We start from the raw sequence: 41,040 nt of genomic DNA, 5'->3' as shown, positions 1-41,040 counted from the left end.
CCCTGGTAGCTCCGCTACAAGGACCTTCCGGCGCCTTGCGATCGCACGCACCGGACGCCGCGAGCTGATCGGACTCCCCTTTTGTTCGCAGCTCTAAGGACGGCACCCTCGGGAGCTTATGGAAATCATTTTCATGTAGTCTGCCGGCTCAGCCCTCAGCACGAGATCCAGAACGAGGACCATGCCGCACCGTCGCCCGCCCCGCTCCCAGCGCCCCGCCCGCCGCGCGCACCGGGCCTTCCCCCGCCCCCGGCTGCTCGCCGCCCTGCTGCTCACCCCGCTCCTGTCCGCCTGCTTCGCCTCCGGGAACGGCGGCGCGAGCGGTGGTTCCGGCGGCGCCGGGAGCGGTACGCGCCTGCGCGTCGCACTCGCCTTCCCGCCCGCCGAGAACCTCTCGCCCTACGGCGCGGACGCCACGATCCTCAGCCGGCTCGGCGTCACCGAGGGCCTGACCGCACTCGACGCCAACGGGGCGGCCGCCCCCGCGCTCGCCCGGTCCTGGCGGCGCGAGAACGACCGCACCTGGCTGTTCACCCTGCGCGAGGCCGCCTTCCAGGACGGCACCGAGGTCACCCCGTCCGCCGTCGCCGCCGCCCTCACCCACGCCACCCGGGCCAGGCCCGCGCCCGCCGCCCTGGCCGGCGTCACCCTCACCGCCCGGCCCGAGGGCAGCCACCAAGTCCGCGTCACCACCGGCGCCGCCGACCCCGTACTCCCGCTGCGGCTGTCCAGCCCGAGCCTGGCCGTGCTGTCCGCCAAGGCGTACGGCGGCAAGGACGGGCGGGTGGACCCGGCCGGCACCGGCACCGGGCCGTTCGAACTCACCGAGGTCCACGGCAGCACCTCCGCCACGCTCGACCGGTTCGACGACTACTGGGGAGGCCGCGCCCAGGCCTCCGGGGTCGACGCACGCTTCGTCGCCGACGGCACCGCACGCGCCAACGCGCTGCGCACCGGCCAGGTCGACGTCGCCGAGGCGGTCCCGGTCGCCCAGGCCGCCACCCTCGACGCGGCGACCCGCCGGGAGACCGCCACCACCCGCACCACGGCCCTGCTGCTCAACAGCGGCTCGGGACCGTTCAAGGATCCGGCGCTGCGCGCCGCCGCCCGCGCCGCCGTGGACACCTCCGCCCTCGCCCGCGGGGTGTACGAGGGCCATGCCGACGCCGGTGCCGGGATCTACGGACCCGCCGTCACCTGGGCCGAGGGCAAGCGCCTGCGCCCGGCGGGCAGGGCGCGGGCCGCGACGCCCGGCGGCGCCGAGATCACCCTCGCCACCTACGACAACCGGCCCGAACTCCCCGAGGCCGCCCAGGTGATCGAGCAGCAACTGGAGAAGGCCGGCTTCCGGGTCGAGCTGGTCGTACGGGAGTACTCGCGGCTGGAGACCGACGCGCTGGCGGGCAGGTTCGACGGCGTCGTGCTCGCCCGCAACACCCTCGTCGACACGGGAGACCCCGTCGCGGTGCTCGCGAGCGACTACACCTGCGACGGCGGATACAACCTGGCACGGCTGTGCGACCGCGGCGTCGACCGGGCCGTGGCGAAGGCCGAGGGGACCGCCGACAGCGCAGGACGCCAGGACGCCGCCATGGCGGCCGAGGCGGCGATCCTCGGCACCGACGCCGTGGTCCCGCTGGTCCACCAGCGTGTCATCACCGGCGTCGCCACCTCGGTGAAGGGCGTGCTCCTCGACCCGTACGAGCGGGTGCTCGTCGGCGCCGGAACCCGCCGCTGAGACCATGACGACCACCCGGAACAGCGCCGCCGGCACCGCCGGCACCACCGGCAGCGGACGGCTCAGGACCACAGGGAACAGCACCGGCGGCAACGGCCCCGCCGGCCACGGCGTCGCCGGAAACACCGCCGACGACAAAGGCGCCGACGGAATCGGCGCCGACCGGACCGGTCGCGGCGGGGACGGCCGTCCGGGCCGGCTCCGGGGCGTCCTGGGGGCCGTCGTCTGGCGGGCCGGGATCGCCGCCGCACTGCTCGGCGGCATCGGCCTGCTGCCCTGGCTGACGCGCACCGACCCGGCACTCACCGTCCTCAAGGCCCGCTCGGCGGACCGCGACCCCACCCCCGAGGTGCTCGCCGACATCCGCGACCGGCTCGGTCTGGACGACGGCCCGCTGCGGCTCCTCGCCCACTGGCTCGGCGGGCTGGTGCGCGCGGACGCCGGGCGGTCGTGGCTGTCGGGGGAGGCGGTCACCCCCGCCGTGCTGCGGGCCCTGAGCGCGTCGCTGCTGCTGATGGCGGTGGCGCTGGCCGTCGCCGTCGCCACCGCCGCGCTCGTGTGCGCCCCCACCCTGCGCCGGGGCGCCCGCGGGCGCGCGCCCCGCGGGCCCGGCGGGGGCTCGGCATCCGCGATGCTCGCCGCGCTGCCCGAGTTCCTCACCGCCTCCGTGCTCGCCACCGTCGTCGGGGTGCAGCTCGGCTGGCTGCCCGCGCTCGGCTGGTACGGAGCCCGCTGGACCGTGCTGCCCGCGCTCGCCCTCGGCCTGCCCGCAGGAGCCGTGCTCGGACGGCTCCTGGACGACCTGCTGCCGGGCGCGTTCGCCGAACCCTGGGCGAAGGCCGCCGCCGCGCGCGGTCTGCCGGGCCGCCGCGTCGCCCGCCACGCCCTGCACCGCTGCCTGCCCGGACTGCTGCCCAACCTCGGGCTGTTCGCCGTCGGACTGACCGGCGGAGCCGTCGCCGTCGAGCAGGTCTTCGACATCCCCGGACTGGGCCGCACCACCCTCCAGGCCGCCCTCGCCCAGGACCTGCCCGTGCTCCAGGCAGGCGCCCTCGTCCTCGTCCTCCTCGCGGCCGCCGCCTCCCCGGCCGCCCGCCTCGCGGCCCGCCTGCTCACCGGCCCCGCCGTACGCGACGGCGCCCTGCCCACCCTGCACCCGCCCCGGCCGCGCGCCCGCCGCGCCCTCCCGCTCCTGCACGGCGGCCTGCTGCTCGCCGTCGTCCTGCCCGGCCTGCCGCGCGACCCGCTCGCCCTGAACACCACCGAACGGCTGCGGGCCCCCTCGCTCCGGCACCCGTTCGGCACCGACGCGCTCGGCCGCGACCTGCTCGCCCGCGTCGGCCACGGAGCCCTGGACACGGTGCTGCTCGCCCTCGCGATCAGCGCGGCCTGCCTGCTCGCAGGCGTCCTGCTCGGACTGCTGCCCCGGCTGTCCGGGCCGCTCGTCGACACCGCCAACGCGGTCCCGCCCGTCCTCGCGGCCCTCCTCACCACCGCCGTCTGGGGCAGCGGCCCCGCCACCCCCGCGCTCGCCGTGGCCGCCGTCGCCTGGGCACCGCTCGCCGCCCACACCTCCGCCCTGCTGCGGCAGGAACGCGCCGCCCTCCACCTCGCCGCCACCCGCGCCCTGGGCGCCGGCCGTCTCCACCTGCTGCACCGCCACCTGCTGCCCGCCGTCCTCCCGGCCGTCACCCGACACGCGCTGCTCCGGCTGCCCGGGGTCGCCCTCGCCCTGGCCTCCCTCGGCTTCCTCGGTCTCGGCGCCCAGCCCCCGTCCGCCGAGTGGGGCCTGCTGCTCGCCGAGAACCAGCCGTACGCCGAACGCGCCCCCTGGGCGGTGCTCGCCCCCGCCGCCGTACTCGCCCTGCTGGGCGCCCTCGCGGTGACCGCGGCCGGAGGACTGCGAGGCACCCCGCGCCCGCGCCCCCGGCGGTCAGCCGCCCCGCCACCGTCCGCCGCAGTGGAGTCGGACGCCGCGCGCGGAAGGGCGGGAGCGCGATGACCGCACCGCTCACCGCTCTGCGCCCCGCCCCCGGACACACCCCGCTGTCACCCCTGCTCCGGCTGCTGATCTGGACCCAGCTCGCCTTCAACATCGGCTTCTTCGCCGTCCTGCCCTTTCTCGCCGAACACCTCGGACAGGCCATCGGCATGGCGGGCTGGCTGGTCGGTCTGGTGCTGGGCCTGCGGACCTTCAGCCAGCAGGGCCTGTTCGTCGTCGGCGGGGCGCTCACCGACCGCTTCGGCGTCCGGCCGGTCGTCCTGGCCGGCTGCGCGCTGCGCGTCGCCGGGTTCTGCTGGCTCGCCCATGCCGAACGCACCTGGTCGGTCATCACGGCCGTGCTGCTCATCGGGTTCGCCGCCGCGCTGTTCTCACCGGCCGTCGAATCGGAGGTGGCCCGGCAGGCCGTCGCCCGGGAGGAGGCGGGCGGCGGCGACCGCACCCGGGTCCTGGCGCTGTTCGCGGTGTCCGGGCAGACCGGGGCGTTCGCCGGACCGCTGCTCGGCGCGCTGCTGCTGGCGGTGGACTTCCGCACCGCCTGCCTGGCCGGCGCCGCGGTCTTCGTGCTCGTCCTCGCCGGGCACGCCCGGCTGCTGCCGCAGCACATCCCCGGGCGCCCCCGTACCCGGGCACGCGGCGGCGTGCGGACGCTGCTGCGCAACCGCCGCTTCCTCGCCCTGTGCTGCGCCCACGGCGCCTGTCTGCTCGCCTACAACCAGCTCTACCTCGCCCTGCCCGCCGAGGTGGAGCGCGCCGCCGGTTCGCAGGCGCCGCTGGCCTGGCTGTTCGCCCTGTCTTCGCTGCTCGCGGTGACCGTGCAACTGCCCCTCACCCGGTGGACCGTTCAGCGGCTGACCCCGCGCCGCGCCATGGCGTACGGGCTGGTGGTGACCGGCGCCGGGTTCGCGGTGGTGGCGGCGGCCCGGCCGGCCGGGTGGAGCGGTACGGCCGGACTGCTGCCCTCGGCCGGGTTCGTCGTCCTGCTCAGCCTGGGGCAGATGGTCGTCGCTCCGGTCGCCCGGGCCTGGGTGCCCGAGCTCGCCGAAGAAGGACGGCTCGGCCTGTACACCGGCGCGTTGTCCTCGGTCTCCGGACTGATCGTGCTGCTCGGCAGCGCGGCGAGCGGCAGCCTCCTGGACTCCGGCCTGCCGCCGGCCGTGCCCTGGCTGGTGCTGGCCGCCGTACCGGTGGCGGCGGCCGGGATCCTGCCCCGGCGCACGTGAACCACCCCGCTCCCTCGCCGCACTGCGAGAACGACGTGGCCTACCTGCGCACCAAGCGGGAGCGGCTCGGCCACCGCCGGCCCCGCCTGGACGTGGTGGCCCGCGCCTCGTGACCCGACGCCGGCCCGGCGCGCGGCCCGGTGTGTTCCGGCAGCGCGCGGGCCGCGAGCGCACCGGCGGCGGCCACACAGGCGAGAGCGGCCAGCGGCAGTCCCGCGCCGCCGCCGAGCCCGCGCAGCGCGGTAGCCGCCGCCACGCCCAGGGCGGGCCCGACGTTCATCGCGGTCTGCTGCAACCCGCCCGCGACGCCCGCGAAGGCCACGGCCGCCTCGCGCACGACGACCTGCGTCGCCGTGACCATCACCGTGCCGAACCCGGCCCCGAGCAGCGCGAAGCCCCCGCACAGCGCGACGGCGCCCGTGGCCCCGGCGAGCACCAGCACGCCCACCGCCAGCACGGCCATCGCGGTCGCGGTCGTCCGCCGGGCCCCGGCGCGGCGCACCAGCAGCGGGGCGACGGGGGCCGCGAGCACCATCAGCGCGGCCAGCGGCAGGCTGCGCAGAGCGCTCTGGAACGGGTCGAGGTCCAGGGTGTCCTGGAGGACGTAGGTGGCGACGAACAGCGTCCCGGACAGCGCCGCCGACGCGGCCACCAGGACGGCGACCGCGGCACCGACGGCGGCGGAGCCGATGACGTCCGGCGGCAGCAGCGGATCGGTGGCGCGGCGCTCGTGCCGGACGAGGAGCACTCCGGCGACGAGTCCCACGACGGCGACGACGGGCCCGGCCGGTCCCGCCCCGCCGGGCTCCGGCAGCGCGACCAGGGTGTGCACGGCGCAGCCGAGGGCGACGGCGAGCAGCAGCGCGCCGGGCAGGTCGAGCCCCGCACCCGGCAACCGGCGGCGGACCGTGGGGGAGGGCTCGGGGCGGGGGAGGGCGAGCGCGAGCAGGCCGAAGAGGAGGGCCGGGGCGACGTTCAGGAAGAACACCGCCCGCCAGCCCGGCCCGGCCACCAGCGCACCGCCCAGCAGCGGCCCGGCCGCCGCCGCCACCCCGATCGCACCGGTGCGCACGGCCAGCGGCGTCCCGAGCCGGTCGGCGGGGAACCGCGCCCGCAGCAGCCCCAGCGTGGCCGGTTGCAGCAGCGCCCCGCACACACCCTGGGCGGCCCGCAGGGCGATCACCCAGCCGATGCCGGGCGCGAGTCCGATGCCCGCCGACGTGGCCGCGAAGCCGAGCATCCCCACGGTGAACAGCCGCCGGTGCCCGTACCGGTCCCCGAGCCGCCCGGCGAACACCAGCAGGCTCGCCACCGCCACGAGGTACCCGGTGCTGGTCCACTGGACCTGGGCGTACGACGCGTCCAGGTCCCGGCGCAGCGTGGGCTGCGCGACGGTGAGGACCGTGCCGTCCAGGGCGACGATCACCGCTCCGGCCACGCTGCTCACCAGCGTCACCAGTTGCGCGCGGGTCATCCGCGGGGCTCCGTGCCGAGGTGCGCGTCGAGCGTCGTGCGCAGCACGCGCTCGACGTCGTCGGCGCCGGTGGCGAGCTGGAGGCTGCCCCAGCCCCACAGCTGGGCCGTGCCGTGCAGGCCGGCCCACAGCGAACCGGCGACCGCCCGGGCGTCGGCACCGGGGAGGGCCCGGCCGACCAGGTCCACCAGGTCCGCGAACAGCGGCAGGCTCGTCTCCCGCAGACCCAGGTGCCCGCTCTCCAGCAGGTCGTGACGGAACATCAGCTCGTACATGCCGCGCTCGCCGAGGGCGAAGTCCAGATAGACCCGGGCCAGTGCGGTGAGCTGGGCGCGCGGGGGCGCCGTGCCGTCCCCGGTCGCCGCGCGGGCCCGGCCGGCCAGGTCCTCGAAGCCGCGGCGGGCGATGGCGGACAACAGGTGCAGATGGGTGGGGAAGTGGCGGCGCGGCGCGCCGTGCGAGACGCCCGCCCGGCGGGCGATCTCCCGCAGGGTGAGCGTCTGCGCCCCCTGGGAGGCCACCAGTTCCACCCCGACGTCGACCAGCCGCTCGCGCAGGCCGCCCGGGTTCTTCTCGGCTTGATCCATGGACAGTGTCTATCAGGACGCGTAGACACTGTCTACGCGCTGCCGATTGCACGGCTGATTCCACGACTGATTCCACGCCTGATCGCACGGTCGACCGCACGGCCGGTCGCACCCGCGGACGGCGGCCACGGGGCAGGGCGGGGGAGGGCACGGGAGGGGAAGGAAGGGGATGGACGGCCCGGCAGCGGGATATCGATACAGCCATGACTCAGGACCCCCAGGACACGAAGTCCGCGCCGGACCCCGCTCTGCTCGCCCTGCTCACCGAAGGGCACGGCGGCGTGCTGGTCACCCTCAAGCGCGACGGCCGGCCGCAGCTGTCGAACGTCAGCCACGCCTACGATCCGCACGAGCGGGTCCTGCGCGTCTCGGTCACCGACGACCGCGCCAAGACCCGCAACGCGCGCCGGGACCCGCGCGTCTCCTACCACGTCACCAGTGCCGACCGGCGCGCGTACACGGTCGTCGAGGGCACCGCCGAACTGACGCCGGTCGCCGCGGACCCGCACGACGAGACCGTCGGGGAACTGGTCCGCCTCTACCGCGACGTCCTGGGGGAGCACCCCGACTGGGACGACTTCCGCGCCGCGATGGTCCGCGACCGGCGCCTGGTGCTGCGCCTTCGGGTCGAGCGGGCGTACGGGATCCCGCGGGCGCCCGGCGCGGACTGACCCGCGCGCCCCGGCGCCCGGCCTGCCTCCGCGGGATGCCTCCCGGGCGCACGGAGAAGGGCCCCGGTGCGCGACCGGGGCCCTTCGTACCGATGTGTCAGGCCGGACTACGGCCTGGTGTTCCATTCCGCGATCACCGGACGGTCGTGCTCCGTGGAGAGCCGGCTGACCGTGCCCGTCGCGAGCTGGAACAGGCGTCCCTCGGCGGGCGGCAGGCCCAGCCTGCGGGCCGTCAGCACCCGCAGGAAGTGGGCGTGCGCGACCAGGACCACGTCACCGCCGTCGCGGGCGAGGTCCGGGGCGACCCGGTCGAGCACCCGGTCGGCGCGGCGGCCGACGTCCTCGGGGGACTCGCCCGGCGCGCCGTCGGCACCCGGCGGCACCCCGTCGGTCCACAGGTCCCAGCAGGGCCGGGTGCGGTGTATCTCGGCGGTGGTCACGCCCTCGTAGCCGCCGTAGTCCCACTCGTGCAGGTCGGCGTCCACCTCGGCGCCGGTCAGACCCGCGAGTTCGGCGGTGCGCACGGCCCGGCCCAGCGGGCTGGTGAGCACGCGTGCGTGGGTCCGTCCGGTGAGGAGCGGAGCGAGCAGCTTGGCCTGTTCCTCGCCGTGGTGGGTGAGGGGCAGGTCGGTACGGCTGGTGTGCTGTCCCGACAGGCTCCACTCCGTCTCACCGTGGCGGACCAGGAGAAGGTCCCCCACGACGGATCAGTCCTTCTTCGCCGACTCGACGGCGTGGCCGCCGAACTGGTTGCGCAGCGCGGCGATCATCTTCATCTGCGGCGAGTCCTCCTGGCGGGAGGCGAACCGCGCGAAGAGGGACGCCGTGATCGCGGGCAGCGGCACGGCGTTGTCGATGGCCGCCTCGACGGTCCACCGGCCCTCGCCGGAGTCCTCCGCGAAGCCGCGCAGCTTCTCCAGGTGCTCGTCGTCGTCGAGGGCGTTGACCGCGAGGTCCAGCAGCCAGGACCGGATGACGGTCCCCTCCTGCCAGGAGCGGAAGACCTCGCGGACGTTGTCCACGGAGTCGACCTTCTCGAGCAGCTCCCAGCCCTCGGCGTAGGCCTGCATCATCGCGTACTCGATGCCGTTGTGGACCATCTTCGCGAAGTGGCCCGCGCCGACCCTGCCCGCGTGGACGTATCCGTAGGGACCGTCGGGCTTGAGCGCGTCGAAGATCGGCTTCAGGCGGTCGACGTGCTCCTTGTCGCCGCCGACCATGAGCGCGTAGCCGTTCTTGAGGCCCCACACACCGCCGGAGACGCCCGCGTCGACGAAGCCGATGCCCCGCGCGTGCAGCTGCTTGGCGTGCTTCTCGTCGTCCGTCCAGCGGGAGTTGCCGCCGTCGACGACCACGTCACCCGGCTTCAGCAGGGTCGCCAGCTGGTCGATGACGTGCTGCGTGGCACCGCCGGCCGGGACCATCACCCAGACCACCCGAGGCTGGGCGAGCTGGTCGACGAGGTCGACCATGCTGGAGACGTCGGAGACCTCGGGGTTGCGGTCGTACCCGATGACCGTGTGGCCGGCGTTGCGGAGGCGTTCCCGCATGTTGCCGCCCATCTTGCCGAGGCCGATGAGGCCCATCTGCATCGATGCCATGTCAGCTCACTTCCTTGAGTTCGCGGTAGGCGGCCACGAGGGCGGCGGTGGACGGGTCCAGACCGGGCACCTCGGCGCCCTCGGTCAGGGCGGGCTCGACGCGCTTGGCCAGCACCTTGCCGAGTTCGACACCCCACTGGTCGAAGGAGTCGATGTTCCACACGGCACCCTGGACGAACACCTTGTGCTCGTAGAGGGCGATCAGCTGGCCGAGGACCGACGGGGTCAGCTCGGCGGCCAGGAGGGTCGTGGTCGGGTGGTTGCCGTGGAAGGTGCGGTGCGCGACCTGCTCCTCGGGCACACCCTCGGCGCGCACCTCGTCGGCGGTCTTGCCGAAGGCCAGCGCCTGGCCCTGGGCGAACAGGTTGGCCATGAGCAGGTCGTGCTGGGCCTTGAGTTCGCCGCTCAGCTCGGCCACCGGGTTGGCGAAGCCGATCAGGTCGGCCGGGATGAGCTTGGTGCCCTGGTGGATCAGCTGGTAGTAGGCGTGCTGTCCGTTGGTGCCGGGAGTGCCCCAGACCACCGGGCCGGTCTGCCACTCGACCGGTTCGCCGTCGCGCTGGACCGACTTGCCGTTGGACTCCATGTCGAGCTGCTGGAGGTAGGCGGTGAACTTCGACAGGTAGTGCGAGTACGGCAGGACCGCGTGCGTCTGCGCGTCGAAGAAGTTGCCGTACCAGATGCCGAGCAGGCCCAGGATGAGCGGGGCGTTGGCCTCGGCGGGCGCGTTGCGGAAGTGGTCGTCGACGATGCGGAAGCCGTCCAGCATCTCGCGGAAGCGGTCCGGGCCGATCGCGATCATCAGGGACAGGCCGATCGCGGAGTCGTACGAGTACCGGCCGCCGACCCAGTCCCAGAACTCGAACATGTTGTCGACGTCGATGCCGAAGGCGGTGACCTTCTCCGCGTTCGTCGACAACGCCACGAAGTGCTTGGCGACCGCCTTGTCCTCGCCGCCGAGGCCCCTGAGCAGCCAGTCGCGCGCCGAGGTCGCGTTGGTGATCGTCTCGATCGTCGTGAACGTCTTGGACGCCACGATGAACAGCGTCTCGGCCGGGTCCAGGTCGCGCGTCGCCTCGTGCAGGTCGGCGCCGTCGACGTTGGAGACGAACCGCACCGTCAGGCCGCGGTCGGTGTAGGACCGCAGCACCTCGTACGCCATCGCCGGGCCGAGGTCGGAGCCGCCGATGCCGATGTTGACGATGTTGCGGATGCGCTTGCCGGTGTGGCCGGTCCACTCACCGGAGCGGACCCGCTCGGCAAAGGCGGCCATCTTGTCGAGGACCGCGTGCACCTTCGGCACCACGTTCTCGCCGTCGACCTCGATCACCGCGTCCCGCGGGGCGCGCAGCGCGGTGTGCAGCACGGCCCGGTTCTCGGTGATGTTGATCTTCTCGCCGCGGAACATGGCGTCGCGCAGCCCGAACACGTCCGTGGCCTCGGCCAGTTCGCGCAGCAGCCGCAGGGTCTCGTCGGTGACCAGGTGCTTGGAGTAGTCGATGCGCAGATCACCGACGCGCACGGTGTAGCGCTCCGCGCGGGAGGGGTCCTTCGCGAACAGCTCCCGCAGGTGCGGCTGCCACTGGGCGCGGTGGTCCTCCAGGGCGGTCCACTCGGGACGCCGGGTCAGCTTGGGGGTGTCGGACATGTCAGACGGTCTCCTTGATCCCGTCGCCCCGCAGGGCCACGGCGTACATCTCGTCGGCGTCGAGGCGGCGCAGCTCCTCGGCGATGAGTTCGGAGGTGGGACGGACCTTGAGGGCGAGGGTGCGCGAGGGCTGGCCGGGCAGGCTCAGCGTGGCCAGCGGTCCCTCGGGGCGGTCGATGACGATCTCGCCGTCGGCGGTGCCCAGGCGCACGGCCGTCACGAACGGGCCGGCGCTGCCGACCCGGTCCACGCTCACGCCGAGGCGGGCCTCCAGCCAGCGGGCCAGCAGCTCGGCGCTCGGGTTCTCCGCCTCGGCCTCCACGGCCGCCGAGGTCACCCGCACCCGGGCCTGGTCCAGCGCCGCGGCGAGCATCGAACGCCACAGCGTGAGCCGGGTCCAGGCGAGGTCGGTGTCGCCGGGGGCGTAGTGGCGCGCCCGGGTCTCGAGGACCTCCAGCGGCTTCTCGAAGGCGTACAGATCGGTGATCCGGCGCTGGGCCAGCGCGCCCAGCGGGTCCGCGGAGGGGTTGTCGGGCGCCTCCACCGGCCACCACACCACCACCGGCGCGTCCGGCAGCAGCAGCGGCAGGACCACCGAGTCGGCGTGGTCGGAGACGTCGCCGTAGGTGCGCAGCACCACCGTCTCGCCGGTGCCGGCCTCCGAGCCGACCCGGACCTCGGCGTCCAGCCGCGAGTGGGTGCGGTCGCGCAGGGTGCGCGCGTGCCGCTTGATCACGACCAGGGTGCGCGAGGGGTGCTCGCGCGAGGCGTCCTCGGCCGCCTTGATCGAGTCGTAGGCGTTCTCCTCGTCCGCGACGATCACCATCGTCAGGACCATGCCCACGGCGGGTGTGCCGATGGCGCGGCGGCCCTGCACCAGCGCCTTGTTGATCTTGCTTGCCGTGGTGTCGGTCAGGTCGATCTTCATGGCCTGCGCCAGCTCCGTCCGTCTCGTGCGAGCATCTCGTCGGCTTCCCGCGGACCCCAGGTGCCCGACGGGTACTGGGCCGGCCTGCCGTGCTCGTCCCAGTAGCCCTCGATCGGGTCGAGGATCTTCCAGGACTCTTCCACTTCCTGGTGACGGGGGAACAGGTTCGCGTCACCGAGCAGCACGTCCAGGATGAGGCGTTCGTACGCCTCCGGGCTGGACTCCGTGAAGGACTCGCCGTAGGCGAAGTCCATCGTCACGTCCCGGATCTCCATGGAGGTGCCCGGCACCTTCGAGCCGAACCGGACCGTCATGCCCTCGTCGGGCTGGACGCGGATCACGATGGCGTTCTCGCCCAGCTCCTCGGTGGCCGTGGAGTCGAACGGGGAGTGCGGCGCCCGCTTGAAGACCACCGCGATCTCGGTGACCCGGCGGCCCAGCCGCTTGCCGGTGCGCAGGTAGAACGGCACCCCGGCCCAGCGGCGGTTGTCGATCCCCAGCTTGACCGCCGCGTAGGTGTCGGTCTTCGACTGCGGGTCGATGCCCTCCTCCTGGAGGTAGCCGGGCACCTTCGCGCCGCCCTGCCAGCCCTGCGCGTACTGGGCGCGCACGGTGTGGGCGCCCAGGTCCTCGGGCAGCCGCACCGACTTGAGCACCTTCAGCTTCTCGGTGAGCAGCGCCTCCGCGTCGAACGCGATGGGCTCCTCCATCGCGGTGAGCGCCATCAGCTGGAGCAGGTGGTTCTGGATGACGTCACGGGCGGCGCCGATGCCGTCGTAGTACCCGGCCCGGCCGCCGATGCCGATGTCCTCGGCCATGGTGATCTGCACGTGGTCGACGTACGACCGGTTCCAGATCGGCTCGTACATCTGGTTGGCGAAGCGCAGCGCCAGGATGTTCTGGACGGTCTCCTTGCCCAGGTAGTGGTCGATGCGGAAGACCTGCTCCGGGTCGAAGACCTCGTGCACGATCCGGTTCAGCTCGCGGGCGCTGGCCAGGTCGTGGCCGAACGGCTTCTCGATGACCGCGCGCCGCCAGGACCCCTCCGGGCCCTCCGCCAGACCGTGCTTCTTCAGCTGCTGCACGACCTTGGGGAAGAACTTCGGCGGTACCGAGAGGTAGAAGGCGAAGTTGCCGCCGGTGCCCCGGGAGGCGTCCAGCTCCTCCACCGCCCCGCGCAGCTGCTTGAACGCGGTGTCGTCGTCGAAGTCACCGGGGATGAACCGCATGCCCTCGGCGAGCTGCTGCCAGACCTCCTCGCGGAAGGGGGTGCGCGCGTGCTCCTTGACCGCGTCGTGCACGACCTGCGCGAAGTCCTGGTTCTCCCAGTCCCGGCGGGCGAAGCCGACCAGCGAGAAGCCCGGCGGCAGCAGGCCGCGGTTGGCCAGGTCGTAGACGGCCGGCATCAGCTTCTTGCGGGACAGGTCGCCGGTGACGCCGAAGATGACGAGCCCGGAGGGGCCCGCGATCCTGGGCAGCCGGCGGTCCCGCGCGTCGCGCAGCGGGTTCACCCAGTCGGCGGCCGGGACGACCGGGACGCGCACGGCGGCGGACGCCGCCTTCGCCCCGGGGGTCCCCGGCGCGGTGGCCGCGGGGGCCGGTGCGGTGGACTGCATGGCCTTGGGGCTCGGCTCCTCGGCCCCGGCGTCCGGCGTCGGGCTCGCCGCCGGCTCGGCGGGCTTCTTGCTCATTCCGCGTCAGCTCCCTTGCTGTTCAAGGACTTCGTGACCGCGTCCAGCAGGTCCTGCCAGGCCGTCTCGAACTTGGCGACACCCTCGTCCTCGAGCTGCTGGACGACCTCGTCGTAGGAGATCCCCAGCCGCCCGACCGCCGCGAGGTCCGCACGGGCCTGCTCGTAACCGCCGGTCACCGTGTCCCCGGTGATCTCGCCGTGGTCGGCGGTGGCGTTCAGCGTGGCCTCCGGCATGGTGTTCACCGTGCCGGGGGCGACCAGCTCGTCCACGTACAGGGTGTCCTTGTACGCCGGATCCTTCACCCCGGTCGACGCCCACAGGGGACGCTGCGCGTTCGCGCCCGCCTCCGCGAGCGCGGCGAAGCGCTCGCCCGGCCGGGTCGCCCCGTCCGCGGAACCGAACACCTGCTCGTACGCCTCGTAGGCCAGCCGGGCGTTCGCCAGCGCCGCCCTGCCCTTGAGCGCCAGCGCCTCGTCGGTGCCCAGCAGGGTCAGCCGCTTGTCGATCTCGGAGTCCACCCGGGAGACGAAGAAGGAGGCGACGGAGTGGATCGGCGACAGGTCCAGGCCCGCGGCACGCGCCTTCTCCAGACCGGCGAGGTAGGCGTCCATGACCTCGCGGTAGCGCTCCAGGGAGAAGATCAGCGTCACATTGACACTGATACCCGCTCCGACGACCTCCGTGATGGCCGGCAGACCCGCACGGGTGGCGGGAATCTTGATCATCACATTGGGGCGGTTTACCAGCCAGGCCAGCTGGCGGGCCTCGGCGACGGTCGCCGCCGTGTCGTGGGCCAGGCGCGGGTCGACCTCGATGGAGACCCGGCCGTCCCGGCCGCCGGTGGTGTCGTAGACCCCGCGCAGCACGTCGGCGGCGGCCCGCACGTCGGCGGTGGTCATCATGCGCACGGCCTCGTCGACCGTGACGCCGCGCACCGCCAGGTCGGCGAGCTGCTCCTCGTAGCCCTCGCCGGAGCCGATGGCGGCCTGGAAGATCGACGGGTTCGTGGTGACGCCCACCACGTGCTTGTCCTCCAGCAGCCCGGCCAGGTTGCCGGAGTCGATCCGGCGCCGCGACAGGTCGTCCAGCCAGATCGACACGCCCTGCTCGGACAGGCGCCCCAGCGCTCCGGCGGTCGCGGTTGCTTCGCTCACAGTGATCATCTTCCTTGTTGCGTGCGGATCATGCGCGCGCGGCGGCCAGCGAGGCGCGGGCCGCTGCGGCGACGTTCTCGGGGGTGAAGCCGTACTCGGCGAACAGGGTCGCGGCATCGGCGGAGGCACCGAAGTGTTCGAGGGAGACGATGCGCCCTGCGTCACCTGTGAAGCGGTACCACGTCAGATTGATGCCGGCCTCCACGGCGACCCGCGCCCGTACCGACGGCGGCAGCACCCGCTCGCGGTACTCGCGCGGCTGCTCCTCGAACCACTCCACGGACGGCATCGACACCACGCGGGTGGCGGTCCCCTCGGCCTCCAGCGTCTCGCGGGCGGCCACGGCGAGCTGCACCTCGGAGCCGGTGGCGATCAGGATCACCTCCGGGGTGCCGGTGGAGGCCTCCTTCAGGACGTAGCCGCCCTTGGCCGCGTCCGGGTTCGGCGCGTACGTCGGCACACCCTGGCGGGTGAGCACCAGGCCGTGCGGGGCCGGGCGGGTGGCGTGCCGCTCCAGGATCTCGGTCCAGGCGATGGCGGTCTCGTTGGCGTCGGCGGGGCGGACCACGTTCAGGCCGGGGATGGCGCGCAGCGAGGCGAGGTGCTCGACCGGCTGGTGGGTGGGGCCGTCCTCGCCCAGGCCGATGGAGTCGTGCGTCCACACGTACGTCACCGGCAGCTGCATCAGCGCCGACAGGCGCACCGCGTTGCGCATGTAGTCGGAGAACACCAGGAAGGTGCCGCCGTAGATGCGGGTGTTGCCGTGCAGGGCGATGCCGTTCATCTCCGCGGCCATGGAGAACTCGCGGATGCCGAAGTGGACGGTGCGGCCGTAGGGGCTCGCCTCCGGCAGCGGGTTGCCCGCGGGCAGGAACGACGACGTCTTGTCGATCGTGGTGTTGTTCGAGCCGGCCAGGTCGGCGGAGCCGCCCCACAGCTCGGGCAGCACGTCGCCGAGGGCCTGGAGCACCTTGCCGGAGGCCGCGCGGGTGGCGAGGGACTTGCCCTCCTCGAACACGGGCAGCGCGTCCTGCCAGTTCTCGGGCAGCTTGCCGGCCACGATCCGGTCGAGCAGCGCGGCCCGCTCCGGCTGGGCGCCGCGCCACTTGTCGAGCTGCTTGTCCCAGGCGGCGTGCGCCTCGGCGCCCCGGTCAAGGGCCCGCCGGGTGTGCGCGAGGACGGCCTCCTCCACCTGGAAGGACTGCTCCGGGTCGAAGCCGAGGACGCGCTTGGTGGCGGCGATCTCGTCGGCGCCGAGCGCCGAGCCGTGCGAGGCCTCGGTGTTCTGCGCGTTCGGGGCGGGCCAGGCGATGATCGTGCGCATCGCCACGATCGAGGGCCGGGACGTCTCGGCCCTGGCGGCCGACAGCGCCGCGTACAGGGCGTGGACGTCGATGTCGCCGTTCTCGTCCGGCTCGACGCGCTGGGTGTGCCAGCCGTAGGCCTCGTAGCGCTTCAGCACGTCCTCGGAGAAGGCGGTGGCGGTGTCGCCCTCGATGGAGATGTGGTTGTCGTCGTAGAGGAAGACCAGGTTGCCGAGCTTCTGGTGCCCGGCCAGCGAGGAGGCCTCCGCGGAGACGCCCTCCTCCAGGTCGCCGTCGGAGACGATGGCCCAGACGGTGTGGTCGAAGGGCGAGGTGCCCTCGGGCGCGTCCGGGTCGAACAGGCCGCGCTCGTAGCGGGCGGCCATCGCCATGCCGACCGCCATCGCGGCGCCCTGCCCGAGCGGGCCGGTGGTGGTCTCCACACCGGCCGTGTGGCCGTACTCAGGGTGACCGGGCGTCTTCGAACCGTAGGTGCGGAACGCCTTCAGGTCGTCCAGACCCAGCTCGTACCCCGCGAGGAAGAGCTGGGTGTACAGCGTCAGCGAGGTGTGGCCGGGGGAGAGGACGAAACGGTCACGGCCGGTCCACTCCGGGTCGGACGGGTCGTGCCGCATCAGCTTCTGAAAGATCGTGTAGGCGGCCGGGGCCAGCGCCATCGCGGTGCCGGGGTGCCCGTTGCCGACCTTCTGCACGGCATCGGCCGCCAGCAGGCGGGCGGTGTCGACGGCACGCCGGTCGAGGTCGGTCCACTCGAAGGGGACGGTGGTCTGCTCGTTCATCTTCAAGAAGTCCTCGGAAGAAGCTGGATTGCTGCCGGACGTGTTCGAACTTAAAAGTCAGACTTTTTTGCCGGAAGGTCTCTGTGTGTCAGCCTGTGGTGAAAGTGGGACACGGTTGGATCACTCGGCCCGCCCGAGGGGCGGTCAAGGCGGTACGAGAAGGACATGGCGGACGTAATCACCCATGAGGGCGCCGAGGGCACCCAGGGCGCGGGGGGCGCGGGAAGAAGTGCCGGGAGCGGCGGGGACACCGGTGCGGGCGCGGGCGGAGACGCAGGCACTGGCACAGGCGCAGGCACTGGCACCGGGGGAGGCGGTGCGGGGGCGGACGAGGGGATCCGGACCTTCCCCTTCCCGGTCGACCTCAGCCTCGGCGGCGTCGGACTGCAGATCGGCCCCATGGGCGCCGGGCACACCTGGCACTCCGAGGCTCCTCTCCACCGTGTCCACCGCATCGACTTCCACGTCGTCATGCTCTTCGACGACGGCCCCGTCCGGCACATGGTCGACTTCGCCGAGTACCAGGCGGCCGCCGGTGACGTGCTGTGGATCCGCCCCGGACAGGCCCATCGCTTCTCCCGCACGGACGAGTACCGCGGAACCGTCCTCACCATGCAGCCCGGCTTCCTGCCCCGTGCCACCGTCGAGGCCACCGGCCTGTACCGCTACGACCTGCCGCCGCTGCTGCACCCGGACGCGGCCCGACGCGAGGCGCTGAAGGCGGCGCTCGCCCAACTGCGCCGCGAGTACGAGGACACCACCACCCTGCCGCTGAGCCTGCACACCGCGGTGCTGCGGCACTCGCTGACCGCGTTCCTGCTCCGCCTGGCCCATCTCGCGGCCAGTTCGGCGGAGGCCGCGCGGCAGCAGGCCGACACCACCTTCACCCTGTTCCGCGACGCGGTCGAGCAGGGCTTCACCACCAACCACAGCGTCAGCGCCTACGCCGACGCCCTCGGCTACTCCCGCCGCACCCTCGTGCGCGCCGTGCGGGCCGCCACCGGGGAGACCCCCAAGGGCTTCATCGACAAGCGGGTGATCCTGGAGGCCAAGCGCCTCCTCGCGCACACCGGGCTCCCCATCGGCCGCGTCGGCGCCGCGGTGGGCTTCCCGGACGCGGCCAACTTCTCGAAGTTCTTCCATCTGCACACGGGCCAGACTCCCGTGGCCTTCCGGGCCGAACTGCGCTGACCCGGGCGACGGAACCCGTGCCGGAAGCCGATCCGGGCGACGGAGCCCGTGCCGGAACGGGCCGGGGCCCCGCACGGCTGTGCGGGGCCCCGGCGAAAGCCGCGGTGCGCGACGGCGCTCAGTGGCCGAAGTCGAACCAGTTGACGTTCACGAAGTCGGCCGGCTGGCCACTGGTGAAGGTGAGGTAGACGTCGTGCGTGCCGGTCACCGCGCCGATGTTCGCCGGCACCGTCCGCCACGACTGCCAGCCCCCGGTGTTCGCCACCGCGAAACTCCCCACCGGCGCGCTGCTCCGGCTGTCCAGGCGTACCTCGACCAGACCGCTGACGCCGCCCGCGGCCCCGCTCGCGACCCGCGCGTAGAACTGCCTGGCCGCGTTCGAACCGAAGTTGACGCCCTTGTAGAGGGCCCAGTCGCCGTTGGCGATCGACCCGATGTCCTGGCCGCCGCCGGAGTCGGTGGTCGCCTCGGTGTTCACCCCGCTCTGGCCGTCGTACGACTCGGCCTGTACGGGGCTGTAGGCGTCGCGGTTGCCGGTGGGCGGGGGAGTGGTGCCGCCGTCCCCGCCGCCCGAGGAGCGCAGCACCTGCACGTAGTCCACCACCATGGAGTGGCCGGGCTCGGTACCGCTGTCCGGACCGCCGCCGAACGCGCCGGGGAAGCCGCCGCCCATGGCCACGTTCAGGATGACGAAGAAGCCGTGGTTCGTGGCGTTCGCCCAGGTCGTCGCGTCGACCTGATCGGCCCTCACGGTGTGGAAGGTGACGTTGTCGACGGAGAAGCGGATCTGCTCGGGGCTGGTGGAGCGGTCCCACTCCATCGCGTACGTGTGGAAGCCGGACTGGCAGGTGGCGCCGGGGCAGGCGGTGGAACCGCCGATGCCGGTCGTCTCGTTGCAGGGGCCGCCCGGGCTGGTGCCGCAGTGCATCGTCGCCCAGTCGGTGTTGAGTCCCTGCACGTTCTCCATGATGTCCAGCTCGCCGACGCCGGGCCAGTTCCAGTAGTTGCCGCGGAAGGGCGAGCCCAGCATCCAGAAGGCCGGCCAGTAGCCCTTGGCGGCCGCGCCGGTGACGTTCGGCAGCTGGATGCGGGACTGCACGCGCAGCTTGCCGCCGGCCGGGGGCTGGAAGTCGGTGCGGGTGGTCTCGATCCGGCCCGAGGTCCAGTGGCCGGAGGCGTCCCGGCGCGGGGTGATGAGCAGGTTGCCGCTGCCGTCGAGCGCGACGTTGCTGGTGGACGAGGTCATCGACTCGACCTCGCCGGTGCCCCAGTTGGCCGCACCGCCCGGGTACGACGTCCCGGTGTCGTACTGCCAGTCGGCGGTGTCGACACCGGAGCCGGCGGCGCCGTTGAAGTCGTCGAGGAAGACCTGCGTCCAGCCGGAGGGGGGAGCGGGCGCCGAGGCGTCCGCGGGGAGGGTCGCCGCGGTGGCGAGCGCCGCTGCCAGGCCGAGCGTGCCGAGGACCGCGACGAGGGCGCGGCGCGCGGAGCGCCGCCGTCCGCGGGGGGTGCCGACGGGGGCGCCGGCGACGGTGCCGGAAGGATCGCTCATGGGAGCCTCACGGGTGGGGAGTCGGTGGGAACGGACGTTCTGAGAGCGCTCTCAAGCGGTGGGTGCGCCGCCAATGTGCTCTCGGCCACCCCGGTCGTCAAGAGTTGAAGCAAAGAAAGTCGCGCGGAGGCAGGGGAGTTCAGCCGATGAAGGGGGAGAAGGGGGAGGAGCGGGGAGAATCCGGGTCGTCCGGGGGCGAGGGGCCGGTGGGGCTGGGGAAGGTGGCGGCCGGGCGTCGGGCGTCGGGTGAGGGCCGGGGGAGTACGTCCGTGCCCGGCGCGAGTGAGGGCGCCTGCGCTGAAGGACACGCCTGCTGCGGGTTCCCTCGCGCCACCGGGCCCGGTCTCGGACGCGCCCTCGTGCGGGTTCGTTCGCGCTCGCCCTGCGCCTGGACACCCCTGCCCGGACGCGACCGCGCCCGCGCCCGGAGACGCGGACGGCGGCGGGTCCTGTGCCGCCGCCGTCCGGTGGGTCCGCCGGTCCGTCTATCCGAGGCGGTACGTGTACACCGTCGTCGCCACCTTGCACACGCTCGGCGGGACGACCTCCGTACGCAGGGTGCCGCGGGAGGCGTCGTAGTCGATGCCCTCCGCCTCGAACGTGCCGGAGCAGACGCTGCGCTGGGGCAGCGCGAAGAGGCTGGAGACGTGCCCGGTCACCGGCCCGCCGTCCAGTCTGTGCTCCAGGTCCACCTGGAGCAGCGGCCGGTCCTCGGGGAACAGCGTCCTCGAACCGTCGTCCGACGCGCACAGCAGCCGGGTGTCGTCGACGAAGTCGCAGCCCTGGATGTCCCGTACGGGCTTGTCGAGGCTGATCTGCGGGGCCTGCGGCAGCGTGCCGCCGGTGCGCGGGGTGGAGGGGTTGAGCAGCGGGGCGGGGAACACCTGGAGCCGGTTCTGGTCGCCCCACTCGCCCGACACCAGCCACTGTCCGTCGGGTGAGACGGCGGCGAAGGAGTTGTTCACCTTCTCGCCCGCGTCGAGGGGGTGGACGTACTCGTAGCGCTTGCCGTCCGGGGTGGTCACGGCGAACATCTTGGACGTCGCCGAGTCCGCGCCCTGGTAGGCGTCGAAGACGTCGCCCTGCGCTATGTCCGGGTCGCCGACGTGGTTCCAGCCCTTGACGCGCAGGTCCAGCGGTACCGAGGCGAGGCCCCGGTACACCAGCGAGCCGTCCGCGCGGCTCGCGAGTCCCTGACTGCCGCTCAGCGAGTCGACGTGCGAGGTGCCGGTCTCCTGCCAGGCCGGTCCGGCCGCCGCCGCGGAGGTCGCCGCACCGAGCGTGACGGCCGCTGAGAGGACGGCCAGGGCGAACAGTTGACGTCTCATCAGGTTCCTGCCCGATACCTAGGGGGTGGGGATTCGAATGGAATCACGTATCTGGCACGGGGTCAGCGGTTTCCGGCCCGCGCACGGCGGGAGACCGGCGCGCGGGGGCTGGGGGGCGGCCGGGCCGGGGCGGCCGGGGTTCGCGGGCGGCCGGCGGGCGCCGAGTAGGGTGCGTGAGGTGCGGGCACCGGCCGGGTGGTGGACACGGCGGCCGGGCAGGGCCGTGGCGGAGAGGTGCGAGGGTGAGGCTGACGATTCTGGGCGGCGGCGGGTTCCGGGTGCCGCTCGTGTACGGGGCGCTGCTCGCGGACCGGGCCGAGGGCCGGGTCACCGAGGTCGTGCTGCACGATCTCGACGCCGGACGGCTGTCCGCGATCACCCGGGTGCTGGCCGAGCAGGCCGCCGCGGTGCCCGACGCCCCCCGGGTGCGGGCCACCACCGACCTGGACGAGGCGCTGCGCGGCGCGGACTTCGTGTTCTCGGCGATCCGGGTGGGCGGTCTGCGAGGGCGGGCGAACGACGAACGGGTGGCGCTCGCGCAGGGCGTGCTCGGCCAGGAGACCGTCGGCGCGGGCGGGATCGCCTACGGGCTGCGCACCGTGCCCGTCGCCGTCGACATCGCCCGGCGGGTGGGCCGCCTGGCACCCGACGCCTGGGTCATCAACTTCACCAACCCGGCCGGACTCGTCACCGAGGCCATGTCCCGCCACCTCGGCGACCGGGTCATCGGCATCTGCGACTCACCGGTCGGCCTCGGCCGCCGTATCGCCCGGGTGCTCGGCGCGGACCCGCGTGAGGCGTGGATCGACTACGTCGGGCTCAACCACCTCGGCTGGGTGCGCGGTCTGCGGGTCGCGGGCCGGGACGAACTCCCGCGCCTGCTCGCCGATCCCGGCCTGCTCGGCTCCTTCGAGGAGGGCCGGCTCTTCGGCGCCGAATGGCTGCGGTCGCTGGGCGCGATCCCCAACGAGTACCTGCACTACTACTACTTCGGCCGCGAGGCCGTGCACGCCTACCAGCGCGCGGAGCGGACGCGCGGGGCCTTCCTGCACGAGCAGCAGGCCCGGTTCTACGAGGAGCTGCGCGCCCCGGACGCCCCTGCGCTGGACGCCTGGAACCGGACCCGCGCCGAGCGCGAGGCCACCTACATGGCGGAGAACAGGGAGGCCGCCGGGGCGGGCGAGCGGGAGGCCGACGACCTCTCCGGCGGCTACGAGAAGGTCGCCCTCGCCCTGATGCGGGCCGTCGCCCGCGACGAACGCACCACCCTCATCCTCAACGTCCGCAACCGCGGCACGCTGGCGGCGCTGGACTCCGAGGCGGTGATCGAGGTGCCCTGCCTGGTCGACGCCAACGGCGCGCACCCGGTGGCGGCCGAGCCGCTGCCCGGCCATGCCACCGGACTGGTGTGCGCGGTCAAGGCGGTCGAGCGCGAGGTGCTCGCCGCGGCCGACTCCGGCTCGCGCGCGACGGCGGTGAAGGCCTTCGCCCTGCACCCGCTGGTCGACTCCGTGACCGTGGCCCGCACCCTGGTCGAGGAGTACGTCCGCGTCCACCCGGGCCTGGCCTACCTGGCGTAGCCGGGCGCGGACCACGCGCCGGGGCGGTCGGCCGCTCCCCCGTCCGGCGACCGACCGCCCCGCCCCCCGTCCCCCGTGGTTCCCCCGCGGTTCCCCCGTGTTCCCCGCGTCCCCCACCCTTGAGAGTCGCTGACGCGAGGCCTGATACACCCACGGAGAAAAAAAATCCGGGGGAAAACTCCGGAGGAGGAATGTGGGGGTCACCGGGGCCGCGAAGGTGACGGTCCGTCGTGCGCGTACGCCGGATCCGGCCACGGCGGTGGCCGGATACCGGACCCCTCCTTGTCCGTAGGCGGCCGGGTGTGCTGTGGTGGTGCGCGTCGAGTGGCTGACGGGGGGCACGAGGTGACGGCGACGAGCGGTGGTTCCGGGCGGCTGCTCGCCGTCAGCGACCTGCACATCGGCTACCGCGAGAACCGGGCCCTGGTCGAACGGACCGTGCCGGGCTCGGAGGACGACTGGCTGATCGTCGCGGGAGACGTCGCGGAGACCGTCACCGACATCCGCTGGGCCCTGAAGACGCTCGCGAGCCGCTTCCGCAAGGTGATCTGGGCGCCCGGCAACCACGAACTGTGGACCCACCCGCGCGACGTCGTCACCCTGCGCGGGACCGCCCGCTACGAGCACCTGGTCGGCCTGTGCCGCGAACTGGACGTGACGACACCCGAGGACCCCTACCCCCTCTGGTCCGGACCCGGCGGCCCGGTGGCCGTGGCACCGCTGTTCCTCCTGTACGACTACTCGTTCCTGCCGAAGGGCTGCGCCACCAAGGAGGAGGGCCTCGCCTACGCGCACGGCACCGGCATCGTCTGCAACGACGAGTACCTGCTGCACCCCGACCCCTACCCGAGCCGGGAGGCCTGGTGCCGGGCGCGGGTCGCCGAGACCGAGCGGCGGCTCGGCGCGCTGCCCGAGGACCTGCCCACCGTGCTCGTCAACCACTACCCGCTGGACCGCCATCCGATGGACGTGCTCCGGTACCCCGAGTTCGCCATGTGGTGCGGCACCCGGCTGACCGCCGACTGGCACCGCAGGTTCCGTGCGACCGCCATGGTCTACGGGCACCTCCACATACCGCGGACCACCTGGCACGAGGGCGTCCGTTTCGAGGAGGTGTCGGTGGGATACCCCCGCGAGTGGCGCCAGCGCCCCGGACCCCCGGGCCGGCTGCGCCGCGTACTGCCGATGGAGGACACGACCGGTGATCGATGAGCTGCTGCCGGGCGCGGTGGTGGCGGTGGAGACGTACGGCGCCGAGGAAGCCGGCCGCGCCGCGCTCTACCCCGAGGAGCAGGCGGTCGTGGTGCGCGCGGTCGCCAAGCGGCGCCGCGAGTTCGCCGCCGTGCGGGAGTGCGCGCGCCGCGCCATGGAGAAGCTCGGCGTCCCGCGGCAGCCCGTCCTGCCCGGTGAGCGGGGCGCCCCGCGCTGGCCGGCGGGACTGGTCGGCAGCATGACCCACTGCGACGGCTACTACGCCGCCGCGCTGGCCCGGGCCACCGACGTGGCCTCCCTGGGCATCGACGCCGAGCCGCACGCGGCGCTCCCGGAAGAGGTCCTGCCCGCCGTCACGCTGCCCGACGAGAGGCGCCGGCTGGATCTGCTGGGCGGCCGGCGGCCCGACATCCACTGGCCCCGGCTGCTGTTCAGCGCCAAGGAGTCCGTGTACAAGGCGTGGTTCCCGCTGACCGGCGCGTGGCTGGACTTCCAGGAGGCCGACGTGGACCTCCGCACGGACGGCGGCACCCCGCACACCGGCTCTTTCCAGGCCCGGCTCCTGGTCCCGGGCCCGCTGCTGGGCGAGCACCGCCTCACCCGTTTCGACGGCCGCTGGACCGTACGGGCGGGCCTGCTGGCGACGGCGGTGACGGTACCGGCCCTCTGAAACCCCGGCGGAGCCCCGGACCGGGGCGCGCCGACCGGCACGAAGGCACCCGGGTGGCGTGCGCGCGGCCCGGCTTGTGCCCAGCCCGGCTTGCGTACGGCCTGCGCCCGGTCCCGCTTGCGCCCGGTCTGGTCCCCTACGCGGCTTGCGCGCCGCCCTGCCCGGCCTGCGCACCGCCCTGCCGGGGTCGCGCCCCGGCCCGGCTTGCGCACCGCGCCTGGCCCGCGTCCTGCCCGCCCCCGGCGGCCCGCGCCCCGCGAGCGCCCGCGCCCCGCGAGCGCCCGCGCCCGGGCGCCCGCGCCGTCCGGGAGCGGGGCGCCCTCCGAGCGGGACCGGCCAGGGCCCCTCGCGGCCGGTCACGGCACCGGTGGGCACCACTCGTGCAGCAGCCGGAAGAACTCCTCCTCGTTGCCCGCGAGACCGGCGCGGGACAGGGCCTGTTCCGCCTCGGCGAGGACCGCGGGCGGGACAAGAGGCGGCCGTCCGGCGGCCGGTGGCCCGTCGAAGGCGGCGCGCACGGTGTGCAGCAGCCGCAGGTACGCCTGGACGGCGGTGCGTTCGTGATCGGTCAGGACGGCGGTCGGCATGGGACGCTCTCCCCGGTTTCGGCGGCACACGGTCACGCACGCCCCCGGTCGCCCGGGCGGCGCGGTACGCCTGCGTACAACGGCGGCGCTCCTCCAGCTTGCCGTCCCCCACTGACAATGCCCCCGTGCCGAGCGCCGGTTCGCCCACTCAGCGCAGCGAGACCCCTGCTCGCACGGCCGTCGCGGGCGCCCGCCGCAAGGGCGCCGCCCCATCGCCAGGGCGCCGCGGCCGTGGCTGCGCATGACCCGCACCGAGGCGGTGCGCGGGATCACTCCTCGGGCCGTTTGACGCTCTCCAGGAGCATGTCCAGCCACTCGGCGACCTTGTCCCGGTGCTGGTCCGTGGGCAGTTGGGCGGCGCGCCAGGCGATGCCGCGGACACCGTGGTTCTGCAGCAGCCGCTCCAGCGCGTCGCCGCCGGCGGCCGCCGCCTCCCGTTCGCGGTCGGCGAGGCGTTGCAGCAACTCCTGCTCGGTGCGCTGCAGGGCGCTCGCGAGCGCTTCGGGGTCCTCCGCGGTGAGGAACCCCGCGTGGACGCGGAAGAACCGCTGGAGGGCGTCGCAGTGCTCCATGGTGGGGCGCCGGTCGCCGTTGATGAGGGCGCCCGCCTGCTGGCGGGACATGCCCGCGCCGTCCGCGATCTCCTGCTGCGTGTAGCGCCGGCCGTTCGGTTTGAGCCGGGTGCGGCGCAGCAGGTCGAGCCGTTGCAGGAACCGCGCCTGCACGTCCGGTTCACCCGCGTTGCGCCCGCTCAGCAGAGCCTTGACCACGTCCGGGGGCACGCCGCAGGCCGTGGAGAGGCGGTCGATGGCGAAGACCTCCGCCTGGGGTACGCCGAGCCGGTCGGCGAGCGCGGTGACACGCGTGACCACCGCCGGCAGTACGACCGACGCCGTGGTGCCCGGATCCTCGATGCCGTCCGTCACCGACAGATCTCCTACGTCTCTCACAGGCTTCTCACGGGGCGGGGTGCCGTGAACTTCCCGGAGAGTAGCCCGTCGCCCGAACCCGCATCCAGGTCTCGCCACAACTGTGGCCAATTCCAGCCGTCAACCGTCATGAAATGCCACGATAGTTGACATGGCATGCCGCTGAGCAGCAGGATCAAGGCGCCGCGTGAAGGCCGCAGAGGCAAGAGGGGTGACCTCCCGATGGCATTTCAGGCAGGAGGGCAGCGGCCGGCGCCGCGGTCCGTTCCCGTCCGTCCCGAGGCGCAGGCCTACCTGCAGGACTACGCCGCGCTCCTGGAGGCCGTCTCCTTCCCGTCCTTCGTCGTCGACCACCGCTGGGACGTGATCCTCACCAACAGCGCCTACACCTCGCTCTTCCGGGGCGTCGGCCCGCACCCGTCGGCCATGCCGGGCGACAACTTCCTGCGTTTCGTCCTCTTCCACCCGGACGCCGGCACGGTCCTCGGCGACCACGAGGCCCGCTGGTGCCTGCCGATGCTGGCGCAGTTCGCGGCCGCCGTGGAGCGCCGCGGCCCCGACCACGGACTGCAGGCCATCCGCCGGGACATCGCCCAGGACCCCATCATGGAGGCCGCCTACCGGCACGGCCTGCCGCACTGGATCCGCGCGGCCGGCCCCGCGGCCACCCGCTCCGACGGCGCCGTCCGCCCGCTGCTGCACCCCGACCCCCGCTGGGGCACCACCGACTGCCGGGTGGTCGAGGAGACCCCCGAGACCCTGCGGGACCTCGGGTACACCCGGCTCACCCTGGTGCTGCGCGACGCGCGCCGTACCGCTCCGGCCGCGCGCGGACCGCGCCGTGCCCGCCGTCCGTCCGGTCACCTCAGCGTGGTCCCGGACTCCGAGGCCTGACCCGGCACCGTCGGCGTTCAGGTCGCCGACGGCGCCGGGCGGCCCGGGCCGCCGCCCTGCGCGCACCCGCCCCCGCCCGCCTGCCGTCCGCTCACCACGAGGACGAGCGGCACGCCCCGGCACGGCACCAGCCGCAGGCCGCCGTGGCCGACGCCGTGCGCGCCCTCGATCACCGCCGCGAAGTCCGGGCCCCGGGTGAGGGATCCGGCCAGATGCGCCGGATCCGCGGAGGCGGCCACCCGCCCGCGCGCGTTCACCAGGTGCGCGGCGCGGGGGAGGCGGCGCAGCAGCGGCAGCACCGCCGCCTCGAAGTGCCGCAGGTACACGTCCGCCGCGGCCACCCCGGCGAAGCCGCCCCCCACCCGCACCGGGGTGGACAGCGTCAGGCTGTACTCGTCCGAGCAGAGGTAGTCGACGTAGGGTCCCGCCACGGCCCGCAGGCCGGTGTCGCGCGGGAGCGCGAACCAGTCCCAGTGCGTGTAGTCCGCGTACGCCGACCGGTCAGGGTCCAGGTCCACGAGCAGCGGCCGCACCCCGCCCTCCGCGGTGCGCTGCCACCACTCCAGCCACCCCGGTACGTCGGCCAGGAGTCCGGGGGCGGCGATGAAGCCCACGCCGGACACCAGCCCGGCGCGGCCCAGCCGCTGGTGCAGCGCGGGCCGCAGCGCGGCGAGGTCCGCGCTGACCGGCCGCCGCCCCCGCTCCCGCAGGCGCCCCAGCAGCCCCGCCGCGTCGGCGCGGGTCTCTGCGACCGCCTCGAACACCGCCTCCAGGGCGCGGCCCACCAGCGCGGCGACGCGCTCCTCGGCGCGGCTGCCGTCGGCCGCCGTCGCCACGGCGAGCCCTGGACCCCTGCTCATGGCGCCCTCCAGCGGACAGGACCGGCCACCGGCGGCGCCGGGCAGCGCTCAGCGAGCCAGCCGCAGCGCGATCAGCCGCGCCGCCGACTCCCGGACGCACCGCTCGGCCGACCTGCCGGCGGCCTCACCGGCGCCATCCTGCACGGCACGGACCAGACGGCGATGGCGAACCGCGACTTCTTCACGATATTCGTCGTCGTCCAACACGAGGCACAGCAGCGCGCCTATCTCCCGCTGGAGCGCGACCTGCTCGCGGGTGAGCCGGGCGGACTGGGCCGCGGCCGCCAGTTCGATGTGGAAACGGCCGTACACCCGGCTGCGTGTCGCCGCCTCGGCCGCGGACATCAGCTCCTCGACCGAGCGGTGCAGGGGCGTCAGGTCCTCCGGCGCCGTGCGCTGGGCGGCGAGCCGGGCCGAGGTGCCCGACAGGGCGGCCCAGTGGTCCCCGAGGTCGCGCAGCTCCTCGGTGCTCCAGCCGCTCAGCCGGGCCCGCAGCCGCTGGGCGCCGGGACGTTCGGGCCGGGAGACGAAGCTGCCGCCGCCGCGACCGCGCCGGGTGGTCACCAGGCCCTGCTGCCGCAGCGCCATCAGCGCCTCCCGCAGCGTCACCGTGGACACCCCGAGCCGGCCCGCCAGGACGCTCTCGCCGGGCAGCTGCTCCCCGTCGGCCAGCAGCCCCAGCTCTATGGCGTCGCCGATCCTGCGGACCACCGTCTCCACCCGCGCCCGGCTCTCCACCGGCGCGAACACCGCCGCGTGCGCCCCCACGTGCTGTTCCAAGGCCACCACCTCGCCCGTTGACCCAAGCTTTGCCCGGAGGCGGTCTTGAGCTTTGAACTATGACTTCATATGTTTCCGTGCAACGTTCGTGAGCGCCAGAAAGGTTCCCCCATGGAGGGAAGCGCGATCCGGCTGCAGGGCCTGCGCAAGACGTTCGGCGAGACGACCGCGGTGGCCGGGGTCGATCTGGAGGTGGGGGACGGGGAGTTCTTCTCCCTGCTCGGCCCCTCGGGCTCGGGCAAGACCACCGTCCTGCGCCTGATCGCCGGTTTCGAGACGCCCACCGGCGGCAGTGTCGCGCTCGGCGGACGGGACGTCACCAACCTCGCCCCCTTCGAACGCGACGTCCACACCGTCTTCCAGGACTACGCCCTCTTCCCGCACATGACGGTCGAACAGAACGTCGCCTACGGCCTCAAGGTCCGCAAGGTGCCCAAGGCGGAGCGGCTGGTGCGGGCCCGCGAGGCGCTCGCCGAGGTCGGTCTGGACGGTTACGGCAAGCGGCGCCCGGCGGCCCTGTCCGGCGGCCAGCGCCAGCGGGTGGCCCTCGCCCGGGCCCTGGTCGGCCGCCCCCGCGTGCTGCTGCTCGACGAACCGCTCGGCGCTCTCGACCTGAAGCTGCGCGAGCGGATGCAGGTCGAACTCAAGACGCTCCAGCGCGACGTCGGCATCACCTTCGTCCTGGTCACCCACGACCAGCAGGAGGCGCTGACGATGAGCGACCGCATCGCCGTCTTCCGCGAGGGCCGCGTCGAACAGGTCGGCACCCCCGCCGAGATCTACGAGCGGCCGGCGACCGCCTTCGTCGCCTCCTTCGTCGGCACCTCCAACCTGCTCCAGGGCGAGTCCGCCCGGCGGATCCTCGGCTCCGGCGGCGTCCACAGCATCCGGCCGGAGAAGATCCGCGTGCACAAGGAGGCCGCCCTCGCGGACGACCCCGCACACGCGACCGCCACAGGGACCGTCGCCGAGGTCGTCTACCTCGGCGACTCCACCCGTTTCCTGGTCGACCTCGACGCCGGCGGCCGGCTCACCGCACTCCAGCAGAACCTGGAGTCCTCCGCCGAGGACGTCGCCGCCTACCGCGGCACCAGGGTCCGCCTGTCCTGGCACCGCCGGCACACCGTCCAGGTCCCCGGCGCCCTCTGAACCGTTCCCGTCCCCTGGGAGGCACGTCATGCGACCCGCCCGAACCCTGCTCGCCACGGCCGCCGCCGCGACCCTGCTGGCCGCAACGGCCTGCGGCTCCTCCGGCGAAGGCGGCTCCTCCGGCGGCGGTCTGAACCCGCCCGACCTCGAGGCACCCGCCCACCTGGGCCGCACCGAGGGCCAGGTCGACCTGATCGCCTGGGCCGGGTACGTCGAGGACGGCTCGAACGACCCGAAGGCCGACTGGGTCAGCGGCTTCGAGAAGCAGACCGGCTGCCAGGTCCGCTCCAAGGTGGCCGCCAGTTCCGACGAGATGGTCAAACTGATGAAGACGGGCCAGTACGACGCCGTCTCGGCCTCCGGGGACGCCTCCCTGCGCCTGATCGCCTCCGGCGACGCCGCCCCCGTCAACACCGCGCTCGTGCCCAACTACAGCGGCATCTTCCCCGACCTGAAGATGCAGCCCTGGAACTCCGTCAAGGGCAAGGCGTACGGCATCCCGCACGGCCGGGGCGCCAACCTGCTCATGTACAACACGGACAAGGTGAAGCCCGCCCCCACCTCGTGGTCGGCCGTCTTCGACGGCGCTGCGGCCTACAAGGGGCACGTCACCGCCTACGACTCGCCCATCTACATCGCCGACGCCGCCCTCTACCTCAAGGCCACCCGGCCCGAGCTGAAGATCAAGGACCCCTACGCCCTGGACCAGAAGCAGTTCGACGCCGCCGTGGCGCTGCTGAAGAAGCAGAACGCCGGCGTCGGCGAGTACTGGGGCGACTACCTCAAGGAGGTCTCCGCCTTCAAGAGCGGCGACTCCGTGATCGGCACCACCTGGCAGGTCATCGCCAACCTCGCCGCCTCCGAGGGCGCGAAGGTCAAGGCGCTCGTCCCGAAGGAGGGCTCCACCGGCTGGTCCGACACCTGGATGGTCTCCGCCAAGGCCAAACACCCCAACTGCGCCTACAAATGGCTCGACTGGATCGTCTCACCGAAGGTGAACGCCCAGGTAGCCGAGTACTTCGGCGAGGCACCCGCCAACGCCGCGGCGTGCCAGCACACCAGCGACCGTGCATTCTGCACCACCTACCACGCCGCCGACACGGGGTACTGGAAGCGGATCGCCTTCTGGAACACCCCCATCGAGCAGTGCCTGGACGGCCGTACGGACGTGAAGTGCGTGCCCTACGCCCAGTGGGTGCGGGCCTGGACCGAGATCAAGGGCTGAACCGTGACCGCCACCGCACAGAGTGCGGCGCGCCGGGCCGGGCCGGGGGCCGCCCGGCGGCTGGCCGGGGCGCTGCACCGCCGCCCCCGGCTCAGGCTCTCGCTGCTGCTGACCGCCCCGCTGCTGTGGCTCACCGTGCTCTACCTCGGCTCCCTGGGCGTGCTGTTCGTCTCCGCCTTCTGGACGACGGACACCTTCACCTCCGCGGTCGTCAAGGTCTGGTCCGCCGACAACTTCCACGCCCTGCTGACCACCCCGGTCTACCGGCAGGTGATCGTGCGCAGCATCGGCGTGGCTCTCGCGGTCACCGCCCTGTGCGCGGTGATCGCCTTCCCGCTCGCGTTCTACACCGCGCGCGTCGCCCGGCCCCGGTGGCGTCCGCTGCTGGTGGTGGCCATCCTCACCCCGCTGTGGGCGAGTTACCTCGTGAAGGTGTACGCCTGGCGGCTGATCCTGTCCCAGGGCGGCCTCGCCGACTGGGTGCTGGAGCCGTTCGGGCTGACCGGCCCCGGGTTCGGGCTGCCCGCCACGGTGCTGACCCTGACCTACCTGTGGCTGCCGTACATGATCCTGCCCGTGCACACCGCCCTGGAGCGGCTGCCCGCGGGCCTGCTCGACGCCTCGGCCGACCTCGGCGCCCGGCCCTCCAGGACCTTCCGGTCGGTGGTGCTGCCCATGGTGCTGCCGTCGGTCGCCGCCGGATCGGTCTTCACCTTCTCGCTCAGCCTCGGCGACTACATCACCGTGCAGATCGTCGGCGGCAAGACCCAGCTGATCGGCAATCTCGTCTACTCCGACATCGAACTCGACCTGCCCATGGCGGCCGCGCTGGGCACCGTCCCCGTGGTCGTCATCGTCCTCTACCTGCTCGCGATGCGCCGCACCGGTGCCCTCAGCAGTCTGTGAACCGCCGTCCCAGGGGGTGTTCCCACGTCATGCAGCTCTCCCGCCGGGCGCGCATCGCGCTCCGCGCCGCCGCCGGGCTCGGCTTCGCGGTCATCTACGTCCCGCTGCTGCTGGTCCTCGTCAACTCCTTCAACCCCGACCGCAGCGCGAGCTGGCCGCCCCCGGGACTGACCCTGCACTGGTGGGCGGCGGCGTGGCACAGCTCCGGGGCCCGCGCGGCCCTGTGGGTGTCGGTGAAGGCGGGCCTCGGCGCGACCGCGATCGCCCTGGTCCTCGGCACGCTCATCGCCTTCGCGGTGGCCCGGCACCGCTTCTTCGGCCGCGGCGCCGTCTCCTTCGTCGTCGTCCTGCCGATCGCGCTGCCCGGCATCGTCACCGGCATCGCCCTCAACTCCGCCTTCTCCACGGTGCTCGCGCCGCTCGGCGTGGGACTCGGGCTGTTCACCGTGGTCGTCGGGCACGCCACGTTCTGTGTCGTCGTCGTCTTCAACAACGTCGTCGCCCGGCTGCGGCGCACCACCACCTCCTACGAGGAGGCGGCGATGGACCTGGGCGCCCACACCTTCCGCGCCTTCGCCGACGTCACCTTCCCGCTGGTGCGTTCGGCGGTGCTCGCGGGCGCGCTGCTGTCCTTCGCGCTGTCCTTCGACGAGATCGTGGTGACCACCTTCACCGCCGGGCCCGGTGTCGAGACACTGCCGGTCTGGATCTTCGGCAACATGACCAGGCCGCGCCAGGCCCCCGTGGTCAACGTCGTGGCGGCCGTCCTGGTGCTGCTGTCGGTCCTGCCGATCTACCTCGCCCAGCGGCTGTCGTCGGACACGGCGACGACGAGCCGCGTGTAGTCGCCTGCCCCGGGCGCATCCCGGCCGCGCTCCGGAAGTCCGCACGGCGTCGACGGGCGTCCCCGGCGCGCGCGTCACCGGCCTGCCGGTGGCCGGAATCTTTACGCAAGCGCCTTGCGTTTCTTGCGCTAGGCTTGCGTGCATGACGCGACGACTTGCGGAAGTGGCGAAGAAGGTCGGGGTCAGCGAGGCCACGGTCAGCCGGGTGCTCAACGGCAAACCCGGAGTCTCCGAAGCCACCCGGCAGGCGGTCCTGTCCGCGCTGGACGTGCTCGGCTACGAGCGGCCCACGCAACTGCGCGGCGAGCGCGCCCGGCTGGTCGGCCTGGTCCTGCCCGAGCTGCAGAACCCCATCTTCCCCGCCTTCGCCGAGGTCATCGGCGGCGCCCTGGCCCAGCTCGGCCTGACCCCGGTGCTGTGCACCCAGACCAAGGGCGGGGTGTCCGAGGCCGACTACGTCGAGCTGCTGCTCCAGCAGCAGGTCTCCGGGGTCGTCTTCGCCGGCGGCCTGTACGCCCAGTCGGACGCGCCGCACGACCACTACCGGCTCCTGGCCGACCGCAAGATCCCCGTCGTACTGGTCAACGCGGGCATCGCGCACCTCGGCTTCCCCGCGGTGTCCTGCGACGACGCGGTGGCCGTGGAACAGGCCTGGCGGCACCTGGTCTCCCTGGGGCACGAGCGGATCGGCCTCGTCCTCGGGCCCGGCGACCACGTGCCCTCGGCCCGCAAACTGGCGGCGGCCCGCGCGTTCGGCGCCGAGCTGCCCGACGAGTTCGTCGCCCGCGCCATCTTCTCCATCGAGGGCGGCCACGCCGCGGCGGCCAAGCTCATCGACCGGGGCGTCACCGGGTTCATCTGCGCCAGCGACCCGCTCGCCCTGGGCGTCGTGCGCGCCGCGCGCCGCCGCGGACTCGACGTCCCCTCCCGGATCTCCGTCGTGGGCTACGACGACTCGGCGCTGATGAACTGCACGGAGCCGCCCCTGACCACCGTCCGCCAGCCCATCGAGTCCATGGGCAAGGCGGCCGTGGAACTGCTCAACGCGCAGATCGGCGGCAGCGCCGTCCCCGCCGACGAGCTTCTGTTCGAGCCGGAGCTGGTGGTCCGCGGCTCCACCGCGCAGGCCCCGCGTCCCTGACGGGCCGGGGCCTCCGGGTCCGCCCCAGGGAGCCGGTGCACTGTCAAATAATTTCAGTTTCTACGCGACATCTTGCGCGCTGCTGTTCCCGGTGCTTGAGTGTGCGACGCCCACCGCTCCTGTCCAGAGGGGTCCACCGATGAGAAGCACCGGGTTCCGCCATGCCGTCGCCGCGATCGGCGTCTGCTCCCTTGCCCTCGCCGTGACGTCGTGCGGTTCCGACGACGACGCGTCCGCGAACGGCAAGACCCGCATCACGGTCAACTGCGAGCCGCCCAAGAGCGCGAGGACCGACCGGAAGTTCTTCGAGGAGGACGTGGCGTCCTTCGAGAAGCAGCATCCGGACATCGACGTCGTCACGCACGACGCGTTCCCCTGCGAGGACCCCAAGACGTTCGACGCGAAACTGGCCGGCGGGCAGATGGAGGACGTCTTCTACACCTACTTCACCGACGTCAAGCACGTCGTCTCCACCGGCCAGGCCGCCGATCTCACCCCGTACGTCAAGGAGTTGAAGAGCTACAGCACCCTCCAGAAGCAGCTGCGCGACATCTACACCGTGGACGGCAAGATCTACGGCATCCCGCGCACCGGCTACTCGATGGGCCTGATCTACAACAGGAAGCTCTTCCAGAAGGCCGGCCTCGACCCCGACAAGCCGCCGACGACCTGGGAGGAGGTCCGCGCCGACGCCCGGAAGATCGCCGCACTCGGCGGCGGCACCGTCGGCTACGCCGACTACAGCGCCCAGAACCAGGGCGGCTGGCACTTCACCGCCGAGCTGTACTCCCAGGGCGGCGACGTCGTCAGCGCCGACGGCAAGAAGGCGAACGTCGACACCCCCGAGGGGCGTGCCGTGCTGCAGAACCTGCACGACATGCGCTGGAGCGACGACTCCATGGGCAGCAAGCAGCTCCTCGTCATCAACGACGCCCAGCAGATGATGGGGTCCGGCAAGCTCGGCATGTACCTCTCCGCCCCGGACAACATCCCGATCCTGGTCAAGGAGAAGGGCGGCAACTACAAGGACCTCGCCCTCGCCCCCATGCCCGGCGGCAAGGGCACCCTGGTCGGCGGCGACGGCTACATGTTCAACAAGAAGGACACGCCCGCCCAGATCCGGGCCGGCCTGAAGTGGCTCGACCACATGTTCCTCACCCCCGGCAAGGGCTTCCTCGGCGACTACGCCCGCGCCAAGAAGAACGACGCCCCCGTCGGCCTGCCCGAACCCCGCCTGTTCACCGGCGCCGCCGACGCCACCGACCAGCAGGTCAAGAAGGCCAACGCCAACGTGCCCGTGGAGAACTACCGCTCCTTCCTGGAGGGGAACCAGAACCTCCGGCTGAAGGTCGAGCCGCCCAACGCACAGCAGATCTACTCCGTCCTGGACGGCGTGGTCTCCGCCGTCCTCACCAAGAAGGACGCCGACATCGACCAGCTCCTCGAGGACGCCTCCGGCAAGATCGACGGCATCCTGGCACGGAGCTGACCCGCCATGACCAAGACGGCCGAGCGGCGGCCCGCCCAGGCGGTCGCCGTCCACCCCCTGCCGGCGCCGCCCCGCGCCCGGGAGCGCAGACGGCGCCGCCTCGCCGAACAGGCCCGCGCCTACGCCTTCCTGCTCGGCGGCCTGATCTGCTTCGCCCTGTTCTCCTGGTACCCGGCGATCCGCGCCGTCGTGATCGCCTTCCAGAAGTACACCCCCGGCCAGACACCCCAGTGGGTGGGCACCGCCAACTTCACCCACGTCCTGCACGACCCCGAGTTCGGCGCGGCCTGGCGCAACACCCTCACCTTCACCGCGCTCGCCCTGCTGATCGGCTTCGCCGTCCCCTTCGTCCTGGCCCTCGTCCTGAACGAACTGAGGCACGCCAAGGCCTTCTTCCGGGTCGTCGTCTACCTGCCGGTGATGATCCCGCCCGTGGTCAGCGCCCTGCTGTGGAAGTGGTTCTACGACCCGGGCGCCGGCCTCGCCAACGAGGCGCTGCGCGCCCTGCACCTGCCCACCTCGAACTGGACCAACGGCGCCGACACCGCCCTGGTCTCCCTCGTCCTCGTCGCCACCTGGGCCAACCTCGGCGGCACCGTCCTCATCTACCTGGCCGCCCTGCAGTCCATCCCCGGCGAGCTGTACGAGGCCGCCGAACTGGACGGCGCGGGCCTGCTCCAGCGCATCCGGCACGTCACCGTCCCGCAGACCCGGTTCGTGATCCTGATGCTGATGCTGCTCCAGATCATCGCGACCATGCAGGTCTTCACCGAACCGTTCGTGATCACCGGCGGCGGCCCCGAGAGCGCCACGGTCACCGTCCTCTACCTCATCTACAAGTACGCCTTCCTCTACAACGACTTCGGCGGCGCCTGCGCCCTCAGCGTCATGCTGCTCGTACTGCTCGGCCTGTTCTCCGCCGGCTACCTGCGGCTGACCCGCTCCGGCTCCGGCCAGGAGGACGCATGAGCAGCACCCGTACCCTCCTCTCCCCGGCGGCCCTGGCCCGCCCCCGCGGCAAGGTCCTCTACTGGACCGTCTTCACCGGCGTGGTCCTGCTGTTCACGCTCGCCTTCCTCTTCCCGGTCTACTGGATGGTGACCGGCGCCCTGAAATCACCGGACGAGGTCGCACAGACCCCGCCCACCCTCGTACCGCAGCACTGGCACCTGAGCGCCTACACCGACGCCTGGGACCTGATGCAACTGCCCCGGCACCTGTGGAACACCTTCGTGCAGGCGGCCGGCGCCTGGGCCTGCCAGCTGGTGTTCTGCACAGCCGCCGCCTACGCCCTGTCCCGGCTGCGCCCCGCCTTCGGCAAGGTGATCCTCGGCGGCATCCTCGCCACCCTGATGGTGCCCGCCCAGGCCCTGGTCGTACCGAAGTACCTGACCGTCGCGGACCTGCCGCTGATCCACACCAGCCTGCTCAACGACCCTCTCGCCATCTGGCTCCCGGCCGCCGCCAACGCCTTCAACCTCTACCTGCTCAAGCGGTTCTTCGACCAGATACCGCGTGACGTGCTGGAGGCCGCCGAGATCGACGGCGCCGGAAAACTGCGCACCCTGTGGTCGATCGTGCTGCCCATGTCACGGCCCGTGCTCGGCGTGGTGTCGATCTTCGCGCTGGTCGCCGTCTGGCAGGACTTCCTGTGGCCGCTGATGGTCTTCTCCGACACGGACAAGCAGCCCATCAGCGTGGCCCTCGTCCAGCTCTCGCAGAACATCCAGCTCACCGTGCTCATCGCCGCGATGGTGATCGCCAGCATCCCGATGGTCGCCCTCTTCCTCGTCTTCCAGCGGCACATCATCGCCGGGATCAGCGCGGGCAGCACCAAGGGCTGACACCGCCCGCCCGCCCTGCCCGCCGACCGACACAGAAAGGCACGCACCGTGGGACAGCCCACCCCTGCCCGAAACAGCCGTGACGACGACGCCTGGTGGCGCTCCGCCGTGATCTACCAGGTGTACGTCCGCAGCTTCGCCGACGGCGACGGCGACGGCACCGGGGACCTCGCCGGCGTCCGCGCCCGCCTGCCCTACCTCGCCGAACTCGGCGTGGACGCCCTGTGGTTCAACCCCTGGTACCTGTCCCCGATGAAGGACGGCGGCTACGACGTCGCCGACTACCGGGCGATCGACCCCGCCTTCGGCACCCTCGCCGAGGCGGAGAAACTCATCGCCGAGGCCCGGGAACTGGGCATCCGCACCATCGTCGACATCGTGCCCAACCACGTCTCCGACCAGCACCCCTGGTTCCGGGCCGCGCGGGCGGGCGGCGCCGAGCGCGAGCTGTTCCACTTCCGTCCCGGCCGCGGCGCCCACGGTGAACTCCCGCCCAACGACTGGACCTCCGAGTTCGGCGGCCCGGCCTGGACCCGGCTGCCCGACGGCGCCTGGTACCTCCACCTGTTCGCGCCCGAGCAGCCCGACCTCAACTGGGCGCACCCGGCCGTGCGCCAGGAACACGAGGACATCCTGCGGTTCTGGTTCGAGCGGGGTGTCGCCGGCGTCCGCATCGACTCCGCCGCCCTGCCCGCCAAGGACCCCCGCCTGCCCGACCTCGCCGAGGGCCGCGACCCGCACCCGTACGTCGACCGGGACGAACTCCACGACATCTACCGCTCCTGGCGCCGCGTCGCCGACGAGTACGGCGGCGTCTTCGTCGGCGAGGTGTGGCTCCCCGACAGCGAACGCTTCGCCCGGTACCTGCGCCCCGACGAACTGCACTCCGCCTTCAACTTCTCCTTCATGGCCTGTCCCTGGGACGCCACCCGGCTGCGCACCTGCATCGACGAGACGCTGGCCGAACACGCACCCGTGGGAGCCCCCGCCACCTGGGTGCTGTGCAACCACGACGTGACCCGCACCGTCACCCGCTACGGCCGCGCCGACACCGGATTCGACTTCGCCACCAAGGCCTTCGGCACCCCCACCGACCTCGCCCTGGGCACCCGGCGCGCCCGCGCGGCGGCCCTGCTCTCCCTGGCCCTGCCCGGCGCCGTCTACGTCTACCAGGGCGAGGAGCTGGGCCTGCCCGAGGCGGACATCCCCCTGGACCGCATCGAGGACCCGATGCACGAACGCTCCGGCGGCACCGACCCGGGCCGCGACGGCTGCCGGGTCCCGCTGCCCTGGTCGGCCGACGCGCCCCACGCCGGGTTCGGGACCGAGGCGGGCCGGGAGCCGTGGCTGCCGCAGCCGGCCGGCTGGGCCGGCCACGCCGTCGACCTCCAGCAGCGCGACCCCGCCTCCATGCTCGCCCTGTACCGCGAGGCGATCCGGCTGCGCCCGGCCTTCGGCGACGCCCCCCTCACCTGGCTGGACGGCCCCGACGGCGTCCTCGCCTTCACCCGCGCCGACGGGACGGCCTGCGTGGTCAACCTCTCCGGCGCCCCCGCCGAACTCCCCGCCCACACCCGACTCCTGCTGGCCAGCGGCCCCCTCGACGAGGCCGGCCGCCTCCCGCAGGACACGGCGGCCTGGCTGCGCGCCTGAACCCGCGCGCCACCGGGGCCCTCGGCCCGGACCACCCGGCGCCCGGCCCCGGCCGCCGTTCCGCACAGCGCTATCCCGCACCCCACCACGAAGGGATCAGCCCATGCACGGCACCAGCACGCCCAGATCCGTCCGCCGCCTGCCGGCCGTCGCGGCCACCGTCGCCCTCGCCGCCGGCATGCTCGTCACCCTCGGTGCGCCCGCCGCCCACGCCGCCGCGGGCGCCACCCTGCCCTTCACCTCCGTCGAGGCCGAGTCCGCCGCCACCACCGGCACGAAGATCGGCCCCGACTACACGCAGGGCACCCTCGCCTCGGAGGCGTCGGGCCGCCAGGCCGTCCGGCTCACCGCCGGACAGCGGGTGGAGTTCACCGCACCGCGCGCCGCCAACGCCCTGAACGTCGCCTACAACGTGCCCGACGGCCAGTCCGGCACCCTCAACGTCTACGTCAACGGCACCCGGCTCGCCAAGACCCTCACCGTCACCTCCAAGTACTCCTACGTCGACACCGGCTGGATCACCGGAGCCAAGACCCACCACTTCTTCGACAACGCCCGGCTGCTGCTCGGGCAGAACGTCCAGGCCGGTGACAAGATCACCCTGGAGGCGGCGAACGTCCAGGTCACCGTGGACGTGGCCGACTTCGAACAGGTGGCGCCGGCCGCCGCCCAGCCGGCCGGATCGGTCTCCGTCGTCTCCAAGGGCGCCGACCCCAGCGGCCAGGGCGACTCCACCCAGGCCTTCCGCGACGCCGTCAACGCCGCCCAGGGCGGGGTGGTGTGGATCCCGCCGGGCGACTACCGGCTGACCTCCTCGCTCGGCGGCGTGCAGAACGTCACCCTCCAGGGCGCGGGCAGCTGGTACTCCGTCGTGCACAGCTCCAGCTTCATCAACCAGGGCAGCTCCTCGGGCGGTGTGCACCTCAAGGACTTCGCGGTCATCGGCGAGGTCACCGAACGCAACGACGGCAGCCCCGACAGCTTCGTCACCGGCTCCCTCGGTCCCGGCTCCAGCGTCTCCGGCATGTGGATCCAGCACCTCAAGTGCGGCCTGTGGCTGACCGGCAACAACGACAACCTCGTCGTCGAGGACAACCGCATCCTCGACACCACCGCCGACGGCCTCAACCTCAACGGCAACGCCAGGGGAGTGAGGGTCCGCGACAACTTCCTGCGCAACCAGGGCGACGACGCCCTCGCCATGTGGTCCCTGTACGCACCCGACACGGACAGCAGCTTCGAGCACAACACCATCTCGCAGCCCAACCTCGCCAACGGCATCGCGATCTACGGCGGCACCGACATCACGGTCTCCGACAACCTGGTCTCCGACACCAACGCCCTCGGCAGCGGCATCGCCATCTCCAACCAGAAGTTCATGGACCCCTTCAACCCGCTCGCCGGGACGATCACGGTCTCCGGCAACACCCTGGTGCGCGCGGGCGCCATGAACCCCAACTGGAACCACCCGATGGGCGCGCTGCGCGTCGACTCCTACGACAGCGCGATCAACGCCACCGTGAACATCACGGGCACCACCGTCGTCGACAGCCCCTACAGCGCCTTCGAGTTCGTCTCGGGCGGCGGTCACGGATACCCGGTGAAGGGCGTCACCGTGGACGGCGCCACCGTGCGCAACACCGGTACGGTCGTCGTCCAGGCCGAGGCCCAGGGCGCGGCGACGTTCCGGGGCGTCACCGCCACCGGTGTGGGTTCCGCGGGCGTCTACAACTGCCCCTTCCCGTCCGGCTCGGGCAGCTTCGCGCTCACCGACGGCGGCGGCAACTCCGGCTGGACCAGCACCTGGGAGGACTGCTCCACCTGGCCGCAGCCCGGCCAGGGCAACCCGGCTCCCGACCCGAACCGCAACCTCGCCAAGGGCCGTCCGGCCACCGCCACCGGCTCCCAGGACGTCTACACGCCCGGCAAGGCGGTCGACGGTGACGCGAACAGCTACTGGGAGTCGGCCAACAACGCCTTCCCGCAGTCCCTCACCGTCGACCTCGGATCGAGCCAGTCCGTGCGCCGGCTGGTGCTGAAGCTCCCGCCGTCCGCCGCCTGGGGCGCCCGGACCCAGACCATCGCGGTCCTGGGCAGCACCGACGGCACGAACTACACCACGGTGGCGGGCGCACAGGGCTACCGCTTCGAACCGGCGACCGGCAACAGCGTCACCGTCGCCCTGCCGGCCGGGACCGCCCTGCGCTGGCTGCGGCTGACCGTCAGCGGCAACACGGGCTGGCCGGCCGGGCAGTTCAGCGAGGTGGAGGCGTACGCGACCTCCTGAACGGCCGTCCGGGCCCCGTCCGGCCGCCGAGCCGGTCGGCGAGCGGTTCGATGATGCGCAGGTTCGCCTGGTGCAGGACGACGGCGGCGAGGTC

At 73.0% G+C, this 41,040-nt stretch carries 34 protein-coding genes; 19 read left to right on the top strand and 15 right to left on the bottom strand.

Annotation, left to right across the window (positions count from 1 at the left end; genetic code table 11):
- The first annotated feature begins 181 nt into the window (after positions 1–181).
- The 3 genes from ABZ719_RS32575 to ABZ719_RS32565 are packed head-to-tail and all read left to right on the top strand — an operon-like array spanning position 182 to position 4,963.
- A complete protein-coding gene (locus ABZ719_RS32575; RefSeq protein ID WP_366728760.1) occupies positions 182–1,738 on the top strand; it encodes an ABC transporter substrate-binding protein in 1,557 nt (518 codons plus the stop codon).
- A 4-nt stretch (positions 1,739–1,742) separates the two neighbouring features.
- Positions 1,743–3,740 (top strand): ABC transporter permease subunit, encoded by a 1,998-nt coding sequence (locus tag ABZ719_RS32570; RefSeq protein ID WP_366728759.1) that lies wholly within the window; start codon positions 1,743–1,745, stop codon positions 3,738–3,740.
- A complete protein-coding gene (locus ABZ719_RS32565) occupies positions 3,737–4,963 on the top strand; it encodes an MFS transporter (RefSeq protein WP_366728758.1) in 1,227 nt (408 codons plus the stop codon). Before ABZ719_RS32570 ends, ABZ719_RS32565 begins: the two co-directional genes overlap by 4 nt.
- Positions 4,964–5,003: 40 nt before the next feature.
- On the opposite strand, the gene ABZ719_RS32560 is transcribed toward ABZ719_RS32565, so the two are convergent.
- Positions 5,004–6,437, bottom strand: a complete 1,434-nt coding sequence (locus ABZ719_RS32560) for an MFS transporter (protein ID WP_366728757.1) — start codon at positions 6,435–6,437, stop codon at positions 5,004–5,006.
- Entirely contained in the window at positions 6,434–7,024 is a 591-nt protein-coding gene (locus ABZ719_RS32555; RefSeq protein ID WP_366728756.1) for a TetR/AcrR family transcriptional regulator, read from the bottom strand. Before ABZ719_RS32555 ends, ABZ719_RS32560 begins: the two co-directional genes overlap by 4 nt.
- Positions 7,025–7,227: 203 nt before the next feature.
- On the opposite strand from ABZ719_RS32555, the gene ABZ719_RS32550 reads away from it, so the two are divergent.
- On the top strand, positions 7,228–7,695 hold the full coding sequence (locus tag ABZ719_RS32550; protein ID WP_366728755.1) for a PPOX class F420-dependent oxidoreductase: 468 nt from the start codon (positions 7,228–7,230) through the stop codon (positions 7,693–7,695).
- 107 nt (positions 7,696–7,802) lie between these two features.
- Here the strand turns inward: ABZ719_RS32550 and ABZ719_RS32545 are convergent, their stop codons facing one another.
- The 7 genes from ABZ719_RS32545 to tkt are packed head-to-tail and all read right to left on the bottom strand — an operon-like array spanning position 7,803 to position 16,824.
- Positions 7,803–8,396, bottom strand: a complete 594-nt coding sequence (locus tag ABZ719_RS32545; RefSeq protein ID WP_366728754.1) for a histidine phosphatase family protein — start codon at positions 8,394–8,396, stop codon at positions 7,803–7,805.
- 6 nt (positions 8,397–8,402) lie between these two features.
- Positions 8,403–9,287, bottom strand: a complete 885-nt coding sequence (gnd, locus tag ABZ719_RS32540; protein WP_366728762.1) for a phosphogluconate dehydrogenase (NAD(+)-dependent, decarboxylating) — start codon at positions 9,285–9,287, stop codon at positions 8,403–8,405.
- 10 nt (positions 9,288–9,297) lie between these two features.
- Positions 9,298–10,944 carry a glucose-6-phosphate isomerase gene (gene pgi / locus ABZ719_RS32535; protein ID WP_366728753.1) on the bottom strand — a complete coding sequence of 549 codons (1,647 nt, stop codon included), beginning with the start codon at positions 10,942–10,944 and terminating at the stop codon, positions 9,298–9,300.
- A gap of 1 nt (position 10,945) precedes the next feature.
- Positions 10,946–11,872: a glucose-6-phosphate dehydrogenase assembly protein OpcA gene (opcA, locus tag ABZ719_RS32530; protein WP_366728752.1), complete on the bottom strand. Its 927-nt coding sequence runs from the start codon at positions 11,870–11,872 to the stop codon at positions 10,946–10,948.
- On the bottom strand, positions 11,869–13,563 hold the full coding sequence (zwf, locus tag ABZ719_RS32525; protein WP_366728751.1) for a glucose-6-phosphate dehydrogenase: 1,695 nt from the start codon (positions 13,561–13,563) through the stop codon (positions 11,869–11,871). The genes opcA and zwf overlap by 4 nt, the downstream gene beginning before the upstream one ends.
- On the bottom strand, positions 13,560–14,729 hold the full coding sequence (gene tal / locus ABZ719_RS32520; protein ID WP_366728750.1) for a transaldolase: 1,170 nt from the start codon (positions 14,727–14,729) through the stop codon (positions 13,560–13,562). Before tal ends, zwf begins: the two co-directional genes overlap by 4 nt.
- A 19-nt stretch (positions 14,730–14,748) precedes the next feature.
- Complete coding sequence (gene tkt, locus ABZ719_RS32515; protein WP_366728749.1) at positions 14,749–16,824, bottom strand: transketolase; 2,076 nt, start codon at positions 16,822–16,824, stop codon at positions 14,749–14,751.
- Positions 16,825–16,989: 165 nt separating this feature from the next.
- Here tkt and ABZ719_RS32510 point away from each other — a divergent pair, with 165 nt between their 5' ends.
- On the top strand, positions 16,990–18,015 hold the full coding sequence (locus tag ABZ719_RS32510) for an AraC family transcriptional regulator (RefSeq protein ID WP_366728748.1): 1,026 nt from the start codon (positions 16,990–16,992) through the stop codon (positions 18,013–18,015).
- A 118-nt stretch (positions 18,016–18,133) separates the two neighbouring features.
- Here ABZ719_RS32510 and ABZ719_RS32505 read toward each other — a convergent pair whose 3' ends face one another.
- Positions 18,134–19,567 (bottom strand): glycoside hydrolase family 16 protein, encoded by a 1,434-nt coding sequence (locus tag ABZ719_RS32505; protein ID WP_366728747.1) that lies wholly within the window; start codon positions 19,565–19,567, stop codon positions 18,134–18,136.
- 485 nt (positions 19,568–20,052) lie between these two features.
- Positions 20,053–20,895 carry a hypothetical protein gene (locus ABZ719_RS32500; protein ID WP_366728746.1) on the bottom strand — a complete coding sequence of 281 codons (843 nt, stop codon included), beginning with the start codon at positions 20,893–20,895 and terminating at the stop codon, positions 20,053–20,055.
- 242 nt (positions 20,896–21,137) lie between these two features.
- Between ABZ719_RS32500 and ABZ719_RS32495 the strand changes: the two genes are divergently transcribed.
- The 3 genes from ABZ719_RS32495 (at position 21,138) to ABZ719_RS32485 (ending at position 24,357) form a co-directional block, all read left to right on the top strand.
- Positions 21,138–22,475, top strand: a complete 1,338-nt coding sequence (locus tag ABZ719_RS32495) for a 6-phospho-beta-glucosidase (protein WP_366728745.1) — start codon at positions 21,138–21,140, stop codon at positions 22,473–22,475.
- A 345-nt stretch (positions 22,476–22,820) separates the two neighbouring features.
- Positions 22,821–23,687: a metallophosphoesterase gene (locus tag ABZ719_RS32490; RefSeq protein WP_366728761.1), complete on the top strand. Its 867-nt coding sequence runs from the start codon at positions 22,821–22,823 to the stop codon at positions 23,685–23,687.
- Positions 23,677–24,357 carry a 4'-phosphopantetheinyl transferase superfamily protein gene (locus ABZ719_RS32485; RefSeq protein WP_366728744.1) on the top strand — a complete coding sequence of 227 codons (681 nt, stop codon included), beginning with the start codon at positions 23,677–23,679 and terminating at the stop codon, positions 24,355–24,357. Before ABZ719_RS32490 ends, ABZ719_RS32485 begins: the two co-directional genes overlap by 11 nt.
- A gap of 356 nt (positions 24,358–24,713) precedes the next feature.
- Here ABZ719_RS32485 and ABZ719_RS32480 read toward each other — a convergent pair whose 3' ends face one another.
- Together ABZ719_RS32480 and ABZ719_RS32475 are read right to left on the bottom strand one after the other, a co-directional pair.
- Positions 24,714–24,944, bottom strand: a complete 231-nt coding sequence (locus ABZ719_RS32480; RefSeq protein WP_366728743.1) for a hypothetical protein — start codon at positions 24,942–24,944, stop codon at positions 24,714–24,716.
- Between the two features lie 269 nt (positions 24,945–25,213).
- Positions 25,214–25,870: a helix-turn-helix transcriptional regulator gene (locus tag ABZ719_RS32475; RefSeq protein WP_366728742.1), complete on the bottom strand. Its 657-nt coding sequence runs from the start codon at positions 25,868–25,870 to the stop codon at positions 25,214–25,216.
- Between the two features lie 225 nt (positions 25,871–26,095).
- Between ABZ719_RS32475 and ABZ719_RS32470 the strand changes: the two genes are divergently transcribed.
- The gene (locus ABZ719_RS32470) at positions 26,096–26,767 is read left to right on the top strand and encodes a hypothetical protein (protein WP_037863265.1); all 672 of its coding nucleotides are present in this window, start codon (positions 26,096–26,098) and stop codon (positions 26,765–26,767) included.
- A gap of 17 nt (positions 26,768–26,784) precedes the next feature.
- Here the strand turns inward: ABZ719_RS32470 and ABZ719_RS32465 are convergent, their stop codons facing one another.
- Complete coding sequence (locus tag ABZ719_RS32465; RefSeq protein ID WP_366728741.1) at positions 26,785–27,627, bottom strand: hypothetical protein; 843 nt, start codon at positions 27,625–27,627, stop codon at positions 26,785–26,787.
- A gap of 48 nt (positions 27,628–27,675) precedes the next feature.
- Positions 27,676–28,413: a GntR family transcriptional regulator gene (locus tag ABZ719_RS32460; protein ID WP_366728740.1), complete on the bottom strand. Its 738-nt coding sequence runs from the start codon at positions 28,411–28,413 to the stop codon at positions 27,676–27,678.
- 105 nt (positions 28,414–28,518) lie between these two features.
- Between ABZ719_RS32460 and ABZ719_RS32455 the strand changes: the two genes are divergently transcribed.
- The 10 genes from ABZ719_RS32455 to ABZ719_RS32410 all read left to right on the top strand — a co-directional run bounded on the left by ABZ719_RS32455 (position 28,519) and on the right by ABZ719_RS32410 (position 40,946).
- Positions 28,519–29,556, top strand: a complete 1,038-nt coding sequence (locus tag ABZ719_RS32455) for an ABC transporter ATP-binding protein (RefSeq protein WP_366728739.1) — start codon at positions 28,519–28,521, stop codon at positions 29,554–29,556.
- Positions 29,557–29,584: 28 nt separating this feature from the next.
- Complete coding sequence (locus ABZ719_RS32450) at positions 29,585–30,781, top strand: ABC transporter substrate-binding protein (RefSeq protein ID WP_366728738.1); 1,197 nt, start codon at positions 29,585–29,587, stop codon at positions 30,779–30,781.
- A gap of 3 nt (positions 30,782–30,784) precedes the next feature.
- Entirely contained in the window at positions 30,785–31,687 is a 903-nt protein-coding gene (locus ABZ719_RS32445; protein ID WP_366728737.1) for an ABC transporter permease, read from the top strand.
- A 29-nt stretch (positions 31,688–31,716) separates the two neighbouring features.
- A complete protein-coding gene (locus tag ABZ719_RS32440) occupies positions 31,717–32,532 on the top strand; it encodes an ABC transporter permease (RefSeq protein WP_366728736.1) in 816 nt (271 codons plus the stop codon).
- Positions 32,533–32,674: 142 nt separating this feature from the next.
- On the top strand, positions 32,675–33,673 hold the full coding sequence (locus ABZ719_RS32435) for a LacI family DNA-binding transcriptional regulator (protein ID WP_366728735.1): 999 nt from the start codon (positions 32,675–32,677) through the stop codon (positions 33,671–33,673).
- A 139-nt stretch (positions 33,674–33,812) separates the two neighbouring features.
- The gene (locus ABZ719_RS32430; RefSeq protein WP_366728734.1) at positions 33,813–35,162 is read left to right on the top strand and encodes an extracellular solute-binding protein; all 1,350 of its coding nucleotides are present in this window, start codon (positions 33,813–33,815) and stop codon (positions 35,160–35,162) included.
- Positions 35,163–35,168: 6 nt separating this feature from the next.
- Positions 35,169–36,131 (top strand): sugar ABC transporter permease, encoded by a 963-nt coding sequence (locus ABZ719_RS32425; protein WP_366728733.1) that lies wholly within the window; start codon positions 35,169–35,171, stop codon positions 36,129–36,131.
- Positions 36,128–37,006, top strand: coding sequence for a carbohydrate ABC transporter permease (locus tag ABZ719_RS32420; RefSeq protein ID WP_366728732.1), 879 nt, complete (start codon positions 36,128–36,130; stop codon positions 37,004–37,006). The genes ABZ719_RS32425 and ABZ719_RS32420 overlap by 4 nt, the downstream gene beginning before the upstream one ends.
- Positions 37,007–37,054: 48 nt before the next feature.
- Positions 37,055–38,659: a glycoside hydrolase family 13 protein gene (locus ABZ719_RS32415; protein ID WP_366728731.1), complete on the top strand. Its 1,605-nt coding sequence runs from the start codon at positions 37,055–37,057 to the stop codon at positions 38,657–38,659.
- A 103-nt stretch (positions 38,660–38,762) separates the two neighbouring features.
- Positions 38,763–40,946, top strand: a complete 2,184-nt coding sequence (locus ABZ719_RS32410) for a discoidin domain-containing protein (RefSeq protein WP_366728730.1) — start codon at positions 38,763–38,765, stop codon at positions 40,944–40,946.
- Positions 40,947–41,040 lie beyond the last annotated feature (94 nt).

Origin of the sequence: Streptomyces sp. NPDC006743, assembly GCF_040703815.1 — a bacterium.
Taxonomy (GTDB): domain Bacteria; phylum Actinomycetota; class Actinomycetes; order Streptomycetales; family Streptomycetaceae; genus Streptomyces.
The sequence above is the reverse complement of the archived record's forward strand: the minus strand, read 5'-3'. Positions and strand labels throughout refer to the sequence as shown.

Bases quoted from the DNA above. Each gene is read 5' to 3' on its own strand.
- ABZ719_RS32575 (WP_366728760.1), top strand. From the start codon at position 182: ATGCCGCACCGTCGCCCGCCCCGCTCCCAGCGCCCCGCCCGCCGCGCG.
- ABZ719_RS32570 (WP_366728759.1), top strand. From the start codon at position 1,743: ATGACGACCACCCGGAACAGCGCCGCCGGCACCGCCGGCACCACCGGC.
- ABZ719_RS32565 (WP_366728758.1), top strand. From the start codon at position 3,737: ATGACCGCACCGCTCACCGCTCTGCGCCCCGCCCCCGGACACACCCCG.
- ABZ719_RS32560 (WP_366728757.1), bottom strand. From the start codon at position 6,437: ATGACCCGCGCGCAACTGGTGACGCTGGTGAGCAGCGTGGCCGGAGCG.
- ABZ719_RS32555 (WP_366728756.1), bottom strand. From the start codon at position 7,024: ATGGATCAAGCCGAGAAGAACCCGGGCGGCCTGCGCGAGCGGCTGGTC.
- ABZ719_RS32550 (WP_366728755.1), top strand. From the start codon at position 7,228: ATGACTCAGGACCCCCAGGACACGAAGTCCGCGCCGGACCCCGCTCTG.
- gnd (WP_366728762.1), bottom strand. From the start codon at position 9,287: ATGCAGATGGGCCTCATCGGCCTCGGCAAGATGGGCGGCAACATGCGG.
- pgi (WP_366728753.1), bottom strand. From the start codon at position 10,944: ATGTCCGACACCCCCAAGCTGACCCGGCGTCCCGAGTGGACCGCCCTG.
- opcA (WP_366728752.1), bottom strand. From the start codon at position 11,872: ATGAAGATCGACCTGACCGACACCACGGCAAGCAAGATCAACAAGGCG.
- zwf (WP_366728751.1), bottom strand. From the start codon at position 13,563: ATGAGCAAGAAGCCCGCCGAGCCGGCGGCGAGCCCGACGCCGGACGCC.
- tal (WP_366728750.1), bottom strand. From the start codon at position 14,729: ATGATCACTGTGAGCGAAGCAACCGCGACCGCCGGAGCGCTGGGGCGC.
- tkt (WP_366728749.1), bottom strand. From the start codon at position 16,824: ATGAACGAGCAGACCACCGTCCCCTTCGAGTGGACCGACCTCGACCGG.
- ABZ719_RS32510 (WP_366728748.1), top strand. From the start codon at position 16,990: ATGGCGGACGTAATCACCCATGAGGGCGCCGAGGGCACCCAGGGCGCG.
- ABZ719_RS32505 (WP_366728747.1), bottom strand. From the start codon at position 19,567: ATGAGCGATCCTTCCGGCACCGTCGCCGGCGCCCCCGTCGGCACCCCC.
- ABZ719_RS32500 (WP_366728746.1), bottom strand. From the start codon at position 20,895: ATGAGACGTCAACTGTTCGCCCTGGCCGTCCTCTCAGCGGCCGTCACG.
- ABZ719_RS32480 (WP_366728743.1), bottom strand. From the start codon at position 24,944: ATGCCGACCGCCGTCCTGACCGATCACGAACGCACCGCCGTCCAGGCG.
- ABZ719_RS32470 (WP_037863265.1), top strand. From the start codon at position 26,096: ATGGCATTTCAGGCAGGAGGGCAGCGGCCGGCGCCGCGGTCCGTTCCC.
- ABZ719_RS32465 (WP_366728741.1), bottom strand. From the start codon at position 27,627: ATGAGCAGGGGTCCAGGGCTCGCCGTGGCGACGGCGGCCGACGGCAGC.
- ABZ719_RS32455 (WP_366728739.1), top strand. From the start codon at position 28,519: ATGGAGGGAAGCGCGATCCGGCTGCAGGGCCTGCGCAAGACGTTCGGC.
- ABZ719_RS32450 (WP_366728738.1), top strand. From the start codon at position 29,585: ATGCGACCCGCCCGAACCCTGCTCGCCACGGCCGCCGCCGCGACCCTG.
- ABZ719_RS32440 (WP_366728736.1), top strand. From the start codon at position 31,717: ATGCAGCTCTCCCGCCGGGCGCGCATCGCGCTCCGCGCCGCCGCCGGG.
- ABZ719_RS32435 (WP_366728735.1), top strand. From the start codon at position 32,675: ATGACGCGACGACTTGCGGAAGTGGCGAAGAAGGTCGGGGTCAGCGAG.
- ABZ719_RS32430 (WP_366728734.1), top strand. From the start codon at position 33,813: ATGAGAAGCACCGGGTTCCGCCATGCCGTCGCCGCGATCGGCGTCTGC.
- ABZ719_RS32425 (WP_366728733.1), top strand. From the start codon at position 35,169: ATGACCAAGACGGCCGAGCGGCGGCCCGCCCAGGCGGTCGCCGTCCAC.
- ABZ719_RS32420 (WP_366728732.1), top strand. From the start codon at position 36,128: ATGAGCAGCACCCGTACCCTCCTCTCCCCGGCGGCCCTGGCCCGCCCC.
- ABZ719_RS32410 (WP_366728730.1), top strand. From the start codon at position 38,763: ATGCACGGCACCAGCACGCCCAGATCCGTCCGCCGCCTGCCGGCCGTC.